51 protein-coding genes are annotated in these 56,670 nt (G+C 74.1%); 25 read left to right on the forward strand and 26 right to left on the reverse strand.

Annotated elements, in window-relative coordinates; genetic code table 11:
• Window positions 1–1,202 (reverse strand): alpha/beta hydrolase (locus tag ACWCYO_RS03640; protein ID WP_449783217.1); only part of this gene is annotated, 1,202 nt, incomplete at its 3' end.
• A gap of 310 nt (window positions 1,203–1,512) precedes the next feature.
• Between ACWCYO_RS03640 and ACWCYO_RS03645 the strand changes: the two genes are divergently transcribed.
• The 4 genes from ACWCYO_RS03645 to ACWCYO_RS03660 are packed head-to-tail and all read left to right on the forward strand — an operon-like array spanning window position 1,513 to window position 5,580.
• Complete coding sequence (locus tag ACWCYO_RS03645; protein WP_270142143.1) at window positions 1,513–2,532, forward strand: sugar ABC transporter substrate-binding protein; 1,020 nt, start codon at window positions 1,513–1,515, stop codon at window positions 2,530–2,532.
• Entirely contained in the window at window positions 2,529–3,569 is a 1,041-nt protein-coding gene (locus ACWCYO_RS03650; protein ID WP_270142142.1) for an ABC transporter permease, read from the forward strand. Before ACWCYO_RS03645 ends, ACWCYO_RS03650 begins: the two co-directional genes overlap by 4 nt.
• Window positions 3,566–4,477, forward strand: coding sequence for an ATP-binding cassette domain-containing protein (locus ACWCYO_RS03655; RefSeq protein ID WP_449783218.1), 912 nt, complete (start codon window positions 3,566–3,568; stop codon window positions 4,475–4,477). The genes ACWCYO_RS03650 and ACWCYO_RS03655 overlap by 4 nt, the downstream gene beginning before the upstream one ends.
• Window positions 4,474–5,580, forward strand: a complete 1,107-nt coding sequence (locus ACWCYO_RS03660; RefSeq protein WP_405000602.1) for an ROK family glucokinase — start codon at window positions 4,474–4,476, stop codon at window positions 5,578–5,580. Before ACWCYO_RS03655 ends, ACWCYO_RS03660 begins: the two co-directional genes overlap by 4 nt.
• Before the next feature lie 114 nt (window positions 5,581–5,694).
• On the opposite strand, the gene ACWCYO_RS03665 is transcribed toward ACWCYO_RS03660, so the two are convergent.
• Entirely contained in the window at window positions 5,695–6,375 is a 681-nt protein-coding gene (locus ACWCYO_RS03665; RefSeq protein ID WP_449783219.1) for a hypothetical protein, read from the reverse strand.
• A gap of 293 nt (window positions 6,376–6,668) precedes the next feature.
• Between ACWCYO_RS03665 and ggt the strand changes: the two genes are divergently transcribed.
• The 3 genes from ggt to ACWCYO_RS03680 all read left to right on the forward strand — a co-directional run bounded on the left by ggt (window position 6,669) and on the right by ACWCYO_RS03680 (window position 10,256).
• Window positions 6,669–8,465: a gamma-glutamyltransferase gene (ggt, locus tag ACWCYO_RS03670; RefSeq protein ID WP_449783220.1), complete on the forward strand. Its 1,797-nt coding sequence runs from the start codon at window positions 6,669–6,671 to the stop codon at window positions 8,463–8,465.
• 224 nt (window positions 8,466–8,689) lie between these two features.
• A complete protein-coding gene (locus tag ACWCYO_RS03675) occupies window positions 8,690–9,493 on the forward strand; it encodes an exodeoxyribonuclease III (RefSeq protein WP_449783221.1) in 804 nt (267 codons plus the stop codon).
• Window positions 9,494–9,668: 175 nt separating this feature from the next.
• A complete protein-coding gene (locus ACWCYO_RS03680; RefSeq protein ID WP_449783222.1) occupies window positions 9,669–10,256 on the forward strand; it encodes a hypothetical protein in 588 nt (195 codons plus the stop codon).
• 105 nt (window positions 10,257–10,361) lie between these two features.
• Here the strand turns inward: ACWCYO_RS03680 and ACWCYO_RS03685 are convergent, their stop codons facing one another.
• Window positions 10,362–11,069 (reverse strand): lysoplasmalogenase, encoded by a 708-nt coding sequence (locus ACWCYO_RS03685; RefSeq protein ID WP_449783223.1) that lies wholly within the window; start codon window positions 11,067–11,069, stop codon window positions 10,362–10,364.
• Window positions 11,070–11,302: 233 nt separating this feature from the next.
• Between ACWCYO_RS03685 and ACWCYO_RS03690 the strand changes: the two genes are divergently transcribed.
• Complete coding sequence (locus tag ACWCYO_RS03690) at window positions 11,303–13,114, forward strand: DUF2398 family protein (RefSeq protein WP_270142131.1); 1,812 nt, start codon at window positions 11,303–11,305, stop codon at window positions 13,112–13,114.
• 110 nt (window positions 13,115–13,224) lie between these two features.
• On the opposite strand, the gene ACWCYO_RS03695 is transcribed toward ACWCYO_RS03690, so the two are convergent.
• The 4 genes from ACWCYO_RS03695 to ACWCYO_RS03710 all read right to left on the reverse strand — a co-directional run bounded on the left by ACWCYO_RS03695 (window position 13,225) and on the right by ACWCYO_RS03710 (window position 16,376).
• Window positions 13,225–14,598 carry an FAD-dependent oxidoreductase gene (locus ACWCYO_RS03695; RefSeq protein WP_449783224.1) on the reverse strand — a complete coding sequence of 458 codons (1,374 nt, stop codon included), beginning with the start codon at window positions 14,596–14,598 and terminating at the stop codon, window positions 13,225–13,227.
• A 138-nt stretch (window positions 14,599–14,736) separates the two neighbouring features.
• Window positions 14,737–14,916 carry a hypothetical protein gene (locus ACWCYO_RS03700; RefSeq protein ID WP_270142127.1) on the reverse strand — a complete coding sequence of 60 codons (180 nt, stop codon included), beginning with the start codon at window positions 14,914–14,916 and terminating at the stop codon, window positions 14,737–14,739.
• Window positions 14,917–15,154: 238 nt separating this feature from the next.
• Window positions 15,155–15,568: a MerR family transcriptional regulator gene (locus ACWCYO_RS03705; protein ID WP_449783225.1), complete on the reverse strand. Its 414-nt coding sequence runs from the start codon at window positions 15,566–15,568 to the stop codon at window positions 15,155–15,157.
• A gap of 28 nt (window positions 15,569–15,596) precedes the next feature.
• A complete protein-coding gene (locus tag ACWCYO_RS03710) occupies window positions 15,597–16,376 on the reverse strand; it encodes an alpha/beta fold hydrolase (RefSeq protein ID WP_270142125.1) in 780 nt (259 codons plus the stop codon).
• A gap of 260 nt (window positions 16,377–16,636) precedes the next feature.
• Between ACWCYO_RS03710 and ACWCYO_RS03715 the strand changes: the two genes are divergently transcribed.
• Entirely contained in the window at window positions 16,637–17,884 is a 1,248-nt protein-coding gene (locus ACWCYO_RS03715; RefSeq protein WP_449783226.1) for a sulfite oxidase, read from the forward strand.
• Between the two features lie 33 nt (window positions 17,885–17,917).
• On the opposite strand, the gene ACWCYO_RS03720 is transcribed toward ACWCYO_RS03715, so the two are convergent.
• Both ACWCYO_RS03720 and ACWCYO_RS03725 read right to left on the reverse strand, forming a co-directional pair.
• Window positions 17,918–18,568: a TetR/AcrR family transcriptional regulator gene (locus ACWCYO_RS03720; RefSeq protein ID WP_270142121.1), complete on the reverse strand. Its 651-nt coding sequence runs from the start codon at window positions 18,566–18,568 to the stop codon at window positions 17,918–17,920.
• Between the two features lie 143 nt (window positions 18,569–18,711).
• Window positions 18,712–19,623, reverse strand: coding sequence for an acyl-CoA thioesterase (locus ACWCYO_RS03725; RefSeq protein ID WP_449783227.1), 912 nt, complete (start codon window positions 19,621–19,623; stop codon window positions 18,712–18,714).
• Between the two features lie 703 nt (window positions 19,624–20,326).
• Here ACWCYO_RS03725 and ACWCYO_RS03730 point away from each other — a divergent pair.
• Window positions 20,327–20,590 carry a DUF7824 domain-containing protein gene (locus tag ACWCYO_RS03730; RefSeq protein ID WP_449783228.1) on the forward strand — a complete coding sequence of 88 codons (264 nt, stop codon included), beginning with the start codon at window positions 20,327–20,329 and terminating at the stop codon, window positions 20,588–20,590.
• Window positions 20,591–20,617: 27 nt separating this feature from the next.
• On the opposite strand, the gene ACWCYO_RS03735 is transcribed toward ACWCYO_RS03730, so the two are convergent.
• From ACWCYO_RS03735 to ACWCYO_RS03745, 3 genes are all read right to left on the reverse strand, one after another.
• Window positions 20,618–21,796, reverse strand: a complete 1,179-nt coding sequence (locus ACWCYO_RS03735) for an MBL fold metallo-hydrolase (RefSeq protein WP_449783281.1) — start codon at window positions 21,794–21,796, stop codon at window positions 20,618–20,620.
• A 416-nt stretch (window positions 21,797–22,212) separates the two neighbouring features.
• The gene (locus tag ACWCYO_RS03740) at window positions 22,213–22,665 is read right to left on the reverse strand and encodes a MaoC family dehydratase (RefSeq protein ID WP_270142116.1); all 453 of its coding nucleotides are present in this window, start codon (window positions 22,663–22,665) and stop codon (window positions 22,213–22,215) included.
• Between the two features lie 104 nt (window positions 22,666–22,769).
• Window positions 22,770–23,288, reverse strand: coding sequence for a pyridoxamine 5'-phosphate oxidase family protein (locus tag ACWCYO_RS03745; protein ID WP_333493436.1), 519 nt, complete (start codon window positions 23,286–23,288; stop codon window positions 22,770–22,772).
• A 149-nt stretch (window positions 23,289–23,437) separates the two neighbouring features.
• On the opposite strand from ACWCYO_RS03745, the gene ACWCYO_RS03750 reads away from it, so the two are divergent.
• The 13 genes from ACWCYO_RS03750 (at window position 23,438) to ACWCYO_RS03810 (ending at window position 37,538) form a co-directional block, all read left to right on the forward strand.
• A complete protein-coding gene (locus tag ACWCYO_RS03750; RefSeq protein ID WP_449783229.1) occupies window positions 23,438–24,289 on the forward strand; it encodes a hypothetical protein in 852 nt (283 codons plus the stop codon).
• Window positions 24,290–24,642: 353 nt separating this feature from the next.
• Window positions 24,643–25,050 (forward strand): hypothetical protein, encoded by a 408-nt coding sequence (locus ACWCYO_RS03755; RefSeq protein WP_270142114.1) that lies wholly within the window; start codon window positions 24,643–24,645, stop codon window positions 25,048–25,050.
• Window positions 25,044–25,973, forward strand: a complete 930-nt coding sequence (locus tag ACWCYO_RS03760; protein ID WP_449783230.1) for a hypothetical protein — start codon at window positions 25,044–25,046, stop codon at window positions 25,971–25,973. The genes ACWCYO_RS03755 and ACWCYO_RS03760 overlap by 7 nt, the downstream gene beginning before the upstream one ends.
• Window positions 25,974–26,038: 65 nt before the next feature.
• On the forward strand, window positions 26,039–26,893 hold the full coding sequence (locus ACWCYO_RS03765; protein ID WP_449783231.1) for an SAF domain-containing protein: 855 nt from the start codon (window positions 26,039–26,041) through the stop codon (window positions 26,891–26,893).
• Window positions 26,893–28,200 (forward strand): hypothetical protein, encoded by a 1,308-nt coding sequence (locus tag ACWCYO_RS03770; RefSeq protein ID WP_449783232.1) that lies wholly within the window; start codon window positions 26,893–26,895, stop codon window positions 28,198–28,200. Before ACWCYO_RS03765 ends, ACWCYO_RS03770 begins: the two co-directional genes overlap by 1 nt.
• Window positions 28,190–29,857, forward strand: coding sequence for a CpaF family protein (locus tag ACWCYO_RS03775; RefSeq protein WP_449783233.1), 1,668 nt, complete (start codon window positions 28,190–28,192; stop codon window positions 29,855–29,857). The genes ACWCYO_RS03770 and ACWCYO_RS03775 overlap by 11 nt, the downstream gene beginning before the upstream one ends.
• Window positions 29,857–30,819 carry a type II secretion system F family protein gene (locus ACWCYO_RS03780; RefSeq protein WP_270142108.1) on the forward strand — a complete coding sequence of 321 codons (963 nt, stop codon included), beginning with the start codon at window positions 29,857–29,859 and terminating at the stop codon, window positions 30,817–30,819. Before ACWCYO_RS03775 ends, ACWCYO_RS03780 begins: the two co-directional genes overlap by 1 nt.
• Complete coding sequence (locus ACWCYO_RS03785; RefSeq protein WP_270142106.1) at window positions 30,816–31,694, forward strand: hypothetical protein; 879 nt, start codon at window positions 30,816–30,818, stop codon at window positions 31,692–31,694. Before ACWCYO_RS03780 ends, ACWCYO_RS03785 begins: the two co-directional genes overlap by 4 nt.
• 49 nt (window positions 31,695–31,743) lie before the next feature.
• Window positions 31,744–32,046: a hypothetical protein gene (locus ACWCYO_RS03790; RefSeq protein ID WP_270142105.1), complete on the forward strand. Its 303-nt coding sequence runs from the start codon at window positions 31,744–31,746 to the stop codon at window positions 32,044–32,046.
• A 35-nt stretch (window positions 32,047–32,081) separates the two neighbouring features.
• Window positions 32,082–32,456 carry a TadE/TadG family type IV pilus assembly protein gene (locus tag ACWCYO_RS03795; RefSeq protein ID WP_449783234.1) on the forward strand — a complete coding sequence of 125 codons (375 nt, stop codon included), beginning with the start codon at window positions 32,082–32,084 and terminating at the stop codon, window positions 32,454–32,456.
• A gap of 26 nt (window positions 32,457–32,482) precedes the next feature.
• The gene (locus ACWCYO_RS03800) at window positions 32,483–32,932 is read left to right on the forward strand and encodes a TadE/TadG family type IV pilus assembly protein (protein ID WP_449783282.1); all 450 of its coding nucleotides are present in this window, start codon (window positions 32,483–32,485) and stop codon (window positions 32,930–32,932) included.
• Between the two features lie 173 nt (window positions 32,933–33,105).
• Window positions 33,106–33,549, forward strand: a complete 444-nt coding sequence (locus ACWCYO_RS03805; RefSeq protein ID WP_270142099.1) for a TadE/TadG family type IV pilus assembly protein — start codon at window positions 33,106–33,108, stop codon at window positions 33,547–33,549.
• Window positions 33,549–37,538: a LysM peptidoglycan-binding domain-containing protein gene (locus tag ACWCYO_RS03810; RefSeq protein ID WP_449783235.1), complete on the forward strand. Its 3,990-nt coding sequence runs from the start codon at window positions 33,549–33,551 to the stop codon at window positions 37,536–37,538. The genes ACWCYO_RS03805 and ACWCYO_RS03810 overlap by 1 nt, the downstream gene beginning before the upstream one ends.
• A gap of 82 nt (window positions 37,539–37,620) precedes the next feature.
• Here the strand turns inward: ACWCYO_RS03810 and ACWCYO_RS03815 are convergent, their stop codons facing one another.
• Both ACWCYO_RS03815 and ACWCYO_RS03820 read right to left on the reverse strand, forming a co-directional pair.
• Complete coding sequence (locus tag ACWCYO_RS03815) at window positions 37,621–37,917, reverse strand: hypothetical protein (protein ID WP_449783236.1); 297 nt, start codon at window positions 37,915–37,917, stop codon at window positions 37,621–37,623.
• Between the two features lie 15 nt (window positions 37,918–37,932).
• The gene (locus tag ACWCYO_RS03820) at window positions 37,933–38,457 is read right to left on the reverse strand and encodes an HAD domain-containing protein (protein WP_449783237.1); all 525 of its coding nucleotides are present in this window, start codon (window positions 38,455–38,457) and stop codon (window positions 37,933–37,935) included.
• 478 nt (window positions 38,458–38,935) lie between these two features.
• On the opposite strand from ACWCYO_RS03820, the gene ACWCYO_RS03825 reads away from it, so the two are divergent.
• A complete protein-coding gene (locus ACWCYO_RS03825; RefSeq protein WP_449783238.1) occupies window positions 38,936–40,876 on the forward strand; it encodes a hypothetical protein in 1,941 nt (646 codons plus the stop codon).
• Between the two features lie 191 nt (window positions 40,877–41,067).
• On the opposite strand, the gene ACWCYO_RS03830 is transcribed toward ACWCYO_RS03825, so the two are convergent.
• The 4 genes from ACWCYO_RS03830 to ACWCYO_RS03845 all read right to left on the reverse strand — a co-directional run bounded on the left by ACWCYO_RS03830 (window position 41,068) and on the right by ACWCYO_RS03845 (window position 46,021).
• Entirely contained in the window at window positions 41,068–42,474 is a 1,407-nt protein-coding gene (locus tag ACWCYO_RS03830; RefSeq protein WP_270142089.1) for a S53 family peptidase, read from the reverse strand.
• Window positions 42,475–42,759: 285 nt separating this feature from the next.
• The gene (gene fabG, locus ACWCYO_RS03835; RefSeq protein WP_270142088.1) at window positions 42,760–43,518 is read right to left on the reverse strand and encodes a 3-oxoacyl-ACP reductase FabG; all 759 of its coding nucleotides are present in this window, start codon (window positions 43,516–43,518) and stop codon (window positions 42,760–42,762) included.
• Between the two features lie 67 nt (window positions 43,519–43,585).
• Window positions 43,586–44,785, reverse strand: coding sequence for a thiolase family protein (locus ACWCYO_RS03840; RefSeq protein WP_270142086.1), 1,200 nt, complete (start codon window positions 44,783–44,785; stop codon window positions 43,586–43,588).
• A 72-nt stretch (window positions 44,786–44,857) separates the two neighbouring features.
• Complete coding sequence (locus ACWCYO_RS03845; RefSeq protein ID WP_449783283.1) at window positions 44,858–46,021, reverse strand: acyl-CoA dehydrogenase family protein; 1,164 nt, start codon at window positions 46,019–46,021, stop codon at window positions 44,858–44,860.
• A 127-nt stretch (window positions 46,022–46,148) separates the two neighbouring features.
• Here ACWCYO_RS03845 and ACWCYO_RS03850 point away from each other — a divergent pair, with 127 nt between their 5' ends.
• Window positions 46,149–46,796 carry a TetR/AcrR family transcriptional regulator gene (locus ACWCYO_RS03850; protein WP_449783239.1) on the forward strand — a complete coding sequence of 216 codons (648 nt, stop codon included), beginning with the start codon at window positions 46,149–46,151 and terminating at the stop codon, window positions 46,794–46,796.
• A gap of 87 nt (window positions 46,797–46,883) precedes the next feature.
• Here ACWCYO_RS03850 and ACWCYO_RS03855 read toward each other — a convergent pair whose 3' ends face one another.
• From ACWCYO_RS03855 to ACWCYO_RS03890, 8 genes are all read right to left on the reverse strand, one after another.
• Entirely contained in the window at window positions 46,884–47,984 is a 1,101-nt protein-coding gene (locus tag ACWCYO_RS03855; protein ID WP_449783284.1) for a nitric oxide synthase oxygenase, read from the reverse strand.
• 306 nt (window positions 47,985–48,290) lie between these two features.
• Window positions 48,291–49,715 (reverse strand): sugar porter family MFS transporter, encoded by a 1,425-nt coding sequence (locus tag ACWCYO_RS03860; RefSeq protein WP_270142082.1) that lies wholly within the window; start codon window positions 49,713–49,715, stop codon window positions 48,291–48,293.
• A gap of 232 nt (window positions 49,716–49,947) precedes the next feature.
• Window positions 49,948–50,919: an L-histidine N(alpha)-methyltransferase gene (egtD, locus tag ACWCYO_RS03865; protein ID WP_270142080.1), complete on the reverse strand. Its 972-nt coding sequence runs from the start codon at window positions 50,917–50,919 to the stop codon at window positions 49,948–49,950.
• A gap of 45 nt (window positions 50,920–50,964) precedes the next feature.
• The gene (egtC, locus tag ACWCYO_RS03870; protein ID WP_270142078.1) at window positions 50,965–51,714 is read right to left on the reverse strand and encodes an ergothioneine biosynthesis protein EgtC; all 750 of its coding nucleotides are present in this window, start codon (window positions 51,712–51,714) and stop codon (window positions 50,965–50,967) included.
• Complete coding sequence (gene egtB, locus ACWCYO_RS03875) at window positions 51,714–53,066, reverse strand: ergothioneine biosynthesis protein EgtB (protein WP_449783240.1); 1,353 nt, start codon at window positions 53,064–53,066, stop codon at window positions 51,714–51,716. Before egtB ends, egtC begins: the two co-directional genes overlap by 1 nt.
• Window positions 53,063–54,442: an ergothioneine biosynthesis glutamate--cysteine ligase EgtA gene (gene egtA, locus ACWCYO_RS03880; protein WP_449783241.1), complete on the reverse strand. Its 1,380-nt coding sequence runs from the start codon at window positions 54,440–54,442 to the stop codon at window positions 53,063–53,065. Before egtA ends, egtB begins: the two co-directional genes overlap by 4 nt.
• Window positions 54,443–54,633: 191 nt before the next feature.
• Window positions 54,634–55,848: an aminotransferase class I/II-fold pyridoxal phosphate-dependent enzyme gene (locus ACWCYO_RS03885; protein WP_449783242.1), complete on the reverse strand. Its 1,215-nt coding sequence runs from the start codon at window positions 55,846–55,848 to the stop codon at window positions 54,634–54,636.
• Window positions 55,838–56,416, reverse strand: a complete 579-nt coding sequence (locus tag ACWCYO_RS03890; protein ID WP_449783243.1) for an SRPBCC family protein — start codon at window positions 56,414–56,416, stop codon at window positions 55,838–55,840. The genes ACWCYO_RS03885 and ACWCYO_RS03890 overlap by 11 nt, the downstream gene beginning before the upstream one ends.
• Window positions 56,417–56,670 lie beyond the last annotated feature (254 nt).

A 56,670-nucleotide genomic window follows, 5' to 3' on the forward strand; every position in this document is an offset into this window, starting at 1 on the left:
GGGCACGGGCGGCGGGCGGTGCTGGTGTCACTGACGGCGGCCGGGCACGAGCTGGTCGAGCAGTCCGTGGACGTGGTGCTCGGCCGGGAGGCGCGCCACTCGAAGGCGCTCGGCACCATCCGCTTCCACATGTCGGTGGTGTGCGGACCGGTGCTCTCCTCGACCTGGATCTTGGTCGGGTCCTTGGCCGCGGCGGCGATCGCCTGGCCGTCCTCGTAGCCGTCGCCCTTGGCGCCGCTGACCAGCAGGGCGACCTTCGGCGGCTGCTGGGCGGTCTTGAGGATGTTGACCGGGTTGTTGGCCTCGCGCAGCTTCGGGTCCTTGCCGACCAGCGAGTCGGGCTCGCTCGCGGGGTCGTTGTAGCCGGACATCGCGATGCCGGCCCGGTAGCGGTTGGGGTGGGCCAGCGACAGCTTGGCCGCGCAGTGGGCGCCGGCCGAGTAGCCGGCGATCGCCCAGCGGTCCGAGGACGGGTCGGCGCGGAAGTTGTCCATCACCATCTGCGGGACGTCGCGGGTGATCCAGGCGTCCGCGTTGATCTTGCCGGGGATGTCGGTGCAGCCCGCGTCCTGGTGGCTGCCCAGCAGCAGGGTGCGCGGCGAGACCAGGATGAACGGCGCGACCTTGCCCTGCTGCATCAGCGGCTTGAGCTGCTCGGAGACCTTGAGGGTGCCGTACCAGGTGGAGGAGGAGCCCGGGTAGCCCGGGATCAGTTCGACCACCGGGAACTTCTTGTCCTTGAACGCCGGGTCGTTGTACTGCGGCGGCAGCCAGACCAGCACCTCGCCGTCGACACCGGACACCTGGCCCTTGAGCTCGGTCTTCTGGACGTCGCCGGGCACCGCCGGGTCGTTCACGCCGCCGAACTTCTGCAGCACCTTCGGGGCCTGCTTGCCGTCGCCTGACTGGCCGTTCTGGGCGTTGCCCGCCGGGTCCACCGGCGGGACCGAGGGCACCGCGCGGACGTGGTCACCGGTGCCGAGCAGGTCGTCCCAGTTGCCGTAGATCAGGTTCGCGTTGTTCACCATCACGAAGACCATCAGCACGGCCGTGACCTGGCAGAACATGATCATGACGATCCGGGACAGGGTGCGCACCGGCTGGGGGCCGCGCACCTTCCCCCAGAACAGCAGCGCCACTGTGATGGACACCGGCACAAGGATGACGGTGAGGATGAAGAATGGCGTACCTGTCAGTTCCATCAAGTTCTCGTATCCGGGTCGCTCGCCGCCCGGGCCCCAGTCGCCCGAACGCACGTCAATGGCATCAGACGGCAGGGAACCGAGGATCGGTTGCCGTCCGAATCTGTGCGGAACCTGAGAGGAACATCACGTTTCCGAGGTGTTCCAGCTTCGGGTCGGCGCCTAGTCTGTCACCCGGATGGCCGTGCTCCGGACCAGATGTCCAGCGAACTTCCAGGAAGGTCCCCCGGGGCACCTTACCTCCCGGGCCGTTCGCGCCGCCGGGCGAGGCGGTGCGATCCCGCGCAATGGGGCCAGAGAGACTATGGGGATGAGCACAACCCGCTTTCGCCCGTCCCGCCGCTTCTGGCCCGTGTGCGCCGTCCTGGCCCTCGCGGTCACCGCGGCCGGTTGCAGCAGTACCGGAGGCAGACGCGCCGAGGAGGCCCGCGCCAAGGCCGCGGCCGCCGGTGGCAGCGCCGTCACCACCCCGCGCTGGAAGGTCGCCATGGTGACCCACGCCGGCGCCGGGGACGCCTTCTGGGACAGCGTGCGCAAGGGCGCCGAGCAGGCCGCCGCCAAGGACAACATCACCTTCCTGTACTCCAACGACGCGCAGACCCAGAACCAGGTCCAGCTCGTCCAGGCCGCCATCGACCAGAAGGTCGACGGCCTGCTGGTCACCCTCGCCAAGGGCGACGCGATGGCCGACGTCCTGGGCAAGGCCAAGGCGGCCGGCATCCCGGTGATCACGATCAATTCCGGTCAGGAGTTCTCCGCGAAGTTCGGCGCGCTGACCCACATCGGTCAGGACGAGAACTCGGCCGGTCAGGCGGCCGGTGCGGAGCTGGCCTCCCGCGGCCGCAAGAACGTGCTCTGCGTGATCCACGAGCAGGGCAACGTCGGCCAGGAGGAGCGCTGCTCGGGCGCCCGGTCCAAGGCCGGCGGCGGCTTCCAGGTGCTCTACGTGAACGGCGTCGACATGCCCGACGCCCGGGCGGCGATCTCCGCCAAGCTCCAGGCCGACCCCTCCATCGACACCGTGCTCACCCTCTCCGGCCCGATGGCCGCCACCGGGCTGCAGGCCGTCCAGGACGCCCACCGCAGCGTCGAGCTGGACACCTTCGACCTGGGACCGCAGGTGGTGGCCGGGCTCAAGTCCGGCAGCGTCGGCTTCGCCGTCGACCAGCAGCCCTACCTCCAGGGCTACGAGGGCGTCGACCTGCTGTGGCTGTACAAGTCCAACCTGGACATGCTCGGCGGCGGCAAGCCCGTCGCGACCGGCCCGCAGATCCTGACCAAGGACGACGCCGACGCGCTCGCCGAGTACGTCGCGAGGGGGACCAGGTGAGCGCCCCGACCACCCCCGACCTGCTCGTCCAGGACCGCCCCGCGGCCCTGCGGCGGCTCCTCGCCCGCCCCGAGCTCGGCTCGCTGATCGCCGCCGCCGCGGTGTTCGCGGTCTTCGCCGCCGCCGCCGAGCCCTTCCTGCGGGTCTCCTCGCTGGGCACCGTGCTCTACGCGGCCTCCACCATCGGGATCATGGCGGTGCCGGTCTCGCTGCTGATGATCGGCGGCGAGTTCGACCTGTCGGCCGGCGTGCTGGTCACCACCGCCGCGCTGACCTCCTCGATGGTCTCGTACCAGTTCACCGCCGTCACCTGGGTCGGCGTCCTGGTCTCGCTGGCGACCACGCTGGCGATCGGCTGGTTCAACGGCTGGATGCTCGGCCGCACCAAGCTGCCCAGCTTCATCGTCACCCTGGGCACCTTCCTGATGCTGACCGGCGCCAACCTCGGCGTCACCAAGGCCGTCTCCGGGACGGTCTCCACCAAGTCGATCGCCGACATGCAGGGCTTCGAGACCTGCCGCTGGCTGTTCGCCTCCGAGCTGAACGTCGGCGGGCTGACCATCAAGGCCACCGTCTGGTGGTGGCTCGGCCTGCTCGCGGTCGGCAGCTGGGTACTGCTGCGCACCCGCTTCGGGAACTGGATCTTTGCCGTCGGCGGCGACGCGGCCGCCGCCCGCGCGGTCGGCGTGCCGGTCGCCCGGACCAAGACGGTGCTCTACCTGGGCGTCGGCTTCGGCGCCTGGGTGCTCGGGCAGCACCTGCTGTTCTCCTTCGACACCGTGCAGTCCGGCGAGGGCGTCGGCAACGAGCTGATCTACATCGTCGCGGCGGTCATCGGCGGCTGCCTGATCACCGGCGGCTACGGCTCGGTGGTCGGCTCCGCGCTCGGCGCGCTGATCTTCGGCATGGCCGGCAAGGGGATCATCTACGCCCAGTGGAACCCGGACTGGTTCAAGTTCTTCCTCGGCGCGATGCTGCTGCTGGCCGCGCTGCTCAACGCCTACGTCAAGCGCCGGGCGGAACGGGGGCCGCGATGAGCACCGAACTCTCCGCCGGCGGCGAGCTGCTGTCCCTGGTGGACGTCGGCAAGACCTACGGGACGGTCCGGGCACTGCAGGACGTCTCGCTGACCCTGCGGGCAGGCGAGATCAGCTGCGTGCTCGGCGACAACGGGGCCGGCAAGTCCACCCTGATCAAGATCATCGCCGGGCTGCACCAGCACGACGAGGGCACCTACACCGTCGGCGGCGAGGAGGTCCGGCTCGACTCCCCGCGCCAGGCCCTGGACCGCGGCATCGCCACCGTCTACCAGGACCTCGCCGTCGTCCCGCTGATGCCGGTGTGGCGCAACTTCTTCCTCGGCTCCGAACGGGGCATGCGCCGCTGGGGCGGCCTGCGGCTGGACGCCGACGGCATGCGCGCCACCACCCGCGAGGCGCTCGCCAGGATGGGCATCGACCTGCACGACGTCGACCGGCCGATCGGCACCCTCTCCGGCGGGCAGCGCCAGTGCGTGGCGATCGCCCGCGCCGTGCACTTCGGTGCCAAGGTGCTCGTCCTGGACGAGCCGACCGCGGCGCTCGGCGTCAAGCAGTCCGGGGTGGTGCTCAAGTACGTCACCGCGGCCCGCGACGCCGGGCTCGGGGTCGTCCTGATCACCCACAACCCGCACCACGCCTACCTGGTCGGCGACCACTTCACCCTGCTCAAGCGGGGGCGGATGGCCGGCAGCCACCCGCGCGCCCAGATCAGCCTGGAACAGCTGACCACCGAGATGGCCGGCGGATCCGACCTCGCCGAGCTCTCGCACGAGCTGGCCCGGCCGTCCGTCGCCGAATCCTTTGATGTCCCTGAGACCCCTGAGAGCTCTGAGACCTCTGAGTTCCCTGAGGCCTCTGAGATTCCTGAGACCCGCGAGACCCGTGAGGAGCGTCCGCAGCCGTGACCAGCCCCCAAGGCAACACCCGGCCGGCCGTCCTGCCCACCCTGCTCGGCCTCGGCCCGCGCGCCGAGCGCCGTCGCCGCGCGCTGCCCGCGGGGATACTGCGGCTGCCCACCATCGGCGTCGACATCGGCGGCACCAAGGTGGTCGCGGGGGTCGTCGACGGCGAGGGGAAGGTGCTGGAGAAGCTGCGCACCGACACCCCGCACAAGAGCAAGAGCGCCAAGGTCGTCGAGGACGTCATCGTCGAGCTGGTGCTCGAGCTCGCCGACCGGCACGACGTCCACGCGGTCGGCGTCGGCGCGGCCGGCTGGGTCGACGCCGACCGCTCCCGGGTGCTCTTCGCCCCCCACCTCAACTGGCGCAACGAGCCGCTCCAGCAGGCGCTCAGCGAGCGGCTGCGCTTCCCGGTGATCGTGGAGAACGACGCCAACGCCGCCGCCTGGGCCGAGTGGCGCTTCGGCGCCGGGCGCGGCGAGGACCACATGGTGATGCTCACCCTGGGCACCGGCATCGGCGGCGCGGTCGTCCGGGACGGCTACGTCGACCGGGGCAAGTACGGTCTGGCGGGCGAGTTCGGGCACATGCAGGTGGTGCCCGGCGGGCACCGCTGCCCGTGCGGCAACCGCGGCTGCTGGGAGCAGTACTCCTCCGGCAACGCGCTGGTGCGGGACGCGCGCGAACTGGTCGCCGAGGAGTCGCCGGTGGTGCAGCCGCTGCTCGCCCGCGCCGGCGGGACGGTCGAGGGCATCACCGGGCCGCTGGTCACCGAGGCCGCCCAGGCCGGCGACCCGACCGCCATCGAGCTGCTCTACGAGGTCGGCACCTGGCTCGGCGTCGGCATCGCCAACCTCGCCGCCGGCCTCGACCCGGGGCGCTTCGTCATCGGCGGCGGCGTCTCCGAGGCCGGCGACCTGCTCCTCGGCCCGGCCCGGGACACCTTCCGCCGCACCCTGACCGGCCGCGGCTTCCGCCCCGAGGCGACCATCGTCCACGCCGCCCTCGGCAACGAGGCCGGCCTGGTCGGCGCCGCCGACCTGGCCCGCCAGGTGGCCCGGCGGTTCCGGACCATCAAGCGGCGGCGGGTGGAGCGCAGCGCGCTGTAGCGGGCGGGGCGGAACGGCGGACAGATGACAACTTTCAGATGACGGATTTCAGCGAACAGACAACGTTATCTGTTCGCTGAAATCTGTCAGCCGTCAGCCGTCAGCCGTCAGCCGTCAGCCGGCCGACTTCCAGCGGTCCCGGCCGTCCGTGCCGGGGCCGCAGATCATCGGGGTGCCCTTCGTGGTGACACCGGTCGCGCCGGCCGGGGAGCAGAAGGCCCCTGGACGGACGGTTGCGGCGGAGCCCCCTCCCGAGCCGGACCCGCCGGAGTCGGATCCGCCGGACGTCGAGCCCCCTGAGCCGGATCCTCCCGAGCTGGACCCGCCCGAGCTGCTCGCGCCGCCACCAGTGGACGAGCTACTTCCACCGGTGCCCGGGTCGGCCGACTGGGCGGTCGGATGCGGGGCGGGCTCGGGTGCGGCCGCGGCCGGTGGCTCGGTGTGGTTCTGCGGGGCCTGGCTCGGCGCGACCGGTTCCGGGGTGGCGGTGACCGTCGGAGTCCCGGCCGGGGTCGGCGTCCCCGTCGGCGTCGGGTCCGGCGTGGTCGACGGCGTGGTCGACGGCGACGGCGTGGTGGACGGCGTCGGTGTGGCGGACGGGCCGGCCGTCGCCGCGACCGGCGCGGGGGTGGGTGCGGGGGTGGTCGGCTGGGGGCCGACCAGTGCGCCGAGCCACACCAGGCTGCAGAACGCCGCGAGCACCGTGCTGGTGAGCTTGCGCCAGAGCGGTCGGGGCCAGGTCCAGGCGATCGCGAAGGCCGCGACCGGGAACACCAGGAAGCTGGCGGCATGCACCCCGCGGTGCTGCCACCAGGGGCGGTGCGGCGGAACTGCTGGTGGCTGGGAGGGAGGTGGCGGAATCACGGAGGAGCCGGATCCTTCTGTGATGAGGTCGTGGCGAACCATCAGACCGTATATGGATCACATAAAGAGACGTTCCGGATTGTTTGGAACCGAATCCGGAACGTGACCTTCGATGTCGGAGCCATCGCCACGTCAACTACCCGTTGGTAGCTATGTGGTGTGGTTGTCGGATCATCCCTCCTGTGGAACAACTGATGAGTTGACGTCGACTCAGGAGGACTCGGATGAGGGCTCTGACCCGTCTCGCGCCATCACTGCTGCTCGCCAACGCACTGCTCTGGGCCACCACCGGGCCGGCCGGGGCCGCGGCGGCGCCGCCCAAGGTGCCGGAGGCGGTGGGGTGGGGCGGAGCAGTGGCGACCGTGGACGCCGATGCCACGGCCGCCGGGATCGAGGTGCTGCGCAAGGGCGGGAACGCGGTGGACGCGGCGGTGGCGGCCGCCGCGGCGCTCGGGGTGACCGAGCCGTACTCGTCCGGGATCGGCGGCGGCGGGTACTTCGTCTACTACGACCACGCCACCGGCCGGGTGCACACCATCGACGGCCGCGAGGTGGCCGGTCGCACCGCCGACAGCGGGCTGTTCCTGGAGGACGGCAAGCCGCTCGCCTTCGCCGACGCCGTCACCAGCGGCCTGTCCGTGGGCGTCCCGGGCACCCCCGCCACCTGGGACTCCGCGCTGCGCCAGTGGGGCACCCGCTCGCTCGGACAGACCCTGGAACCCGCCGAGCGGATCGCCGAGAACGGTTTCGTCGTCGACGCCACCTTCCGCGGCCAGACCGCCGACAACTACGACCGGTTCAAGGACTTCCCGGCCACCGCCAAGCTCTTCCTGCCGAACGGCAAGCCCCCGGAGGTCGGTTCCGTCCTGCGCAACCCCGACCTCGCCGCGACCTACAAGCTGCTCGCCAAGGACGGCGTGAAGGCCTTCTACCAGGGCGAGTTGGCCCAGGACATCGCCAACACCCTGCAGCACCCGCCGGTCGACCCGGCCTCCGGCCGCAAGGCCCGCCCCGGAAAGGTCGACACCGCCGACCTGGCCGGCTACCGGGTCCGCAGCCAGGCGCCCACCCACGTCGCCTACCGCGACTACGACGTCTACTCGATGGCCCCCTCCAGCTCCGGCGGTACCACCGTCGGCGAGGCGCTGAACATCCTCGAGGACGGCGACCTCTCGGACTACGGCAGCACGCAGTACTACCACCACTTCCTGGAGGCCTCGCGGATCGCCTTCGCCGACCGCAACCGCTGGGTCGGCGACCCGGCCTTCAGCGACGTCCCGACCAAGCAGCTGCTCTCCGAGCGCTACGCCGCCTCCCGGGCCTGCCTGATCAGCCCCGACCACGCCCTCACCAGCCCGCTCGCCCCAGGCGACCCGCGCCACCCGGCCGACTGCGCCGACACCGGGCAGGCCGTCGCCGAGCCGTACGAGGGCCCCAACACCACCCACCTGACGGTGGCGGACCGCTGGGGCAACATCGTCTCGTACACCCTCACCATCGAGCAGACCGGCGGCAGCGGCATCACCGTCCCGGGTCGGGGCTTCCTGCTCAACAACGAGCTGACCGACTTCGACTTCGCCCCGCTCACCGTCGGCGTCCCCGACCCGAACCTGCCCGGTCCGGGCAAGCGGCCGCGCTCCTCGATGTCCCCGACCATCGTGCTGCGCGACGGGGAGCCGCTGCTGGCCACCGGCAGCCCCGGCGGCGCGACCATCATCACCACCACCCTGCAGGTGCTGCTCGGCCGCCTCGATCGGGGGCTGAGCCTGGAGCAGGCCATCGCCGCCCCGCGCGCCAGCCAGCGCAACACCGCCGCCACCCAGGCCGAGCCGGGCTTCCTGGCCCTGCCGGAGCGGGCCGAGCTGGAGGCCCTCGGGCAAAAGTTCGCCGGCGGCGGCGAGATCGGCGCCGCCACCGGTGTGGAACGGCTGCCGGACGGCCGCTGGGTGGCCGCCGCCGAACCGGTGCGGCGCGGCGGCGGCTCCGCTGCGGTGGTCCGGCCAGCTGGCGGGCAGCACTGAGCAGCCCGGCCGAACTGGGCAGGCCGGCGGCACTGAGCGGGCCGGCGGCACTGAGCGGGCCGGCGGCACTGAGCGGGCCGGCCGTACCGGCTCGTGCGGACGCCCGTCCCGGAGGCTGATCGGGCCGGGTTGTCGCTGCCGGGCGGTATGTTCGGGGTGGGTCTCCCTCCGGGGTGGGCCCACCCCCGTCCGTACCGACCGAACCACCGGGAAGGCCGCCCGCCGTGACCGTCCGCATCGCCACCTGGAACATCAACTCCGTCACCGCGCGGCTGCCCAAGCTCCTGGAGTGGCTGGAGAGCGCCGAGCCCGACGTGCTCTGCCTCCAGGAGCTCAAGTGCGCGGCCGACGCCTTCCCGTACGAGCAGGTCCGCGAGCTCGGCTACGAGACGGCGGCGCACGGCACCGGCCGGTGGAACGGCGTCGCCGTCGTCTCCCGGCTCGGCCTGGACGACGTCGTGCGCGGCCTGCCCGGTCAGCCCGGTTACCTGGCCGACGGCGCCCTGCTGCCCGAGGTCGAGCCGCGCGCCATCGCGGCCACTTGCGGACCGGTCCGGGTCTGGTCGGTGTACGTGCCCAACGGCCGCGAGGTCGGCCACGCCCACTACCGCTACAAGCTGGAGTGGCTGGAGGCGCTGCGCAAGGCCGCCGAAGAGGACGCGGCCGGTCCGCGCCCGTTCGCCGTCCTCGGCGACTTCAACATCGCCCCGACCGACGAGGACGTCTTCGACGTCGCCGCCTTCGAGGGCCTCACCCACGTCACCCCCGTCGAGCGCGCCGCGCTGGAGGCCCTCGGCGAGATCGGCCTGCACGACGTGCTGCCGCGCCCGCTGAAGTACGACCGTCCCTACACCTACTGGGACTACCGCCAGCTGGCGTTCCCGAAGAACCGGGGCATGCGGATCGACCTCACCTATGCCAACAAGCCCTTCGTCGATGCCGTCACCGACAGCTACGTCGACCGCGAGGCCCGCAAGGGCAAGGGCACCTCCGACCACGCCCCCGTCGTGGTGGACCTGGACCTCTGAGGCTCCGGCGCCCCGCCAACCAGTCACAGTGCGCGACGGGGTGTCGCTCGAACGGTCCTGAGCGGTGGCCGCGGGTGGAGTAGCTGCCTACCGTCGGTGAATGACCGGGTGCAGTTGAAACACCACGTGGACATGGGAGTCCCCGGCTGCGCCCGAGAATCCCGGAGGTTCCGGCATGCGCCCCATGCGTACGGCCGCCGCCGCCCTGATCGGCGCGACGGTGCTGACCGGTCTCACGGCCCCCCTTGCGGCAGCCAGGGACGGCGCGGCCTCGGTCAGCCCGTCCCAGGCCGCACCGGGCCAGACCGTGAGGGTCACGGTCTCCTGCGAGAAGTCGGACAAGCCCGACGCCAAGACCATCACCGCCCACTCCGCCGCGTTCGAGGGCGGCCCCGCGACCCTCACCCTGGGGTCCGACGGCAAGCACAGCGGCTCCGCCCGGCTGACCTCCCAGCACAACGGGAACAGCAAGGTCGACGGCACCTGCCCGGACGGCGGCGCCTTCTCCACCAGCGTCACGGTCACCACCGTCGCCGAGTCCGGCCCGGACAAGGGCCTCGGCGACTGGGGCAAGGCGGCCGGGGAGTGGGCCGGCTCGCTCGGCCAGTCCGGCGCCGGCAGCCAGCAGGTCGCCCCGCACGGCGCGGTCAAGACCGGCCTCGGAGGCTCGGTCGCGGCGAACCCGGCGGAGCTGGCGGGAGGGCTGGCCCTGGTCGCGGGCGGCCTCGGCGGCTTCTGGCTGCTCCGGAGGCGCAGTGCCTGACGGCCCCACCCCCTCCACGCCCGCGCGTCGCGCCGCCGGACCCTGACGGGACCGGCGGCGCTGCACTGCGTTCGGGCCTGTCCGGCGGATCATGCTGGCCAGGCCCTAGCCGGCCGCCCGCTCCTGCCGCTCCTCCTGCTGGAGGATGCCGCTGGCCAGCAGGTACTGGGCCAGCACGTACGTCGCCATGATCCAGAACTGATGCCCCGGCAGCTCGCGCCACTTCGCCAACTGGGTGGCGATCAGCGTGTCGGACAGCAGGAACAGCGCCCCGCCCAGCCCGGTCCGCCAGCCCAGCCCGGCCGAGGTGACGGCCGTCGAGGTGAGCAGCAGGCTGTAGCCGGCCACCGGGACCTTCAGCTCCCCGAGGTCCGGCCAGAGCTGACCGACCAGGCCCACCCAGGCCGTCGCGTACGCGGCCGCGACCACCAGGGCGCGCCGACGGTCGGTGAGCGCCCCGCGCTGGACGAACATCGTGACGTAGCAGACGTGCGCGGCCGCGAACGAACCCATGCCGGCCAGGAACGCGGTGTCGTTCTTCAGCTGAAGCAGCACGTCCCCGCCCGCGCTCGCCAGCAGCGCCGGGACCAGCAGCTTCGACGCCTCGCGCCCGGCAGCGGCCGCCGCCGACACGCTGTGCGCGGCCAGCAGCGGCATCAGCGCCGGCTTGGTGGCGTTCCGCAGCACCGAGGCCCCGGACAGGATCGAACCCAGGTGCGCCGCCGAGGTGGCCGCGTAGCCGCCGAGCAGGCCGGTGGCCGAACGCAGGCGCCCGCCGAGGCCGGCGGCGCGGGTGGTCGTACGGATGCTCATGCGGCGAGTGCCTCCGAGGTCGCTCGGCTGGGGGAACCACCGACCCTACGGGAGCCGACCAGGCGGGGGAAGTCCGGGTTACCGGTGCGTAACCCCGGTGGGGAACGGGAGGTGACGGCGCGGCCGGGAGAGCGGAGGGCGAGCGGCCGCTTCGACGGCTCCTGCGGAGACTTCCTCAGGAGGACGGTTGCTGCCACCGGGTGACCCGGTCACCGTCTAGTCTTGACCCCGACATGGAGCAGCAGGAGTACGCGGTCGGCGCCACCCGGGTGGCCGCCGGCAGGCCGGACGGACGCGCGGGCGGGGCAGGACGGGGGACCGCCGACGCCGTCCTCGCCGTACGCGAAGTCGAACGCGAAGCCGAACGCGGGTCCGACTCCACCGGCGTCGACCGTGCTGACGCCCACCGTGCCGATGCCGTGGCCTCCGTCGACGCCGTGGCCGTCGATGCGGTGGCCGAGCGGGGAGCTGACGACGCGCAGGCCCCCGTCGAAGGGCTCTCGCCCGACCCGGGACTGCTGCGGCTCGCCCACTGGTTCGCCGCCGCCACCCCCGGCACCGCCGACGACCTGTGCACCGCCTCCTTCGGCCTCTACCCGGCCCGCCACCTCGGCGCCGCCGCCGTACCCGCCGACCCCACCGTCAGCTGGTGGCACGGCCCGACGGCCCACGCCGCCGCCGTCCCGCGCGCCCGCGAGGCCCGCACCGACGGCGGCCTGCGCCGCGCCCGGCGCGACGCCGCCGCGCTGCCCGTCGTCCGGTCAGGTGCCAAGCAAGGCAGGCCCGGCAGGCACCGCAGGCCGGAGCGCGGCCGGGCGCTCCCTGAGCTGCCCCGTGACGTGCAGGATCGTTCCGACGAGGAACTCCCGGAGGCCGAACGCCGCATCGCCGCCCGGCTGCTGCTCGCCCACCCGCTGGTCACCGCCTCCGGCCCGCACGCCGAGGGCTTCCCGCTGATCCGCCGTCACCGCGACTGGCTCACCGAACGCTTCGACACCCTGCTCGGCTACCGCCTGGTCGTCGGCCCCTGGCACGCCCGGCTCTGCAAGGCCGGCCTCGGGCCCGGCGCCGCCCGCCGGCTCGAACACCCCGCCACCGGTGCCCCGTTCACCCCGGCCGGCTACGCCCAGCTCGCGCTCGCCCTGGCCCTGCTCGTCGACGCCCCCGAGCAACTCCCGTACGGGCGGTTGCTCGAGGCGATGCGGGCGGCCGCGCCCGACCTCGCGACCGAGGCGATCGAGGCGGCCGGCTCGGCGGGATCGGCGGGCATAGCGGCCCTCGACATGGCGCTCGCCGCGCTGGTCGACTGGCAGGTGTTGGGCGAACTGCCGGCCGACCCGGCAGACACCGCCTTCGTGCTGACCGTCGACCGCGAACTCGCCCGCGCCGTCCCGGCCGGCCCGCCCGCGCTGGCCGACGACGCCGCCGACCTCATCCGCCGCGCCGCCGAGGCCGAACCCGCCACCGCCGTGCGGCGACTCCTCGCCGAGGCGCCCGCCGTCCTCGCCGCCGACCTCCCCGAGGACCAGCGCGCCTGGCTGCACGAGCACCGGCACAGCGGCCCGGCCGCACTCGCGGAGTTCCTCGGACTGGAGGCCGAACTGCGCGCCGAGGGCGTCGCCCTGCTCGACCCGGCCGCCGAACTCACCGACCTCGCCCTCCCCGGCGCCGGTACCCTCGCCCAGGCCTCCCTGCTGCTGGTCGAGCGCCTGGTCGAGGAGGTCCGCCCGCTGCCCGGCGAGGCCACCGACGGCGACGTCCCGATCGCCGACGCGCTGATAGACGGGGTCCTCGGCGACATCGCCGACGACCACGGCCTCCCCGCCCGCTACCTCGCCGACCGCACAGCCCTGCGGCGCGACGCCCTCGACCTCCTCCACCGCCTCGGCCTGATCACCCCCACCCCCCGCACCACCTGGCTCCTCCGCCCCCCGGCCGCCCGCTACGCCCCGGCCCCCGACCTCCACCCCACCCCGGGCACCGGCCGCCACTCCCGCCCCACCCCCACCCTCCCGCCCCCGCCCCGCGAGGGACTGCGCACCTAGTCTGCGCTGCGCTTCGGCCACGGTGTCGGGCTGCGCCCGCCGGGCTGGGTTGCGCCTGCCGGGCCGGGCTGTGCCCGCCGGGCTGGTGGCCGCGCCGGGGGCGTGGTGGTTCAGGCCGGGATGAGGGCGTCCCACTGGGCGCGGGTCGGGCCGTCGTGGTGGGGGGTGAAGTCGGGGTGGGCGGCGAGCCAGGTGGTGACGGCCTGGTCGACTTCGGCGGTGGCGTAGGCCTCGTCGGGGGTTCGCACGAGGTGGCGTACGTGGGCGCGGGCCCGCATGACGACCGGGTCGTCGAAGGCGCAGGCGGCCAGGGCGGCGGTCCGGCGGTCCGGGAGGGCTGAACCGTCGGTGAGGCGTTGCTCGTTGGCGCGGTCGGCGGTCACCTGGGCGTCGAACCACGGGCGGAGGGTCTCGGTGGTCCAGGCGTGGTAGCCGGTCGGGTCCGCGGCGACCCGGTCGGTGTGGCCGGCCAGGTACTGGGCGGCGAGCAGGCCGAGGGCCACGCCGTGGCCGAGGGTGGGGTTGGTGTGGACCAGGCTGTCCCCGGCGTTGACCAGACCGGTCACGACGGGGCCGGTGCCGTCGGTGAGGGAGGTCCAGCGGTTGTCCAGGCCGGCCATCGCCAGGACGGGCGACTGGGGTTCGGGGTCGAGGTCGAGCCAGGCGGCGCAGGCGGGGAAGCGCCGGGAGACGGCCTCGAACACGGCGGGGTCGGTGAGTGCGCCGCGGGTCGGGTCACTCGTGGAGAGCACCATGCTCAGCGCGAAGGTGTCGTTGTCGGAGGGGAAGACGCCGGCGAGCGCGAACCCGGCGGCGGAGCCGGTCTTGACCCGCCCGGGGTCGCGCGGGCCGTCGGCGCGCAGGCGGTACCAGCGGCACACGTAGGTGATCCCGGTGCGGTGGCTGCCGACCACGGGCGGGCGGCAGCCGGCCGCGACCAGCCAGGCGGGGACGGGCGAGCGACGCCCGGCAGCGTCGACGACGAGGTCCGCCGGGTGGGTTCCGCTGTCCGTCCGCACGCCGGTGACCCGGGGAGGGTTCCCGTCCTGGACGGTGAGGCCGCGCACCCGGGAGCCTCGCCGCACCTCGACGGTGGGTTCCCGCCGTACGGCTGCGGTCAGGGCGGCTTCCAGCACGATGCGACGGGTGCGCAGGGTCACCAGTTCCTCGTCGCCGGGCCGGTGCGGGGGGTGCTCGTCGAACCAGTCGAAGTCGTGGTACTCCCGGGCTCCGCGGGCCAGCACGTCCGCGTAGACGTCGGGGGCCTCGGTGCGCAGCACGGTGCGGACGGGGGCGAGGAACGAATGGGGCTGGTCGGCCTGGGGGACCCGGGGCCGGTTCCAGTGGTAGAAGTCCCGGTCCAGGTCCTCTTCGGCCTGCCGCGTGTCCTGTTCGAACAAGGTGACCGGGTGGCCCCGCCGGCCGAGCATGAGTGCCGTCCCCAGCCCGCTGATACCGCCACCGATGATCGCAACCCGCGCCACTGCATCCCCTTCGCGTCGTGTTGCGGGACGATCTTAGTACTTGACGACCTTCGGTCAGGAAGTGGCCCTCGCGTCCGGTGCCGGAAAGGCGGAAGCACCGCGTCCGAGGGGGACGACGGTGCTGAGAGGAGCGGGCGGCTACTTGCTCGCGGTGGTGGTGGCGAGCGGGCCTTGCCGGACGGTCTCCACGGTGGCGCCGACACCGAGGGTGCCCAGGGCGATGGAGGCGAGGACGGCGGTGCAGGCGAGGAGGCGACGGTGGCGCTGGGGGAGCGGGAAGCGCGGTTCCTGGTAGGGCGCCTGAGGGCTGGCGTTCATGACAGGAAGGGTTCCAGGGCGGTGTGAACGGTCGGTACGCGCGGGTGAAGAACGGGCGGGGCTTGGGCGTCGGTTGGCCGCGTACGCCCCACCCGACCCGCGGCCGGGGCGTACGCGCTGGTCAGCGGGGCCGTCCGCGCTCGGCGGGTGGGACCTGGTCCCCGTCGGGCGCGCCTCGCCGACCGAGCCGCCCCGGTGGCCCGCCTCGCCGACCCGCCCCGGCGATCAAGCCCGGCGGTCAGGCCGCCTGCTCCGCGCTCGGCGCGTGCGCGGTCGCCAGGTAGTGGGAGAGCGCCCGGCGGCTGCGGGTGAGGTCGTCGATCCGGGCGTCCAGGTCGGCGAGTTCGCCGCGCAGGGTGGCGAGCAGGTCCGGACAGGCCGTCAGGGCCGGCGTCGGGCCGGTGGCGCAGGGCAGGATCTCGGCGATGACCCGGGTGGGCAGGCCGGCCGCGAGCAGGCTGCGGATCTGCCACACCCGTACGGTGTCCTCCTCGTCGTACTCGCGGTAGCCGGCCGTGGTGCGGGCGGGCCGGAGCAGGCCCTGCTCCTCGTAGTAGCGGAGCAGGCGGGCGGACACCCCGGTCAGGCGTGCGAGTTCTCCGATGCGCATGATCGGGCCAACGCGGGCCGCCGGCAGGGTGTTCCCGGGCACGCTGGCCCTCCCATCCCGGAATCCCGGGTCAGTCCTTCACGAACTCCATTGCCACCTCGCGCAGTTGGGGCATAGCCTCGACCATCGGCAGGTGCCCGCCGGGGAGTTCGACGAAACGGGCGCCGGGGATGCCCTCGGCCAGCAGGCGGTGCTGGGACGGCTGGACGAGCATGTCCTCGACGGTGCTGACGACCAGTGTGGGCACGGCTATCGAGGCCAGTTCGGCGCGGACGTCGGTCCGGGCGGCGAGCCGGAACTGCTGCGGGAAACCGGCCGGCAGCGGGGACCTGAGCCCCTCCCGCAGCACCGCGAACCGGTCGGCGGGCAGCGCGTCCACCCAGCTGTGGCCGAGGACGACGGTGAGCATCAGGTCGGCGAGCTCGGCGGGCCGGTCGCGGAGCCGGACCATGAGCTCGGCCAGCGCGCTCTGCCGCGCCGAACCGCCGGCCAGGCCCGCGATCAGCAGCAGCGAGCGGACCCGCTCGGGGTGGCGGGTGGCGATCCGGACGGCGACGGCGGCGCCCAGCGAGAAGCCGGCCAGGTCGAAGCGGTCGAGGCCCTCCTCGTCTGCGGCGGCGACCAGCCGGTCGGCGTACTCGTCCAGGGTCGGCTCGCCCGGCTCGTACGGGCTGTCGCCGGAGCCGGGGTAGTCGGGCGCGACGACGGTGCGGTGCGCGGCGAGGTCGGGCAGCAGCGGGCCCCAGTTGTCCCGGGCGCTGCCGCCGGCGCCGTGGGCGAGCAGCAGGCCGGGGCCGGAGCCCTGGACGATCCGGGCGAGCGGGGCGAAGGCGGGGGTGGTGGACGGCACGGGTGCTCCTCGGTGCTTGGTCGGTGGGATCCGATCGGTGGGACGGCGTGGCGTACTCAGCCGGACGGACCGCCCGGTGGGACGGGCTGCCCAGTCGGATGGGCCGCCCGTTCGAGCGGCGCTCGTTCCGACACCGGGAACGCTAGGTATTCACACCGGTGAGAAGGTCAAACGGAAGGCCCGGACGTCCGTCCCGGTCACGGAACGCGCCGGAGCCCCTACGCTGGGGTGTGGAGCGCCATCCGGACAGTGCCGTCCGGATGCCGCCGCGCTCCGCCGCCGGGGCGCTCGCCGTGCCCGCGACGGCCGCTCCGGTGTTCGCCCCGGGCCGGGCGGCCGCCGAGGAGGTGCCCAGGCCCGTGTCCGGAAGCGTCAACCCGCCCGGAAGCGTCAACCCGCCCGGAATCGTCAAACCGCTGCCTGCCCAGTGGTTCATCCAGCGCGACACCAACGCCGAGATGCGGTGGGAGGCGCTGCGCGACGCCGACGGCGAGGCCGCCTTCGGCCGTCACGTCCCGGTGGAACGGTTCTTCGTCCGCAACCACACCAGCACTCCGCTGATCGATCCGGTCGGCTGGCGGCTGAAGCTGTTCGGCAGCGGCCTGCGCGGTGCCCCGGCACCGGAGCGGGCCGTCGAGTTCACCCTCGACGACCTGCGCGCGCTGCCCGCCACCGGGATCCACGCGGTGATCGAGTGCGCCGGCAACGGCCGCAGCTACTTCCACCGCCAGCAGGGCCGGCACACCCCCGGCACGCCGTGGACGCTCGGCAGCATCGGCTCGGCGAGCTGGCGGGGCGTCCGGCTGGCCGAGGTGCTGCGGGCCGCCGGGCTGACCGACGGCGCGGTGGACGTGCTGCCGACCGGCCTGGACCCGGATTACGTCGTCGGCGCCACCAACCACGGCCCGGTGCGCCGCCCGCTGCCGATCGCCAAGGCGCTGGACGACACGCTGCTCGCGTACGAGATGAACGAGCAGCCGCTGACCCCCGATCACGGCGCGCCGGTGCGGCTGGTGGTGCCCGGCTGGGTCGGCATCGCCTCGATCAAGTGGGTCGGCAGCATCGAGGTCGCCGACCACCCGCTCCACTCGCCCTGGAACACCGAGTTCTACCGGATGTTCGGCCCCGGCCACCCGCCCGGCGGCGGGGCCGCGCTCACCACCCAGGTGGTCAAGTCCGCGTTCGAACTGGCCGAGGGCGCGCGGCTGGCGGCCGGGCGCGAGCACCGGCTGCACGGGCGGTCCTGGTCCGGCACGGCGCCGGTGCACCTGGTGGAGGTGAGCACCGACGGCGGCCTGAGCTGGCGGCCCGCCGAGCTGTCCGACGAGCCGTGCGCCGGCGACTGGACGCGCTGGAGCATCCTCTGGCGCCCCGAGCGGCCCGGCCGTCACGAGCTGCGCGCCCGCGCGACGGACCGCCGGGGCGTCACCCAGCCCGAACGGGAGGCCTTCAACCGTGAGGGCTACCTGTTCGGCGCGGTGGTGGCGCACCCGGTGACGGTGGTCTGAGCGCGCACCGTCGGGAAGGGCCGCGGGACCGGCTCAACCGGTGGACTGGACCTCGTACGGGGCCGGGTAGTGGGTCTCGTACGGGGTCAGCACCAGCCGCACCACGTCCTCCAGCCGCCGCCGGGCGTCCCCGAGGGTGGTGCGGCCGGTGACCCAGGCGGTCAGCTCGCCCTGCCAGGCGTGGACGACGATGTGCCGCACCAGGTCACTGGCCGCGGCGGGCACTTCGGCCGTCACCGCCTGAAGGGCGGTGCTGTCGGCGCGCGCCATGCCCTGCAGGGCCTCGCTGGCGAAGGGATCGGTGGAGGCGGCGACGGCCACCCGTAGCCGGGCCAGTTCGGGCTGGCGCTGGTAGGCCCGCATCCCGCCCCGGACGAACCGCACCGCCCGGTCCGTGGCCCCCAGCCCGGCGCGCGGCCCCCGCAGTTCGGCCACCAGGTCCGCCAGCAGCAGCCGGTGCCACTCGGCGATCGCCGCGGCCAGGAGGTGGTCCTTGGAGGAGAAGTAGCGGTACGCCGTCCCCAGGGCGACTCCGGACCGCTCGCAGACTTGCTTCATCTGCAGCCGCTCGACGCCGATCTCGTTCACCAGGGCGAGCGCGGCCGCGATCAGGCTTTCGCGGCGTTCGAGCTGACGCGGAGACATCGCCTCCACCGGCCGTGGTGACAGGTCAACCTTGGTCACCCGCACCATGATACGGGCCGGGGCCGCTCAGGAGTATGACGCCGACCGGCCCCCCTCCGTTCGCCGGGCGGCAACCCCGGTTCTTCCGGGGGCGCGCGGGGCGTCCGGCGGCTCTCCGGGCGGCCGCCGGAGCGCCGGAGCCGCTACGTCAGCCTGCGGATCAGCGCCTCCTGGACGGCCGAGGCGACCAGCCGGCCCTCCCGGTCGTAGAACTCGCCGAGCGACAGGCCGCGGCCGTCCGAGGCGGACGGGCTGCGCTGGGCGAACAGCAGCCACTCGTCGGCCCGGAACGGGCGGTGGAACCACATCGCGTGGTCCAGCGAGGCCATCAGCAGTCGGGGCGGTTCGAGGCGCTGGAAGAAGTTCGGCTGTTCGTGCAGGCCGGCGGTGGAGGCCAGGGTCAGGTCGGACAGATAGGTGAGCGCGCAAGTGTGCAGCAGCGGGTCGGTGTCCGGCAGCGGGCTGGCGATGCGCAGCCAGACGAACTGTTGCGGCATCCCGGGGACGGCCGGCGGCACGCCCGGGGCGTCCGGCGGCACGAAGCGCAGTTCGAGGTCGCGGAAGCCGTCGGAGCTCCTGATCGCGGTCCGCTGTTCCTCGTCCCAGTGCGAGAAGGCGTCGGGCAGGGTCTCCGGGCCGGGCAGCGGGGGCATCTCGCGGTGGCGGTCGCCGGAGTCCGGCTCGGGGAGCTTGAAGGAGGCGGTGAGATTGAAGATCTCCTTCTGCCCCTGCACCGCCCGGACCTGGCGGGTGGCGTAGGTGAAGCCCTCGCGCAGTCGCTCGACCTGGTAGTCGATCGACCGGGTCGGCTCGCCGGGCAGCGTGAAGTAGCCGTGCAGCGAGTGCACCGCGCGCGTTCCGGCGCAGGTGCGTCCGGCGGCGGCGAGGGCCTGGGCGGCGACGTGGCCGCCGAAGGCGCGCATCGGGGCGCCGGCGTGGCAGCGGCCCCGGAACGTGTTCTCGTCCAGCTGCTCGATCTCCAGCAGTTCGGCGAACGGGGCGGCCGGGCCGGGCACCTGCTCGATCGTTCTCTGCTGTTCTGTCAGGTCGGTCACGCGCCCATAGTGGCAGAAGCCAACCGTGTGGCGGTGTGACTTGGGTAACGCTTCCAGTTGGTAGAACATGTTTCATCCCGGCGCTGGCCCGACGAACCGTCAGACCCGTCACCTAGCGTGCTCCGCACGACGCAATCCGCACACGCGTACGGCTATCTGCGACCGTCGGCCGTCCTGGGCGGCGCCGCCGGCCGGAGCCCTCGACCTGGCCACCCCCGGCGGCGCCGGCCCGCTCGGGGCCCAGGCGCATCCGCGGGGGACGAGCGGGACACCGGGTGGGACGAGATCCTGCCGTCGGTGGCCGAGCCGCCCGCCCGGCCGGGCACCGATCGGCTCGGCGGCCGAGCTGGCCGAGGAGCTCTCCGCGCTGCTCGCGGCCCGCGAGCCCGAGGTCGCCGCCTTCGAACGGGTACTGGACGGGCTGGTCCGGCAGGCCCACCTCGACTGTGCCGGGCTGGTCGAGGCGCTGGAGCCGGTCCGTCTGACCCACCCTGGCGGGGAGCCGCGCAATGGGGGGACTGCACGCCTCGTGAGGTGCTGTTCGTGGTGGCCGCGGTCGCGGGGGAGACGCCGCCGCGCCGGCTCTGGGACGCCCTCGGCGGCACCGACCGCACCAGCGCGCACGGCGCCGTCCTCGCCAGCGCGCACGGGACCGTCCTCGCCCTCCGGCTGGAGGAGGCCGCCTGGCAGGTGACCGCCCAACGTGCCGCCGTACCTGCTCGTCACCCCGACCGACGCCACCGGGGCGATCGAGCCGGGTGCGCTGGTCGAGCGGCTCGCCGGGTACCAGGCGGCGGGCGCCATCCCCGGCCAGGCCGACCTGTGCACGGCCCTGCTGCGGGTCCGGCCGGGCGCGGACCCGGAGGTGCTCCCGGGCGCTGCGGGACGTCCTCGCGGGCTGAACGGGGCGTCGGGGCAGGGGCGGCTGGGCTCGGGTGACGGCGAACAGATGACGGCGAACAGATGACGGGTGACAGCTTTCAGCGAACAGATTTCAGCTGACAGAGTTTGAAATCTGTTCGCTGACACCCGTCACCTGTTCGCGCACCTCCGCCCCCTCCGCGACCAGCGGCTCGATGCCGCGCGGCGTGGCCGCGACGGCGCGCCACCACAGCCGCAGCGCCGGCGGGTCGGCGGGCTCGAAGGGTTTGCCGGGGCGGGGGACGGCGAGGTGGGCGCCGAGCGCCTGGGCGGCGGTGACCACGCGTTCGGCGGGCTCCTCCCAGGGGTGGAGCGCCAGGTTGAAGGTGCACCAGTGGATCGGCAGCATCAGCTCCCCGCCCAGGTCCAGGTGCGCCCGCACACCCTCCTCGGGGGTCATGTGCACCTCCGGCCAGAACTCGCTGTACGCGCCGACCTGCATCATCGTCGCGTCGAACGGTCCGAGCCGGCGCCCGATCTCCGCGAAGCCGGGGAAGTACCCGGTGTCCCCGCTGTGGAAGATCCGGTGGCCGCCGCCCGCCACCACCCAGGACGCCCACAGGAACAGCGTGCTGGTGCGCGGACCGCGGCTGCAGTAGTGCCGGGCGGGCGTGGCGGTCAGGGTCAGCCCGGCGACCTCGGCCGACTCCCACCAGTCCAGTTCGACGATCCGCCCGGCCGGCACCCCCCAGTGCTCCAGGTGCGCCCCGACCCCGAGCGGTACGGCGAACACCGTGCCGCTGCCGATCAGGGCCCGCACGGTGCGCATGTCGAGGTGGTCGTAGTGGTCGTGCGAGATCACCACCACGTCCACCGGCCGGAGTTCGGACAGCGGCAGCGGCACCGGGTGCAGCCGCTTGGGTCCGGTCCAGTCGAACGGCGAGCAGCGTTCGCCCCAGACCGGGTCGAGCAGGACGCGCCGTCCGCCGATCTCGGCGAGCACGGTGGCGTGCCCGAGCCAGGTGAGCCGGAGCCCGGAGGCGGGCGGGACGGTGAGGTCGACCGGGAGCAGCCGGTGCACCGGCACCGCGGCGGCCGGCGCCCGGCGGGTCTTGTCCGCGGTCAGCTGCGCGCGGGTGATCTCCAGCGGGGTTCGCTCGTAGACCAGGCGGCGGGTCGGCACCGGGTTGCGGAAGGCGCCGTCGGCGAACTGGGGCGAGCGGCGGATCCGGGCCAGCCGCTCGCCCTTGGGCTCGGCCCCGAAGGCATCGGTGCGGACCCGGTGCCAGGCGGCGCGGGACAGCCCGGCCAGGCCGGGAACGGCCCGCTCCGGCACGGCCCGCACCGGGACGGCGGGCTTGCCGGGCACGGGTTTCAGGCCGGCGCGGTCGGATGTGGCGGGCCCGGCGGGCGGCGGGGCGAACTGCGAGGTCAGACCGACGAGACGGGAGAACCACGGGGCGGGGCGGGGCACGGCTCCTCCAGGGACGGTCACGGCTACCGGGCAGGCCCAGGGCGCGTACTCCGGGGCTCATGAGGCCACTGAAGTACGACAACCATCTCGTCGGACGTTACTCGCCGTGGGCCGTTCGGACCCGGTGGAGGGCCCGGCGCGGTCCAATCGGGGTACCCGACACCTGCCCCGGTCTGCCCGGCCCTGCGCCGCCCCGCCCGCCCCGCCCGACCCGGCCCCCCGGCGGCGCGCCGCCCCGGCCCCGGCGCCCGCCGCTACGCGTAGAAGCGGGTGATCGCCTCCGCGACGCAGTGCGGCTTGGCGCTCTGCTCGCTGGTGATGGTGAACCGCACCACCGCCTGGACGCCACCCGGGACCTCGGTGGCCGAGAGCAGCTCGGCGGTGGCCCGGATCGCCGTGCCCACCGGCACCGGGGCCGGGAAGCGCACCTTGTCCGAGCCGTAGTTCAGCGCCATCCGCACGCCCTCGACGGCGTAGCACTCCTTGGCCAGCACCGGGATCATCGACTGGGTCAGGTAGCCGTGCGCGATGGTCGAGCCGAACTGGCTCTCCTTCGCCCGCTCCGGGTCCACGTGGATCCACTGGTGGTCCCCGGTGGCCTCGGCGAAGAGGTCGATCTTCCGCTGGTCGATGGTGTGCCACTCGCTGGTGCCCAGTTCGGTGCCGACGGCGGCGGTCAGGTCGGAGAGGGAGGCGAAGGTCGTCACGGTGCGCTCCTGGAGGGGGGACGGGCCCCGGGGAGGGGGTCAGGACGCCGGAAGCGTATGCCTACCCACCGGTACCTGTCAGGAGCGGAACGCGAAACGCCAGTTCAGGGCCGCAGCAGCGGCCGCCCGACGGCGTCCTGTCCGGATCTCCCCTGCCCCGATGCCCCCTGGCCCACTGTTCCCTGCCCCAGGGCGCCCTGCCCCGGCCCGCCCCGCCCGGTCGGGAACAGCCGGCGGCCGCTGACCAGCTCCGGCACCAGCGCGATGAACAGCGGCTCCGGATCCCCCACCCACGGTCGCAGTCCGGACCGCAGAGCGCGGCGCACCTGCTCGGGGTCCCTGACCGCGTCCGCCCGGCCGTGCACCAGCACGCTCCACCCGGTGCGGGTGACCGGGTCCAGCAGGTCCGCCTGGAAGGCCACCACCGTGCCGTCGAGCCCGCGCGCGGTGGCACTTCCCCGGCGCACGGCGAGCACCAGGCGCCCCTCCAGGACCTCGAAGGAGACCGGCAGGACGGCCGGCAGTGCGTGCTCGGTGTACACCACACGCCCGACGGGCACGGTGCTGAGCAGCCGCAGGCACTCGGCCTCGCTCAGGGTCTCCACACGGTCTTCACGCTCCATGCGTCCGATCGTCGTCGGTCGGCGCGGGCGCCGATAGGGCCCATGGTCCCTGAGCCGACGGGCCGGGAGCCCCGTCGGCGCCCGCCCGGAGCGGTAGCCTGCCCGGCGGCGGGATCGGTGGAGGGGCGGGCGGAGGAGGGGGCGGACGGATGGCCGGCGGAGTCGATCTGGTGGTGATCGGGGCGGACGGCGGGCCCGACCGGGCCTTCGGCGGTTCGGCGCACGCACCGGCGGGTGCCCGGCTGCTGGCCGAAGTGCTGCCCGGGATGTGCTTCGACACCGGCGCGGCGGGCTGCCGGGTCAGTGCCGTGGCGCCGGACGCGGACGCCAATGCGATGCTCACCGCCGTCCGGGACGCCGCCCAGCGCCCCGGCCGCTGGCTGGTGGTCTGCCTGGTCGGCCAGTTGGTGGCCGACCCGCGCGGGCGCCGGCTCGCCCTGGTCGCCGGCGGCAGCACCCCCGACAACGCCTACCGGCGCGGCCTGGCCTGGGACTGGGTGGTCAGCGCGATGGTGCACGGCGACCAGGAGGAGGCGCTGCTGCTGGTCGACGCGGTGGCCGACCGGGACACCTGGACGGCACTGGAACGCACCGGCGAGGACAGTGCGGGCGAGCTGCTCAGCTACTCCAGGGTCCCGCTGTGGGGCCGGATCGGCCGGTGCGCCCCGGGCAGACGCGGCCGGGACGCCGTACTGCCGGGCGACGAGGGCTCGTTCAGCCGGGCGCTCACCACCGTCCTGCGGCACGGCGTCCCGGGAGCCCCCGCGGCGGTCGCCCCGCTGGACCTCCAGCCCGCCGTGGCCGGGCTGCTCGACGGCGGTGATCCGTCCGGTAGTTCGGGTGCGCCGGGCGCGCGCCTGCTCGTTCCGCCGCACGGTGGGCGCCTGTTGCTGCGCAATCGCGCCGCGGTTCGGGGCGCATTGGCCGGATTGTCGCTTTCCGAAGAACTGTTGGCCGTTCTGTGGCGGGAAAGTGCCCCGACGGAACCGCCTTCCGCGTAAGGTCAGGGGGCCTGAGGTGTTGCCGTGATGGGGTGGGTTGGCGAAGAATCGATCCCCAACGGAAACATCGGCGGGACGGCGGAATTCTCCTGGCGGCCGTGGATCACGGATCGGCTCGGTCGCGACGAGGTGGGGCGATGCGGCAGCGCGGAAATGTGTTGCGCCCTGGGGCGGTTGGGACTGGCGGGGCGGTTCTGATGTTGCTGCTCGGGGCGTGTGCGAGCGGTGGTGCGAGTGGTTCCGTCGATCGCCTCGGGTCGCCCGCGCCCACGGTTGCGGGAGTGGGTCCGTTAACTCCTTCGGGTGGTTCGGTAAACGCCACGATCGCGCCGACCGACGGCCCGGAAGGGGCCATGGCGCGACTGGCGGTGAAGACGTATCAGGACTGGTGGCAGTCCCAGGCCGAGGCATTCGGGCGTACGGATTCGGACGGATCGGCGCTGGAGCGCTACTCCTCCGGGCGGGCCCTGTCCGACACCCTGGTCGGCCTGCGCCAACTCCACGACGCCAAAGTGGTGATGACCGGAACGCCGCACAATTCCGCGGTGGTGAAGGCGATTGATCTGAAAGCCGATCCGCAGACCGCCGTGATCGAGGACTGCGTCGATCTCTCGGACTGGCATCGTGTCGATGCCGCCACCGGAGCGGTGAAGGATCCGGGCGGGCGCTTGAACCGGTACGTCGCGACCGCTTCCCTGCGCAGGTTCCAAGCACATTGGCTGATCTACGAGTTCACTCGGGAGGTGGACCGGACATGCTGAACGCGCGGAAACCGGCCGGACGGTTCGCGGCCGTCGCATCGTTGTCGGCGGGCTTGCTGCTGTCCTCGGCGGTGACGGCGACGGCGGACGAACCGCCGAGCGGCGGGGCCGAACAGTGTTTCCCCAACGTGATCTGCGCGCAGGCCAATTCGGGTGGAACGACCTCCACCGCGAATCCGGGCGGTAGCGGCGGAGGGTCGGACGGCGGCTCGGAACTGTGCAGCTACCACGGGGTGCAGTGGGCGTGCTACGACCCGCAGTGGGGCTCGTTCGACAGCGGGGAGGGCTGCTACTACCGCGAGCTGGACAAGCAACCCCCGGCCGACGACCCGGCCTGGGGCACCAACAAGCCCACGGACGGCTCGATCTACTCGAAGGTCTGCCCGCAGACGAGTGGCGGCCAGGACGGCGCCCAGTTCGTGTTCGTGCCCACCGGGCAGCGGGTGAAGAGCGTGGCGGAGCTCAAGCGGGAGGCGAAGGACAGGGTCCGCCTCCCGGCGCCGGTGGGCCGCATCGCGCCCGGCGGAACGGCGGTGGTCAACGCGCCGGTGTGGCTCTGGGCGGAGAACGCGACGCCACCCAAGCCGGGGAACGCGGCGTCCGGGGGCGTCACCGTCACCGTCACGGCCCGACTGACCGGCGCCACCTGGGACTTCGGCACCGGCGGCAGCAAGGAGTGCGCGACGGCAGGGACGCCGTACGACCCCAAGTACGGCGCGCAGAAGTCCCCGGACTGCGGCTACGAGTTCGCGGTCGGCTCGGGCACGAGGAAGAACGGCGTCTTCACCGCCACGGTGTCGACGCACTGGGTGGCCGACGTGGTCGTGACGGGGCCGAACCCGGAGAAGTACACGATCGCGATGCCGCCGCAGGACAGCGACCCCTTCGCGGTCCAGGTCGCTGAGGTGCAGGTCCTCAACTGACGGTGCCACGACGGCAGTTCGGTCACTGACGAGCCGGAAAGCGAACGAGGGAAGGGCGGAACCCGGTGGAGAACCGTACATTCGCGACGCCGGGATCCGGCACGCCCGCGGGCGCCGCGGTGTCCGTGGCGCTGCCGGAGCAGCAGGACCAGGGCGGCGGCCGGAGCCGGGGCCGGGCGGTGCCGCACGCGCCCGGCCGGACCATGCGGGCCCGGCGGCGGCGCCCCGCCGTGCTGGCGATGGCGGTCGCGTTGATCGCGGCCGGCGGGCTGGGCGGCGCCGCCCTCTACAACAGCACCGGCCAGCGGGTCGCGGTGCTGGCGCTGGCCCGGGACGTGCCCTGGGGGCAGGTGATCACCGAGGACGACCTGGTGGTGGCCCGGATCGCCGGCGACCCGGCGCTGCACCCGGTCTCCGCCCAGGACCGGGCCAAGGCGGTCGGCATGCGGGCCGCCACCGACCTCAAGCGCGGTTCCATGCTGACGAGTTCGGACCTGGCGCAGGGCCTGTCCGTGCAGCCCGGGCAGATCGTCGTCGGCGTGTCGGCCAAGCGCACTCAGTTGCCCGCCAGCCGACTCCAGCCCGGGGTGCAGATCGTCGTGGTCAACACCCCCGACAACGGCCGGCCCGACTCGCTGGCCGCGACGGTGATCACGGTCGGCCGGGTGGACACCGACGGCAGCCAGGTGATCGACGTGGCCGTCGGCTCGGCGGACGGGCCCCGGCTGGCGCAGTGGGTGGCCGGCGGGCGGATCCAGGTGCTGCTGGCCCCCCGCGGGACCGCCGCGGGCGGGTCCGCTCCGGCCGGGGCCGGCACCCCGGCCTCCTCCTCGGCCGCTCCCTCGGCCGCCCCCACCGGCGCGACGCCCTCCGGCGGAGCCGGCTCGCCGTCGGTTCCGGCCGGAACGGGTGGCGCCTGATGGCGGTGATCGCCGTGGTCGGCGGCCCGGGCGCGCCCGGTGCCACCACCACGGCCCTCGCACTGCTGCTGGCCTGGCCGCTCCAGCCCGGCCGGCGGATCCTGCTGGTCGAGGCCGACCCGGACGGCGGCGCGGTGCTCGCCGGCGCCCTGGAAGGCCGGGTCGAGGCGGTGTACGGGTTGCGCAACCTGGCCGTCGCCGACCGGCGCGGGCTGCTCGCCCAGACCATCTGGGAGCAGCTGATCGACCTCTCGCCCGAGGGCAACGCCGAACGGCTGCTGCTGCCCGGCCTCACCGACCCGGCCCAGGCACCCGGCCTCGCCTACACCTGGGAGCCGCTCGCCGAACTGCTGCACGGCATCGAGCAGCAGGGCTACGACGTCATCGTCGACCTCGGCCGCTCCGGCGCCGCCGGGACCAGTGCGGTGCTGGCCCGCCGCGCGGACGTGGTGGCGGTGACCGTCCGCAGCACGCTGCGCGGGCTGAGCGCGGCCCGCCCCCGGCTCGCCGCGCTCGGCGAGGACCTGGCCGCCGCCGGGACCGGGACCGACGCGCTCGGACTGCTGCTGGTCGCGGAGGGCCCGTACTCGGGGGCCGAGGTGTCGCGTGAGTTCGGCCTGCCGCTGCTCGGGGTGCTGCCGCACGCCACCCGCACCGCGCGGGTGCTGTCCGACGGCGGGGACACCGGCGACCGGCGGTTCATCCGCTCGGAACTGATGCGCACGGCGCGGTCGGCGGCGGACGAGATCCAGCTGCTGGTCCGCCGCCGACGGCAGCGGCTCGCGCCGAACCCGGCGCCCGCGGCGGCGCCCGTGCCCGCGCCACCCGCCCAGTTCGCGGCGCCGGGCGGGCCCGGGCCCGTCGCGCCCGTGCCGGTGGCGGCGCCGACCGTTGCGGTGCCGCAGGCGTCGCCGGCACCCGGGCCGGCGCCGTACGGGCAGCCCGCCCACGGGCAGCCGGGCCACGGGCAGGCCGGCTACGCCCAGCCCGGCTACGCCCAGCCCGGCTACGGACAGTCCAGCCACGGCCCGGCCGCCCACGCGCAGGCGGCCTACGGCCAGGGCGAGCACGAGTCGCCCTCGTACACCCCGCCGGTGATCACCACCGGCCCGGTCGCACCGCTGGCCGGACTGGCGCCCCAGCCCGCCGCCCCGGCGCCGTTCCCGGCGCACGTCCAGACGCACGTCCAGGCGGCGGGACCGACCGACGAGGACGGCCAGTACCAACTGCAGCAGCCGATGGTGACGAACAGTCAGAGCGACGACCAGTACCCGTACAACCCCGGGGAGGTGCTCCGTGCGCGGTAGCCCCCTGCACCAGCGCCCGGCGGCCGACCCGGCCGCCCTGCCCTGGGCCGCGCCGGTACCGACCGCCGCGCAGCCACAAGCGCAGCCGCAGCCGCAGGCGCAATCACAAGCGCAGTCGCAGGCGTACCGGCCCGGCCCGGTCGCGCCGCAGCCCGTCGTGCTGGGCTCAGTCCCCCCGGGGCCCGTCCCCCCGGCTGCCGCCCCCGCCGCCGGCCCCACCGCCGTGCCTTCCCAGCTGCCCTCGCTGGACCTGCGCGGCGCCGCCACCCGGCCGGCCGTCGACCCGCAGGTCGCGCGCGAGCTCAAGCGCCAGGTCGCGGCCGAACTGCACCAGCAGATCACCCGGTTGACCACCGCCTCCGGGGCCGAGCCGGACCGCGCCACCCGCCGCCAGCGCGGCCGGGCGCTGATCGAGGAGTCGGTCGCCCGCTGGTCCGACGCCTACGCGCAGACCCACGGCATCCCGCCCACCCGGGAGCAGGACCGCGCCCTCGCCGAGGCCGTCTTCGACCTGCTGTTCCGGGCCGGCCGGCTCCAGCCCTACCTGGACGATCCGGAGATCGAGAACATCCTGATCAACGGCTGCGACGACGTCTGGGTCTCCAAGGTGCACCAACCCCTGCGCCAGGTCCCGCCGGTGGCCGACAGCGACGCCGAACTCGTCGAACTGCTGCAGGACTTGGCCCGCCAGCACGGCGGCGGCGAGCGCAGCCTGTCCACCGCCAGCCCGACCCTCGCGCTGCGCCTGGAGGGCGGCATGCGCCTGCAGGCGCTCACCGAGGTGACGCCCCGCCCGTACGTGGCGATCCGACGCCACCGGGTGGCCTCGGCGACGCTGCCCGAGATGGTCGAACTCGGCACCCTGGACGCCACCTTGGCCGCCTTCCTGGCCGCCGCGATCCGGGCCCGGAAGAACGTGATGATCACCGGCACCCAGGGCGTCGGCAAGACCAGCCTGCTGCGCGCGATGGCCGCCGAGATCCCGCCGGACGAGCGGATCGGCACCCTGGAGTCGGAGTTCGAGCTCTGGCTGCACACCCTCGGCCACCTGCGCCAGGTCGTCCCGATGGAGGCTCGCGAGGGCAACGGCGAGCGCGTCGAGGGCCGACTGGCCGGGGAGTTGAGCATCGGCGACCTCATCCCGGCCGCGCTGCGGATGACGCTCTCGCGCATCATCGTCGGCGAGGTCCGCTCCGGCGAGGTCGTCCCGATGCTGCGGGTCATGACCAACGGCGAGGGCGGCTCGATGTGCACCCTGCACGCCCGCGGCCCGCACATGGTGGTCGACCGGATCGCCGAACTCTGCCTCGAGTACGGCTCGCACATGACCGACGCGCTCGCCTACCGGCTCACCGCCAACGCCCTGGACCTCATCGTGCACGTCAGCATGGTCGACGAGACCGCCGTCGGCGGCCGCCGGCACCGCTTCGTCTCCCACGTCCTGGAGGTCACCGGCCTGGGCGAGAGCGGCCGGCCCGCGCTGAACACCGTCTTCGGCCCCCGGCCGGACCTCGGCGAGCCGCGCGCCGTCCCGCACACCCCGCCGCAGTGCCTGGACGACCTGCGCCGGGCCGGCTTCGACGCCACGCTGCTCGGGTCCCGGTACGGGAGTTGGGCCACCCCGCTGCAACTGCGGATCGGCGGTGGCGCGCGGTGATGCTGCTCTTCGCGCTGTGCGGGCTGGCGTTCGCGGGCGGCCTGGTCGCCCTTGTGGCCTGGGCCCGCGGCAGCGAGCCCGCCGACGAGGACGACGGGCCCGCCCGCCGGGACAACCCGCTGGCGAGCCGCGCCCACGTCTTCTGGTACGGCGCCCCCGGCGCGGCCTCGCTGCGGATGGTGCGGCTGCGCCGGATCCAGCTGCCGCTCGCGCTCGTCGGCGCGCCGCTGGCCTGGCTGTTCACCGGCATCCCGCTGACCGCCCTGCTGGTGCCGCTCGCCGTCTTCGGCCTGCCCTGGCTGTTCGACACCACCCGCCCGGACACCCACCGGATCGAGCGGCTGGAGGCACTCTCCGAGTGGACCCAGCGGATCGCCGACGTGCTGCTGCTCGGCGTCGGCCTCAATCAGGCCATCGTCACCAGCCGTCGCACCGCCCCCGCCGCCCTGGAGGACGAGATCGGCGAGCTGGCCGCCCGGCTGCAGGCCCGCTGGCGGCCCGAGGAGGCGCTGCACGCCTTCGCCGACAGCCTGTCCGACGCCACCGCCGACAAGGTGCTCGCCGCCTTGGTGCTGCGGGCCGGGGACAGCGGCCCGGGCCTGGCCCGGACGCTCTCCGACATGGCCGACTCGGTGCGCGAGGAGGTCCGCCAGCGCCGCGCCATCGAGGCTGACCGGGCCAAGCACCGCACCACCATCCGCTGGCTGGTCGGCATCATCGTGCTGGTCGTCACGGTCGGCTCCTTCAACACCGAGTACACCCGCCCGTACGGGACCTTCCTCGGCCAGGTCGTGCTCGCCGTGGTGGCCGCCCTGTTCGTCGCGATCATCGCCTGGATGCGGGCCCTGGCCTCGCACCCGCCGGTGCCCCGGCTGCTCGCCCCGGACCGGCGCAGCAAGGGCGGGCGCCGCGGCCCCGGGGTCGAGCGGGCGCCGGTAGAGCGGCTCGGGGAGGTCCGGTGATCTCCCCCTGGCCCGTGCTGGCCGGCGCCGTCGCGGCCGGCGGCCTCGCCCTGCTGATCGCCGAACTGCGGCCCGCGCCGCCGGACCTCGGCCAGGCACTGGACCGGCTGCACCGCGCCCCCGCGGACCGCGAGCAGGACCCGGACGAGCGGCCGCGCTGGTACGACCGGATCGGCGAACGCTCGCTCACCCTGCGCGGGGTGTCGATCCCGCGCCGCGAACTCGCCCTGATCGGCCGCACCCCGGCCCGGTTCATGGTGCACAAGCTGCTGTTCGCCGCGCTCGGCCTGGTGCTGCCCGCCTACCTGGGCGCGATGGCCGTGCTGATGGACATCGGCCTACCCTTCGCCCTGCCGCTGGTCGCCGGGCCGCTGCTGGCCGCGCTGCTGTGGTTCGTCCCGGACGCCGTGGTGCGCGGTGAGGCCAAGGAGGCCCGCACCGAGTACCTGCACGGCATCGCCGCGTACCTGGAACTCGTCGCGATGGAACGGGCCGCCGACTGCGGCCCCGCCGAGGCACTGCGCCGGGCCGCCTCGGTCGGGCAGGGCGCGGTGTTCCGGCGGATCCGCGACGCGCTGGAGCGCGCGGCCACCGACCGGCTCCCGCCGTGGGCCGGACTCGACGCACTGGCCGAGGAGTTGGGCCTCAGTCCGCTCCAGGACGTGGCCGACATCATGCGGCTGTCCGGCACCGACGGCGCCGCCGTGTACGACACCCTGCGGGCCCGCGCGAAGGGACTGCGCGGCGAACTCCTCGCCGAGGACCTCGCCCGCGCCAACGCCGACAGCGAGCGGATGGTCGCGCCGGGCGCCGCCCTGACCCTGCTGATGACCGTCCTGATCGTCTTTCCGGCGCTCCACCAGATGCTCAACTGACGTGTGCCACAGAGCAGCTGACACCAAACAACCAGGACCGGAGACCCCGATGACCGTAAGACTCGCCCAGCTGGCCGGACGGGCGCTGCGGCCCGTGCTGCTGCCCGTGCAGTTCGCCCTGCTGCTGTTCACCCTGCGGCTGGGCCGGCTGCGCGCCGCCCGGGCGCGCGGCGACCGCGGCGCCATCAGCATCGAACTCGCCCTCGCCATCATCGCGTTGGTGTTCGTCGCGGGCGCCGTCGCGACCGCGCTGTACCTGCTGAAGGACAAGGTGGTCACCAAGGTCGAGCAGGACCCGAACCTGCCCGGCGGCGGGGGTGCCGCGGGCGGCGCGGGTGGCGCCACCAAGTGACCGGGTTCCTCCGCCGCCGCGGCGACCGGGGGTCGATGAGCATCAGTCTGGCCATCGTCTTCCCGGTCGTCCTGCTGCTCCTGCTGCTCGTCGTCCAGGCCGCGCTGATCTGGTACGACCGGCAGGTCGCGCTCACCGCCGCCCGTGAGGGCGTGGACGCCGGCCGGGTGCAGGGGAACACGGAGCAGGAGGCGGCGGAGGAGGCCGCCCGGCGGCAGGCCGGGGACTTCCTGGACCGGCAGGGTGTGCACGGCTACCGGGTGGAAACGGGAGACAGCACGGCCGAGACGATCAAGGTCACGGTGGAACTGGCGCCCCCGCTGCTGATACCCGGGCTCACCGGGCCCAGCGTCCGCCAGTACGCCGAGGCGCCGCGCGAGCGCTTCGTCCCGCCGGTGGTGACGCCGTGAGACCGGGGAGAGGGCCGGTCGGCGCCGTGCGGCCGGGGTGGCGACGGCGGCCGCGCCGGCCGGACCGGGGCGGGATCGCGATCGAGGCGGCGATCGTCGTCCCTGGCGTGGTCGGACTGGTCCTGCTGGCGATCGCCGCCGGGCGGGTGCAGACCGCGGCGGGCACGGTGGAGGCCGCGGCCCGCGCGGGCGCCCGGACCGGCTCGCTGCAGCGCAGCGTCGCCGGGGTGGACCAGCCCGCCAGGGACTCCGCCCTGGCGACGCTGCGCCAGCAGGGCGTCTCCTGCCGCGAGCAGGACGTCCGGGTCAGCACGGGCGAGTTGCAACTGGAGGGCGGCCCGGTGGTGACCGTCAAGGTCACCGTGGTCTGCGACGTCGAACTCGCCGACCTGCTCGGCGGACCGTCCGGGGTGCCCGTGACGAAGCACCTCGTCGGGGAGTTCATCTCGGTGATGGACCGCTACCGCGGCACATGACGGCGGCACGGGGCGGCACGCGGGCCGCAACGGGCGCGGCAGGGGGATTGGGGACGGCCCGCGCGGGGGAGACGCAAGCGGAGAGCGCTCGGGGGATGACGCAACGGTACCGAGTGGCGCCCGGCGGGGGGTCGGTGGGGAGACATCGTGCGGATTGGGGGTAGGGGATGCGGGTGCTGAGTCGACTGCGACGCCCAGGACCCCGCCCGGACCGGGGCGCGGTCGCCCTGTTCGTGGCGATCTGCGCGGCCTACCTGGTGCTCGTCATCGCGCTGGTGATCGACGCGGGCGGCCGACTGCGGGTCGCCGAGCGCACCGACGCCTACGCCCAGGAGGCCGCCCGGGTCGGCGGACAACAGCTCGACCAGGCGGCCGTGCTGCAGGGGAAGGGCTTCAAGGTCAAGCAGGACTACGTCCGGCAGGCCGCCGAGACCTACCTGGAGCTGTACGGGCTGCACGTCGACGACGTCGAGTTCTCCGGTGGCGGCAAGGTCGTCACCGTCACCGTGCGGACCGACTACCGGCCGGTCCTGCTGGGCGCCCTCGGGCAGCGGAAGGTAACGGGCAAGGGCAGTGCGACCCTCGTCCACGGAGTCGAGAAAGCGGAGACCGACTGATGGCCGCGCCACGTGCCAAGGACCAGGCCCGTACCGCCCAGGCCCGTACCGGTGGGCCCGGAACCGGGAAGGGCGGGACGCCGACCGTGAGGGGGCACGCCCGGAGCGGACGCCGGGCCGGACGCGGCCGCGGCGGCGCGCTGATCACCGCGCTCGCCGCGCTGGTCACCCTGCTCGCCCTGCTGTTCGGCGTCCCCGCGCTGCTGCTGTACGGCACCCAGGCGGTCGCCTCGATGGGCGAGGTCGCGTCCGGCGGGGTGGGGGAGGCGCTCACCAGCCCGGACGACGGACAGCTGTTCCTCTGGCTGCTGGTGGTGGTCGGCTGGCTGGCCTGGGCGTGCTTCGCGCTCTCCGTCCTGCTGGAGGTCCCCGCCCAGCTGCGCGGCCGGATCGCCCGCCGGATCCCGGCCTTCGGCTGGAGCCAGCGGCTCGCGGCCGGGCTGGTCGGCTCGGTGCTCGCACTGCTGCCGGTGGCCGGTTCGGCCTTCGCGGCGGCGCCCGGAGCCTCCCACGCCCCCGCCGCCCAGGCCCAGTTGACCCCGGGCGTGCAGCGGGCCGCGCTGCCCGCCGCCCAGCCCGCGCCCGCGCTGGCCCCGGCGACCGACCCCCGCCCCACCTACACCGTACGGGACAGCCGGCCGGCGGACAGTCTGTGGTCCATCGCGGAGCGCCAACTGGGCTCCGGGGAGCGGTGGGTGGAGATCGCCAAGCTCAACGACGGCCGGGTGATGGACGATTCCGGCCTGCGCTTCGACGCGGAACGGCCGATCCAGCCAGGCTGGGAGCTGTTGATGCCGGCGGACGCCAAGCCGGACGAGGCGAAGGCGCCCGCGCAGGGCCCCGCCCCGGCCCCGGAGCCGGCTCCCGCCCGGGCACAGGCGCAGACACCGGCTCCGGCGCAGACGCAGACACCGGCTCCGGCGCAGACGCCGCAGTCCGCGACGGAGCCGGCTGCGGGCGGGCCGAAGACGGTGACCGTCCGCTCCGGGGACAGCCTGTCGGCCATCGCCCAGCGGGAGCTGGGAGACGCCGAGGCCTGGCCGAAGCTGTTCGAGGCGAACAAGGGCGTGCAGGCGCCGGACGGGGAACGGCTGACCGATCCGGACGTGCTGGAGCCGGGGATGGTGCTCACCGTACCGGGGGCGGCCGCGCCAGCTCCTGCGCCTGCACCTGTACCTGCTCCTGCTCCCGCTGCCGGTTCCGAGCAGGCGCCCGCGACGTCGGGCGCGCCCGAGCAGGTCCCGGCTGCCCGGACCCCGGCTCCCGCCCCGTCCCCGGCCCAGCCCGAGGCCCCGTCCCAGAACCCGGTGCCCGCCCACACTCCGGCTCCCGCTCCCGCCGCGCACGCCGCCCGGGCGCCCGGTGGCGACTACCGCGTCGCCCTGGGCGCCTCCACGGTCGGCGTCCTGCTCGCCGCCATCATGGTCGGCACCGTCGCCTACCGGCGCGGCACCCAGCTGCGCGCCCGTCGCCCCCGGCACCGCATCGCGATGCCCGATGCCGAGGCCGCTGCCTTCGAGAACGAACTGATGGCCCGTCAGGACCGCGCCGGGCTCGAGCTGCTGGACCGCGCCCTGCGCACCCTGGCCCGCAACACCGTGCGCGGCGGCAAGCGGCTGCCCGCGATCGTCGCGGCCCGGATCACCCCCGACCACACCATCGAACTCCACCTGTCCGGACCGGCCACCCCGATCGCGCCGTTCCGCGCCGCGCACGCCGCCAACGTCTGGTGGTGCAGCGAGGAGTCCGGCGACGTGCTGAGCCCCGCCCAGGCCCGCAAGACCGCCGCGCCCTACCCCGCGCTGGTCACCCTCGGCACCTCGCCGGACGGCTCGGTGGTCCTCGCCGACCTGGAGGCCGTCCGGCTGCTCCACCTGTCCGGGCACCCCGACGACGCCCGGGACGTGCTGCGCACCCTCGCCATCGAGCTCGCCCACAGCCCGCTGGCCGACCGGCTCCACCTGCACCTGGTGGACCTCGCGGAGGAGGTGCCGATCAGCGGACCGGCCGCCGAGCGGATCCACCGCCACCCCACCCTGGAGGCCGCGCTGGCCGCCCTCGGCCCGCGCACCGCCAAGGCCCGCGCCACCCTGATCGCGGCCGAGGCCGCAAGCCCGCGCGAGGCCCGCAGCCGGGGCCAGGCGGACGAGTCCTGGGTGCCGGAGATCGTGCTCTGCGCCCAGCGACCCGGCGGCGAGGTGCCCGCCGAGCTCGGCCGACTGCTGGACGCCCGCCCGCGCACCTGCGTCGCCGTCATCACCCGCGCCCCCGAGCCCGGCACCGGACCGGTGGCCCGCTGGACCCTGCCGGCCACCGGCCAGGCCGCCATCCCGGGCCTGCACCTGACCGTGGAGCTCCAGCGGCTGGACGACCACCAGTACGACCAGGTCACCGAACTGCTTCGGGTCGCCGACGACCCCACCCAGCACCCGGCGCCCGCCTGGACCCTGGACGGCCCCGGGCTCGACCCGGACCCGGACGAGGACACCGACACCACCGAACTGCCCGTCACCGTACCGGTGCTGGCCGCCGTCGGCGCTCCGGGCGCGACGGCGGAGGAGGGGGAGGACGCGGCGACCGGGCCGCAGCTGCTGACCCGGGTCATCGGGACCGGCGCCAGCCCCTTCGCGGGCACCGACCCGGTGGCGCCCGCGCCGGTGCCCGCGCCCGTGCCCGGGCCGGCGCGGTTCGCCGTCAACGGGCAGGGGCGGCAGGCGGCCACCGGGACCGGGCAGCCCGCCGACGAGGCCACCCGCGACCTGCGGCTGCCGGCCGGGCCCGCCGAGGTGGCGGAGCCGACCGGGACGGGGCCGGAGGACGCGGCCGCCACCGCCGAGGCGGCGCCGGTGGACGCCCCGGTGACGGTGCTTCCCGTGCAGCCCGTTCAGCCGGCGCAGCCCGTTCGGCCCGCGCAGCCCGTTCAGACCGTGCGTCCCGTGGTCCCGCAGCCGCCTGCCGGGCCGATACCGCCCGCGCAGCCCGCAGAGCCCGTACGGCCCGCCGAGCCCGTGCCGACGCACCAGAGCGCGCCCGCGCCCACCGGCGTCGACCCGCGCGTTCCGGCCCGGCCGGAGCCGAGCGTTTCGGATGCCCCGTCCGGTGCAGAGCCAGGGACGCCGGCCGAACCCGGTCCGGCCGCCGCGGCCCCGGTCGCCCGGACCACCCCCGGCCGCAGCGACAGCGACGACCTGCTCGCCATCCTCCGCTCCCCGGAGGCGCACACCCCGCGCAACGCCCCCCGGATCCGGCTGCTCGGCCCGGTCGACGTGGCCGGCACCCCCGGAGCCGTCGAACCCGGCGCGCTGCCCCGGCTCACCGAGCTCGCCGTCTACCTCGCGCTGCGCCCGGGCGCCGACCACCACGCGCTCGACCACGACCTCCACCCGGGCGCCGCCCATCTCGACCCGCACCCCACCGCGCCCGACGCCAAGAGCCCGCTCCCGGCCAAACTCGCCGACCTGGCGGCCTGGTTCGGCACTTCGCCCGACGGCCGCGCCTACCTGCCCACCGAGACCACCGCCGGCTACGCCTTCGCCCCGGCCGTCACCTGCGACTGGGACGAGTTCCGCAGCCTCTACCGGCGCGGCATGCGCAGCACCAGTGCCACCGCCGACGCCGCCCTCGCCCATGCCCTGGCCCTGGTGCGGGGAGCCCCCTTCGCCGAGGCTCCACCCGCCTCGTACGGCTGGGCCGAGTCCGAGCGCCAGGACATGATCGCCGCGATCGTCGACACCGCCCACGAGCTCGCCGCCCGCCGCCTCCAGTACGGCGACCACCGCAGCGCCGAGGCGGCCGTCTTCCGCGGCCTCGCGGTCGCCCCGGACGTCGAACTCCTGCACCGGGACCTCTTCTACGCCTACGCCTCGGCCGGTGCGCGCGACCAGCTGCTGCGCGCGGTGAACCGGCTCGACGCACTGAGCCGCCGCACCGGCCGGGACCTGGACGCCGACACGGTCGCCCTGCTGCGCGACCTGCTCGCCGGCTCCTGAAGGCGGCGGACCGTCCGCCCGGTCACCCCTGGTCCGCCGGGGGTGACCGGGTGGGTGCGGGTGCGTGCGTGCGGGAGACGGGTCACTCCGCCCAGGAGAAGGGGCGGCAGACACGGGCGCCGTCGCGCGAGGGCTTGGAGGCCGTGTGGACGTCCTGGACGGATCCGGTCGGCAGTCGGGCCACCACCACCATGACCCGCCGGGGGTCGGCCGGGGTCCGGGCCACGATCTCGGCCTGCTCCTGCTCCGTCGCCCGGACCAGCACGCTGAACTCGTACGCCCCGTGCTCGACGCCGTACTCGTCCGCCCACAGTTCGAGCAACGCCCCGTCCTGCAGGGGAAGATGCCAGCGGGCCGGCGGTGCGGCTACGAGTTCCATGACGGGGGAGTGTAGTCAGAGCGCGCGCAGCCAGGCGTCGAGGGTGGCGAAGTCGGAGTCGGTGAGGCCGACTTGGGGATCGATTCGGTGGAGCAGGGCGCGGGCGGGGGAGTGGGCGTCGACCCAACGGCGGTCGGCCGGGGTGATCTCGTCGTCCATCCAGGCGAACGGGCGACCGGCCGCCCAGGCGACCAAGGTGCGGGTCTTCCAGTGCAGTTGGCCACTGCCACCGCCATCGCCATCGCCACTTTCCGACTCTCCGGCCACCGGCCAGTCCACGTAGGGAAGTTGCGGTAGCCCCAGCCTGGGCGAAAGGCAGTCGTTGGCGTCCGCCAGCCAGGTGGTGGCCCAGACCAGTTCGCAGGGCAGGCCCAGCGGTCGGCGCCCCAGGCCCGGGTCGACCCGGGCCACCAGCGGATTGCCGGACGGCCCGGAACCCGGGCCCGGGTAGGTGGGGTAGCCGCTCGGGGGCGGGGCGCCGAAGGGAATGAGCGGTCCGTCGACGTCGAGGAACAGCAGGGGCGGGCCGTAACCGGTCATGACGGGACGATAGCGGCCGGTGCCGACGGCGTGGCACGCTGATCGGCCACCCGGCCTGGCTCGGGCATGCCGGGATCTCGTAGGGTGGCGCGCACGGGTTGTGGTGGCAGGCACCACGAAGGCAAGGGCATCAGACGCCGTGGAAGCGGCGGGGCGGGGCGGTGACCAGAAGATGGCGGAGACGACAGCTGTTTCCGGAGGTCCCGAGCCGGCAGCGGACTCGGGCCCCTGGGACGCCGTACCGCCGCCGCCCGCGCGCCAGCCCGCCGAGGAGCACCCGCCCGGGCCCGCCGCGCTGTACGAGCCGCCGCCCGCGCCTCCGGCACCCCCGGCACCCCCGGCACCCCCCGTGGTGCCCCCGGCCCCGCCCGCTCCGGTGCCGACGGCCCCGCTGCCGCCCGCGCCGCCGGTCGCACCCACCGGATGGACCCTCACCGGCCTGCCCGCCGCAGGCGCATCCGCCCCGGCGACGGCAGCCGTGGCTCCTGCCGCGGGCCCCGGTGGGCTGGGCGCGGCGCCGCGCGGCCGGATCCTGGTGATCGAGGGCGGGTACGGCAACTCCGGCCGCCGCACCTGGGGCCGGGGCGGTCCCGCCCAGGCGCCGGTGCTGTCGGCGATGCTGGCCGCCGTCTCGCCGCAGGTGCTGCTCGCCGCGGACGCGGTGGACGCCGTCCACCTGCCCGGCGCCAGCGACCCGCAGACCGTCCTCGCCCATCTGCGCGCCGCCTCCCGGCACCCCGGACCGCTGCTGGTCCACCTGGGCGGGCACGTCGTGGCCGACAAGCGCGGCGGCCAGCTGCAGCTCACCCTGCGCGACTCCAAGCAGGACGGACTGCCCTGGCAGGCCATCGCCGCCGAACTGGGCCACCGTCCGGCCGAGTGGCAGACCCTGGTCATCGCCGACCTGAGCGCCGACCAGAACGCCTGGCCGTACCTCCAGGGCACCGTCTCGCCGCTCAGCGAGGGCATTCCGCTGTGGGCGGTGGTCAGCCCGGACCCGGAGCAGATCGGCACCTTCACCCGCGCCCTGATCGAGGCGTTGCACGGCGGCCGCCCGGGCGCGGGCGACGTGCTCGCCCCCGAGCAACTGCGCCAGCAGGTGTACTCGGTGCTGCGGCCGGACGTGGTCATCCTGGCCACCCACACCCCGGACCGGCCGGTGTTCCGCAACACCGCCCGCCGGGGCGACGCCCAGCCGGCGGACGTCATGCTGCCGCTGACGGACGCGCTGCCGGTGACGGGCGCGCTGCCGCTGCCCTCTGAACCCGTCCCGTCTGTCGTGCCGCCGCTGCCGCGCCAGGCAGAGCCGCAGGACGCCGTGGTCGAGCGGGTGTCGGCGGCTTCGACCCCGGCGCCGGTCACGCCCGTCGGTGGCCCGGTGAGCCTGCTCAAGCCCGGCGTGCCGCCCACGCCGCCTCGACCGGCCCGCCCGGTCAGCCTGCTGAAGGTGGGCGAGCCGACCGCCGAGGCGCCGTCGAGCGTGAGCCTGCGCAAGGCCGTTCCGACGGCGGAGGCCACACCCTCGGCGGGCGTCACGCTGCGCAAGGGTCGGCCGGAGTCCTCGGACGTTGTCGCGGTCGGGGCCGAGGCTCCGTCGCCGGCGGTTGCCGAGGTTGAAGCCGAGGACGTGGCCGTGGATGTGGCCGAGGTCGAGGACGTGGCCGTGGCCGTGGATGTGGCCGAGGTCGTCGAGGACGTCGTCGACGTCGCCCCGGTGGCTGCCGAGGTCGCCGCCGTGGTCGCCGAGGAGCCCCAGGACGCCGCCCCGGCCGAGGCCCAGCCGACGGGCGAGGTGCCGCAGGACGACGCGCCGCAGCACGACGGACCGCAGGGCGAGGTGCCGCAGGACGTGGTGCCGACCGACGCGGTGCCGGTCGATGAGCCGCCCGTATCGGCCGAGACCGCAGCCGCCCCCCAGGACGCCCCGCAGCACGCCCCGCAGACGGGCATCCAGGACGCCGGTGCGCCGCGCGCGGACTACCGCGAAGTCATCGGACGGATCGTCCGCAGCGCCGATGCCGGGGACCACGCCGCCGCCACCGACCTCGCCTTCGCCCTGGAGCTGGAGGCGATCGCCGAGCACGGCGCCGTCTCCGAGCCGGTCCTCCAGGTGCGCCAGGTACGTGCCCACGTGTGCCGGCTCGCGGGCCGACCGGCCGAGGCGGCCGAGATCTACCGAGAGGTGGCCATGACGCTGCTCCGCTCGCGGGGCGCGGACCACCCGGAGACCCAGCAGGCGGCCACCAACGCCGAGGCCTGCTGGCGTTCGATCACCGACCGGGCGGAGGCCGTGCGCATCGGCCCGGAGATCATCGAGCTGCGCGCCTACCTCCCCGGCCCCAACAACCGCAAGCTCCGGGCTGCCGAGCGCTATCTCACCCAGCTGGCCGCCACCCCGGCCCCGGCCGACCAGGCCTGACAGGCCCGGACTCCGGCGGCCCGCCGGAGTCCGCCGGGCCGCCGCCCCGCCGACAGGCGCCCAGCACCGAACAACTGACAGAAGACAGAAAACAGCGAACGGATAACAGATTTCGAAATCTGTTATCCGTTCGCTGTTACTTGTCAGCTGTCAGCTTGTTGGCTGCTCAAGGCATCAACCGACACGACTGCTTACTGCTCGTCACCCTGGCTGTTGTCGCCGATCTGGAAGTCGCCGGCGATCGCGTGGACGAACTTGGTGCCGTCGATGGTGCCGAGGCCGCTCGCGAGGTCGTAGCCCTCGGTGGCGTTGTAGCCGGTGACGCCGCCCCAGCCGTTGTCGCCCTCCTTGACGTCCACGATGCCGCTCCAGTTGCTCGGGAGCAGGCTCAGGCCGTACAGGCTCGGGTTGATCTGACCGAGGCGGTGGCCGGCGAGCTGGTCGGCGAGGGCGACGACGCCCGAGAACAGCGGGGTGGCCTCGCTGGTGCCGCCGGTGAGGTGCCAGCCGACCGCGGTCGGGTCGTAGGACTCGTAGGTCCAGGCGGCGCCGTCGACGGCCGCGCTCATGCTGATGTCGGGGGTGCCGCGGTGGTTGCCGGTGACGTTCGCGACGCCGGCCTGGTACCACGGGCGGTCGAAGATGCCCGACACGCCGCCGCCGCCGGCGCCGGACTTGTCGTGCCACACCTTGTCGGCCGCGGTGCGGTTGCCCTTGTCGTCCAGGGTCAGCTGGGTGCCGCCGACGGAGGTCACCAGCGGGTCCGAGGACGGCCAGGAGTTGACCTTGAACTGGTACAGGTCGGTGCCGTTGGACTGCGCGTCGGTCGCGCCGTTGTCGCCGGAGGCGGCGAGGACGGTGACGTTGCGGGCGGCGGCGGCCTTGAAGGCGTAGCGCAGGTCGGTCAGCGACTTGAAGTCGCCCTTGTCGTAGCCCGGGAAGGTGTTCTCGGTGGCGCCGAAGCTCTGCGAGATGACGTCGCCGATGCCCTTCTTGATGAGGTCCTTCTCGGCGTCCATCATCTCGGGCAGACCGGTGGTGCCCTCGGTCTCGGCGACGCCGGTCTCGACCAGGACGATGTGCGCGTCGGGGGCGATCGCGTGGGCGTACTCGACGTCCAGGGTGGTCTCGCCGGCCCAGCCGGTGTGGTCGGGGTTCTTCGGGTCGAAGGCGGGGACGTTGCCCCACTTCCGCACCTCGACCTGGGTGTCCTGGATGCCCCACTGCTTGTCGAAGACCTCCAGGTCGTGCTGGATGGTCGGGGAGCCGAAGGAGTCGACGATGACGATCGTGCGGCCCTTGCCGGTGACGCCCTCCTGGTACAGGGGGTTCAGGTTGTAGGCGTTCCGGTACTGCAGCGGCGAGTAGCAGTGGATGCCGATCTGGCTGACGCACTGAGTGGTGGTCAGCGGTGCCGGGCGGGTCGTGGCGAGGTGGTGGCCGAAGGAGGCCGGGCGGACGTGCACGCCCGAGAGGTCGTGCGCGGGGGCGGCGGTCGCGGCGCCGACGGCCGGAACGGCGATGGTGCCGGCGGTGAGGGCGGTGGCCCCCACGGCGAGCAGAGCCAGGGCACGGCGGAGGGTGGCGGGGCTGCCCATGGGACTCCTTGGGACGCAGAGGGCCCGACCAGGTCGGGTCGGGTCGGTTCGGACATCCCATCGAGTGCCGCATGATCATGCCATAGTCATTTGGTGGGGTCGTCTGCGTGGGTGCATGGTCATGATCGGCCACGCGAAAAGGTAAAGGCCGTCCCAGGGGAAAGTAACCACGCACCTGGGACGGCCATGTGATGACACGTCAGTAATATTCAATGAATATTAACCGTATCTACCCACTACCCACTCACTTCAATCGGAGCCACCGAATTTCCGCGACTGCCGGAACTACCGGGCCCCGCCGTTGACGTAGAGTGTCTGCCCGCTCACGTAAGAGGCCTCCTCGCTGGCCAGGAAGGCGACCACCGAGGCGATCTCCTCCGGCTGCCCGACCCGGCGCAGCGGCGTGCGGGCGGCCACCTCGGTCTGGTGGTCCTCGGCGGTGGCGCCGACCCGCTCGGCGGTGGCCGCCGTCATCGCGGTGGCGATGTAGCCGGGGGCGACGGCGTTGACGTTGATGTTGAACGGTCCGAGCTCGATCGCCAGGGTCGCGGTGAGCCCCTGGATGCCGGCCTTGGCGGCCGCGTAGTTGGCCTGGCCCCGGTTGCCGAGCGCGGAGCGCGAGCTGAGCGAGACGATCTTGCCGTACTTCTGCGCCACCATGTACTTCTGCGCCACGTGGCTGCAGTTGTACGCGCTGGTCAGGTTGACCGTCAGGACGGTGTCCCAGTCGGCCTTTGGCATCTTGAAGAACAGGTTGTCCCGGGTGATCCCGGCGTTGTTCACCAGGATGTGCAGCCCGCCGAGCTCCTCCGCGACCCGCGCGAACACCGCCTCGACGGCGTCGTAGTCGGCCACGTCGCAGCCGTAGGCCCGGGCGGTGCCGCCCTTGGCGGTGATCTCGGCGACCGTCCCGGCCGCCCGCTCGGCGGTCAGGTCGACCACCGCGACGGCCGCGCCCTCCTCCGCCAGCCGGCGGGCGGTGGCCGCGCCGATGCCCTGCGCCGCGCCGGTCACCACGGCGACCTTTCCTGCGAAACGCGTCATGCCAGTTCCTCCACTCATCGGACCCCGCTCACCGGAAAATCCATTCAGAACTCATCGGAAAATCGACTCAGACGTTCTCGACCAGCACGGCCGTACCCTGCCCCACGCCCACGCACATCGTGGCCAGGCCGCGCCGGGCGCCGGTGCGGCGCATCCGGTGCAGCAGGGTGGTGAGGATGCGGGCGCCCGAGCCGCCCAGCGGGTGGCCGAGGGCGATCGCCCCGCCGCTCGGGTTGACGATCTCGTCGGCCCGCTCCGGGCTGAACCCGATGCCGTCGGCGGAGGCCAGCGCCTGGGCGGCGAAGGCCTCGTTCAGCTCGGCGGTGTCCAGGTCGGCGAGGTTCCACCCGGCCCGCCCGAGTACCTTGGCCGTGGCCGGCACCGGACCGATGCCCATGACGTCCGGGTGCACCCCGGCCGAGGCCCCGGCCACGTACCGGCCGAGCGGTTGCAGCCCGAGGTCGCGCAGCGCCTCCTCGCTGACCAGGACCAGTCCGGCCGCGCCGTCGTTCATCGGCGAGGCGTTCCCGGCCGTGACGGTGCCGCCCTGACGGAAGGCCGGCTTGAGCCTGCCGAGCTTCTCCAGGCTGGTGTCCTCGCGGATGCCCTCGTCCTGGGTCACCGTCACCCCGTCCGGGCGCTCGACCGGGATCAGCTCGGCGTCGAAGTGCCCGTCCTTGCGGGCGGCGGCGGCCCGCTGGTGGCTGCGCAGCGCGAAGGCGTCCTGGCGCTCGCGCCCGATGCCGTACCGGCTCGCCACCTCCTCGGCGGTCTCGCCCATGCTGAGCACGCCGTGCAGCTCGGCCATCCGCGGGTTGGTGAGCCGCCAGCCGAGCCGGGTGTCGTGGGTCTCGATCCGGTGCGGCAGCGCCTCGTCGGGGCGGGGCAGCACGAAGGGCGCGCGGGTCATCGACTCGCAGCCGCCGGCCAGCACCACGTCGGCCTCGCCGGAGCCGATCGCCCGGGCGGCGAGGGTGACGGCCTCCAGGCCGGAGGCGCAGAGCCGGTTGACGGTGGCTCCGGGGACGCTCTCCGGCAGGCCGGCCAGCAGGACGGCCATCCGGGCGGCGTTGCGGTTGTCCTCGCCGGCCTGGTTGGCGGCGCCCCAGTAGACGTCGTCGATGCGGGCCGGATCGAGGGCGGGTACGTCGGCGAGCAGGGCGCGCAGCACGGTGGCCGAGAGGTCGTCCGGGCGGACCGTGGCGAGCGCTCCGCGCAGCCGGCCGATGGGTGTGCGGCGGGCTGCGGCGAAGTAGACGGGACGCACGTCGTGCTCCTTGTCGAGAGGGGTGGGATGCGCTGGGGGTGGGATGCGCTTGCGGCGATGGTCTTGCGGAGCTCAGAAGGCGTTGACGCCGGTCAGGGCGCGCCCGATGAGCAGTTGGTGGATCTGGCTGGTGCCCTCGTAGAGGGTCATCACGCGGGCGTCGCGCAGGTACTTGCCGACGGGGTACTCGTCGATGAAGCCGTAACCGCCGAACACCTGTAGCGCGTTGTTGGCGGCCCGGACGGCGGCCTCGCTCGCGAAGAGCTTGGCGACGGAGGACTCGGTGGCGAACGGCAGGCCGCGTTCGATGTGGTCGGCGACCTTCCAGGTGAGCAGCCGGGCGGCCTCGACGTCCACCGAGATGCCGGCCAGCAGCTCCTGGACGAGCTGGTGCGAGGCGATCGGCTTGCCGAACTGCTCGCGCTCGCCCGCGTAGCGGACCGCGGCCTCCAGGCAGGCCCGGGCGATGCCGACGCAGCCGGCCGCGACCGACATCCGCCCCTTGGCCAGCGCCGCCATCGCCACCGTGAAACCCTTGCCGACCTCGCCGAGCCGGGCGCCGTCGGGCACCCGGACGCCGTCCAGGGCGAGTTCGGCGGTGGCCTGGCCGCGCAGGCCGAGCTTGCCGTGGATCTCGGTGCGGCCGAAGCCGGGCAGGTCGGTGGGGACCAGGAAGGCGGTGATGCCCCGGTGACCCTGCTGCTCGGGACGGTCGCCGCCGGTGCGGGCGAAGACCAGCGCGACGTCGGCCCAGGTGCCGTTGGTGATGAAGGTCTTGGCGCCGCTGATCAGCCAGTCGTCGCCGTCGCGGACCGCCCGGGTGGTGAGGTTGGCGGCGTCCGAGCCGGTGCCGGGCTCGGTGAGCGCGAAGCAGCCGAGCGCCTCGCCCGAGGTGAGCCGGGGCAGCCAGTGCCGCTTCTGCTCCTCGGTGCCGAAGCCGTTGATCGACTTGCCGACCAGGCCGAGCGAGACCGAGACGATCCCGCGCACGGCCGAGTCGCCGCGCCCGAGCTCCTCCAGGACCAGGCAGTACGCGAGGTGGTCGCCGCCGCTGCCGCCGTACTCCTCGGGGATGGTCAGGCCGAGGAAGCCGACCTTCCCGAGCTTGCCGACGATCGCGCGGTCCACCGACTCGGCGCGGTCCCACTCGGCGGCGTACGGCACGATCTCGCGGTCGGTGAAGGAGGCGGCGAGGTCCCGGACGGCGCTCTGCTCCTCGGACAACTCCAGGTTCACGGCGGTGCCCACCTCGTTAAACTAGCGCTGCAAGTTTTACCAGGGGACTGTAGCTCCGACCCGCCGTGCTGGGAAGGGGCACCTGCCAGAATCGGTCCTCACCCACCCGACCGGAGGTAGCGACCCGATGGCCCGCCCGCGCACCCCGCTGCTCAGCCGCGACCGGATCGTCGCCGCCGCTCTGCGGCTGATCGACGACGAAGGGCTGGAGGTCCTCTCCACCCGCCGCCTCGCCGCCGAGCTCTCGGTCAGCGGGCCGTCGCTCTACAACCACTTCGCCACCAAGGACGAACTCCTGGACGCGGTGGTGGACAGCGTCATCGGGGAAGTCGACCTGTCGATGTTCAGCCGCCCGGGCACCCCCTGGCCGGACGCGCTGCACGCCTGGGCGCGCTCCTACCGCGCCGCGCTGGCCGCCCACCCCAACATCGTCCCGGTGCTCGCCCAGGGGCCGGGGCGGCGGCCCAACGCGCTGCGCCTGGCCGACGCGGTCTTCGGGCACCTGGTCGAATCCGGCTGGCCGCGCGGCCAGGCCACCCGGATCGGCGCGCTGATGCGCTACTTCGTCACCGGCTCCGCACTCGCCTCCTTCGCGGCCGGCTTCCCGGCGGACGCCGAGGTCTACGACGCGGCCGACTACCCGCACCTCGGCGAGGCGCACCGGCTCGCCGGGCACCGGGGGACGGTCGACGAGGGCGCCTTCGAGACCGGGCTCGAGGCGCTGCTGGACGGCCTCGTCCTGCGCTTCGAGCGCTTGCCCGCGCGGTCGGCGTAGGACCGCCGGTCCCTTCTGGCCCGCGTCCTCCTGCGTCCTATCGCGCTCTCTCGCGGTCTACTGCGTCCCACCGCGTTCCATCGCGTCCTACCAGGGCTCGCGGGCGAGGAAGGCCGGCCGCTGCTCCGGGTCCACCGGGTCGTAGTACCGGTGGTAGACCGGCGTCAGTCCGCCGGAGACCGGGGGCACGATCCAGCTCCAGTCCGCCGGGGTCGGGCGGCCCAGCCGCTGCTCCTGGGCGACGTGCTTGAGGAAGCGCTCCGACTCGGTGTGGTGGTCGGCGATCGTCACCCCGGCCTCCTGGAACGAGTGCAGCACCGCGACGTTGAGTTCGACCAGGGCGCGGTCGCGCCAGAGCGTGCGGTCGCTGGAGGTGTCCAGGCCCAGCCGCTCGGCGACGGTGCCGAGCATGTCGTAGCGGTCGGCGTCGGCGAGGTTGCGGGCACCGATCTCGGTGCCCATGTACCAGCCGTTGAATGGCGCGGTGGGGTAGCGGACGCCACCGATCTCCAGCGTCATGTCGCTGATCGCGGGCACCGCGTACCAGCGCAGCCCGAGCTCGGCGAACCACGTGTGCTCGGGGTGGCTCAGCGGCACCTCGAGGGTGGTGTCGTCCGGCAGCTCATACCAGCGCGGGCGCTCGCCCGGGCGTTCCTGGACCAGCAACGGCAGTGCCTCGAAGCGGTCCTCGGCGCACTTCCAGCCGAGCTCGCGGGCCCGGGCGGCGAGCGCGGTGCCCGCCGGGTCGCCGACCACGGCGCCGTCGACCCGGTGCCCGGCGTAGCGGACCAGCTGCTGGTTGAGGATCCGCGCGGCCGGGCGGCCCGGGCGGTCGGGGGCGAACACCGAGACCACCGGGCGGATCCGGCCGCCGTTGCTCGCCAGCCGCAGGTGCTCGAAGCACTCGGCGGCGATGTCGTCGGCGGCGGACAGGTGGCGCAGGTCGCGGACCACCAGGCTGCGCCAGTACAGCCGACCGATGCAACGGGCGGCGTTGCGCCAGGCGAGCTTTGCGCCGTAGGCGAGTTCGGCGGGGGTGTGCCGGTAGCTGCCGGTGCGGTCGATCTCCTCCCGGACGGCGCCCAGCCTCGGCTCCGGGTCACCGGCGGCGGGCTGCTCGCGGTGGAACTGGCGGATGAACTCGGCCGCCCGGTCGGGGTCGGTGAACGGCGCGGGCGCGGACGGCAGTTGCGGGCCGGGCCAGTGCGGTGCGGGCACCTGCGGGGGCGGCGGGAACGCGCCCGGGGCGTGGGCCGGGTGGGCGTGGGCGTACGGGCAGCCGCCGCTCGGGGCGGTGGCGGGTCTGCGGGGGCGAAGCCGGTTGAAGATCAAGGACACATCCCTCCTGCCGCACAGGAGTACCGGAGGTCGTGGGCCCACCGCAGGGAGTGAACGATTCGGCCCCCGCACCCGGGCTCAGCGCGCTAGGGTACGGGGGCCGAAGGACTGATCGTCGGACCGTCGGACGGTCCGAGCAGCCGATGGACGGACTGGTCAGCCCATGTCCTCCAGTCGGACGCCCTTGGTCTCCTTCATGAACTTCGCCACGAAGACGATCGACAGCGCCGCGAAGGCCGCGTACACCAGATAGGTCGCCGAGAGGTTCCAGCGCGAGAGCGACGGGAACGACACGGTGATCGCCCAGTTGGCGATCCACTGCGCGGAGGCGGCGACGGACAGCGCGGCGGCGCGGACCCGGTTGGGGAACATCTCGCCGAGCATCACCCAGACGACCACGCCCCAGGACATCGCGAAGAACAGCACGAAGGCGTTGGCGGAGATCAGCGCGACGGTGCCCTGCAGGTCGGGCAGCGAGACGTTGTCGCCGGAGCCGGTCGCGGAGGAGAACGCCCAGCCGGCCGCGGCGAGGGTGACGGCCATGCCGGCCGAGCCGATCAGGGCGAGCGGCTTGCGGCCGATCCGGTCGACCAGCAGGATCGCGATCACGGTGCCGAGGATGTTGATGACCGAGCCGATGAAGCTGATCAGCAGCGAGTTGCTCTGGTCGATGCCGACCGACTGCCACAGGATCGACGAGTAGTAGAAGATCACGTTGATGCCGACCAGCTGCTGGAAGACCGACAGGCCGATGCCGACCCAGACGATCGGGAGCAGACCGAAGCGGCCGCCGAGCAGGTCGCGGAAGCGCGGGCGGTGGTCGGAGGCGATCAGCGACCGGATCTCGGCGATCCGGGCGTCGGTGTCGGTGCCCTCGCCCTCGACCTGGGCCAGCACCTTGCGGGCGTCGTCCAGGCGCTCGGCCTGGATCAGGTAGCGCGGGGACTCGGGGATCATCGAGGACAGCACGAAGTAGACCACGGCCGGGATCACGCAGATGCCCAGCATCCACTGCCAGGCCTCCAGGCCGAGCAGGTGGCCACGGGTGTCACCGCCGGCGACGTCCGCCAGCACCCAGTTGACCAGCTGGGATATCGCGATGCCGAGCACGATCGCGGCCTGCTGGAAGGAGGCCAGCCGACCCCGGTACTTGGTCGGCGCGACCTCGGCGATGTAGGTCGGGGCGATCACCGAGGCGATGCCGATGGCCGCGCCGCCGAGGACGCGCCACAGGGCGAGGTCCCAGGGGGAGAAGGGCAGCATCGAGCCGACGGCGCTGACCGCGAACAGCAGCGCGCCCGCCTTCATGACCTTGATGCGGCCGTAGCGGTCGGCGAACCGGCCGGCCAGCGCCGCGCCGACCGCCGAGCCCAGCAGCGCCGAGGAGACGATCAGGCCGGTCTCGCCGCTGCCGACTCCGAACTTTCCCTGGATGCCGGAGACGGCGCCGTTGATCACGGAGCTGTCGTAGCCGAACAGGAAGCCGCCGAGGGCTGCGGCGGCGGTGATGAAGACGACGAAGCCGAGGCGGCCGGAGGCGGTGGCCTCGGCCGCCCCGGAGGGCTTCTGGGTGACGCTCACGATCTTGACTCCTGGTACTCAACGCTGAGCTCGATAGCCGAGATCGTAACCCGTATTCGTTCAAGCCTTGTAGGCGAGGCGGCTCAAGTGTCGTTCTGAGAATTCGTAAGGTGAATAAGCAAATTGAGGCCCCCTGATCCCAGCCCGGATCCCGGCGCCTGACCCAGCCCCGGATCCCGGTGCCTGACGCGGCCCAGGATCCCGACCCGAATGCCCGGCTCGCGTGCCAGGCTCAGGCCGGGGCGGACAGCGAGAGCCCGAACCGGCCCTCGGGGTCGGTCCACCAGTGGGTCAGCCGCAGCCCGGCCGCCATCAGCTCCCCGGCCACCCGCTCGCGGCGGAACTTGGCCGAGACCTCGGTGCGCAGCTCCTCGCCCCGGTCGAAGTGCACCGGCAGGTCCAGGGCGGGGATCTTCACGGTCTGCGAGCGCACCGAGCGCAACCGCATCTCGATCCACTCCTGCGCCGGGTCCCAGAGTGCGACGTGCTCGAAGGCGGTCGGGTCGAAGTCGGCGCCCAGTTCGCGGTTGAGCACGTTGAGCACGTTGCGGTTGAACTCGGCGGTCACCCCGGCGCGGTCGTCGTAGGCGGCGACCAGTACCGCCGGGTCCTTGACCAGGTCGGTGCCGAGGAGCAGGAAGTCGCCCGGCTCGAGGGCGGCGCGCAGGCCGCGCAGGAAGCCGGCGCGCTCCTGCGGCAACAGGTTGCCGAGGGTGCCGCCGAGGAAGGCGACCAGGCGGGGGCCGCCCTCCGGGGGCAGGCCGAGCCGGGCGGTGAAGTCGGCCAGCACGCCGTGCACGGTCAGTCCGGGGTACTCGGCGGCGAGCGCGGCGCCGGCCGCGGTCAGCGCGCTCTCGCTGACGTCCACCGGGACGTAGCTCCCCAGGGTGTCGAGCGAGCGCAGCGCGTCCAGCAGCAGCCGGGTCTTCTCGGAGGAGCCGGAGCCCAGTTCGACCAGGGTGCGGGCCCGGGTGGCGGCGGCGATCTCGCCGGCCCGGGCGGTGAGGATGGCCCGCTCGGCGCGGGTCGGGTAGTACTCGGGCAGCCGGGTGATCTCCTCGAACAGCTCGCTGCCCCGGGCGTCGTAGAACCACTTCGGCGGCAGCCACTTGGGGTCGGAGGTCAGCCCCTGTCGCACGTCGTGGCGCAGGGCGGTGCTGAAGTGGTCGGCCGGCAGCAGTCGGATGAGATCGAAGGTGTCCATGACAGGGAGGTTCCTCTGTTCAGAAGATGAAGGGAGAGCGGAAGGTCAGTAGTGGCTCGGGAGCTGCCGGACCCGGACGCCCCCGGCGTCGGCCAGGAGCAGGGAGCCGTCCGGCACGGGCGTCCAGCCCGGGTCGTCGTCGTACGGCTCCGAGGCCACCACCGTGCCGAGGCCGGGCAGGCTCCGGTGGTGCAGGGTGTCGCCCCAGGTGGTCGCGGCGAGCGCGGTGCCGTCGGTGAGCAGCAGGTTGAGCCGCCCGGTGGTGTGCGCGGTGACGTCCGTCACCGTGCCCGTCAGCGCCTCGCCGAGGCTCGCTCCCCGGCGCAGCCGGTGCAGGGTCAGGGCCCACAGCAGGGCCGAGTCGCTCCGGGCCTCCAGCTCCAGTAGCTCGGCGGGCGGCAGCAGGGCGGCCAGCGCGTCCAGCTTGCCGGGCCAGCCGGCCACCGCGCCGTTGTGGCTGAACAGCCAGCGCCCGGCGGCGAACGGCGCGGCCGCGGCCTCGCCCGCCGCGCAGCCCTCGGTGGCGGAGCGGACGGCCGCCAGCAGCGCCCGGGTGCGGATCACCCGGGCGAGGTCGGCGAAGGTCGCGTCCGCCCAGATCGGCCCGGCCCGGCGGTAGCGGGCGGGCAGTTCGTCGCCGTCCGCGTACCAGCCCAGGCCGAAGCCGTCCACGTTGACCGTCCCGTACTGCTGGGTCCGGGGCGCCCAGGACTGCCGGTACAGCGCGTACGGCGGGTGCACCAGCAGCTCCTGCGGCGCCACCGACTCGCCCAGGTAGGCGAGGTGACGACACATCAGGCCTCCTCCGGGGTGCGGGCGGTGCGGAAGCCGGAGAAGATCTGCCGCCGGATCGGGTAGTCCCAGTTGCGGAAGGTGCCCCGGCAGGCGACCGGCGCCACCGCGAAGCAGCCGCCGCGCAGCACCTTGTACTCGGACCCGAAGAAGACCTCCGAGTACTCCTTGTACGGCCAGGCCCGGAATCCCGGGTAGGGGTGGAAGTCGCTGGCCGTCCACTCCCACACGTCGCCCATCAACTGCCGGACACCGTAGGGGGACTGGCCGTCCGGGTAGCTGCCGGCGGCGGCCGGGCGCAGGTGGCGCTGGCCGAGGTTGGCCTGCTCGGGACCGGGCGGCCCGTCACCCCAGGGGTAGCGGCGGGAGCGGCCGGTGGCCGGGTCGTGCCGGGCCGCCTTCTCCCACTCGGCCTCGGTCGGCAGCCGCCGTCCGGCCCAGCGGGCGTACGCGTCCGCCTCGTACCAGCTGACGTGCAGCACCGGCTCGTTCGGCGGGACGGGCTCGACCGTGCCGAAGCGGCGGCGCAGCCACTGGCCGTCCTGCCGCTGCCAGAACAGCGGGGCGCGCAGGTCGGCCCGGCGGCGGTGCTCCCAGCCCTGCTCGGTCCACCAGCGCGGGTCGTCGTAGCCGCCGTCGGCGATGAAGCGCTGGTAGGCGGCGTTGGTGACCGGGGTGGTGTCCAGGAGGAAGGCCGGCAGGTCGACGGTGTGCGCCGGGCGTTCGTTGTCCAGCGCCCACGGCTCGGTGTCCGTGCCCATGGTGAACGGGCCCGCGGGGATGAGGACCTCGGGCGGCAGGATGGCCGCGTCGGCGGGGGCGGGCGGCGGCGGGGGAGCGGCCAGGGCGGGTTCGCCCGCGCGGAGCTGATGGGTGATCAACATCGTCTCGTCGTGCTGCTGTTCGTGCTGGGCGATCATTCCGAAGGCGAACCCGGCGTCCAGCAGCGGCGCGCCCTCCAGCGGGCTGGCGGCCAGCAGGTCCAGCACCCGGCCGCGCACCTCGTGGGCGTACGCGCGGGCCTCGGCGGGCGGCAACAGGGGCAGGCTGGGGCGCTCGGCCCGGGGGTGCTGGAACGCGTCGTACAGCGGGTCGATCTCGGGGTGCAGCGGGTCCCGGCCGCCGACGTTGCGCAGCAGCCAGAGCTCCTCCTGGTTGCCGATGTGCGCGAGGTCCCAGACCAGCGGGGACATCAGCGGGGAGTGCTGGGCGGTGAGGTCGGCGTCCTCGACGCAGTCGGTCAGCGCGGCGGTCCGGGCGCGGGCGGCCAGCAGTTCGGCGGCGATGGTCTCGCGCAGCGCCTCGGTGCCGGTCGTGCCCGTCCCCGGAGCGGCGGGCGGTCGGACGTCGGTCATGGTGCCTCCTCCGGGGGCGTGCGGTGGGTGCCGGAGCGCAGGGCGTCCAGCTGGTCGTCGGCAGGGCAGCGGCCGCGCGCGGGGTAGCGCTCGGCGAACTCGGCGACGGCCGTGCGCAGCCGCCCGGCGCCGGGCAGGCGGCCCAGCGCGGCATCGGCGGCGGCGAAGCAGGTGAGGGCGGCGCGGCGCAGCTCGGGGTCGGCGACGCCCAGGGTGGCGGCGCGGCGCCAGGCCGCGCTGCGCGGCGGCCGCGGGGCGGTGGCGCCCTGCTGCCGGTCGAGGGCGTCCAGCGGCTCCAGGGCGGCGAACGCGGCGTCGGCGGCCAGCGGGTCGTCCAGCAGCGCGGTGACCAGGGCGGTGACCACCATCCAGCCCTCCCCGGGCTGGGCGTCGACCATCCGCAGCTCCAGGTGGCCGCGCGGGCGCACCGGCGGGAAGAGCGTGGTGCTGTGGTAGTCCAAGTCGGCCAGCGTGGGCGGGCGTTCGCCGCCGCCGCGGATCCAGTCGCGGAAGGTCAGGTTCGGCGGGGCCGTCCAGGGCAGCCCCTCCGGCCGTCTTACGCACAGGACTTGGGCATTCAGCACGTACTGCGCCCAGGCCTCGCGCGGGTCGCCGTGGTCGGGTTCGGGGGCGAGGGTGCGGGTGGGGTCCATCCGGGACCAGACGGTCTGCCGGGTGGACCGGTGGCCGGTCGGTCTGCCGTCCAGCAGCGGGGAGTTGGCGAAGGCGGCGACCAGCACCGGGCCCAGCCGGTGGACCAGTTGCCAGCGCCGTTCGACCGTGTGCGGACCGTCCGTGTCGCCGGCGTCCAGGCACACCTGCACGGAAGCGGTACCGGTCATCATGACCCGGCCCCAGGGGCCGGCCGAGTCGAAGAATCGCTCCATCGCGAGGTAGCGGGGGTGGTCCAGCACCATCCGTCGGGGGCGGGCGAGCGGGTCCGTCCCGGTGCCGGTGAGTCGGAGGCCCTGCGCCGCGAAGGCGGCTCGCAGGGCGGTCAGATCGCGACGGGTGTCGTCGACGCAGGCCAGGAGGCCGGTGGCGGGCGGGGAGCTGAGCTCGACCTGTCCGCCGGGTTCGAGCGTGAGGCGCGAACCGGAGGGGAGCGAGGTGCCGTCGGGGCCGCCGAGGGGCAGCGACTCCAGCGCGGCGTGGAGCAGTTCCGGCTGGACGGGGCGGCTGGGACATCGGTCGTCATGGACGAACCACTCGACCTCGACGCCCACCAGCCGGGGCGGTCCGATCTTGAAACAGACGCCCGACACGTGGCTGAGCGCCCCCGATTCGGTCAGCGGGGTCACCCCGGTCGGGGGCGGCGGTGCGCTCTGCCGGTCGGGCGGAGTGGTGCGGGATGTCGGTATCACCGGACTCACCATCCTCGGGATCACGATTGCGGCCCGGTCTACCCTGCCCAGTCTGCTACGGAGCATGCGGGGGCGCTTCGCAAATATCGCGTGAATGTTCGCTTTTGCAGGTCAGGAGCGTGGCGATCGGGTGAATCCGGGGGGTTGCGGGGTGGTGCCGCGAGGCGCGCCCGGGCCCTGCTCGACCAGGGCACGTGCCCCGGTCACAGGCGGTCCAGCCGCTCCAGGACGGTGTCCAGCACGGGGCCCGGCAGGGCGTAGTTGAGGCGCAGCGAGCCCGCGCCGCCCGGGCCGAACTCGGCGCCGTCGGAGGCCTCCAGGCCGCAGCGCTCCAGCAGTGCCGCGCGTGCGGTCGCGGGCGACAGGCCGAGGGCGGCGGCGTCCAGCCAGAGCAGGTAGGAGGCGCGCGGGGTGGAGCGGACGGCGGGGCCGAGGCGGTCGGTGAGCCCGGCGCGGGCGGCGGCGAGGTGGGCGAGCAGCGCGTCCAGCCAGGGGCCGCCCTCGCCGAGCGCGGCCCGCTGCACGGTCTGCTCCAGCAGGCCGCCCTCCCAGAGGCCGTAGCCGGCCATGGTGTCGGTGAGGCGGGCGCGCAGCCCGGGATCGGGGACGAGGGCGAAACTGCTGGGAATGCCGGAGCAGTTGAAGGTCTTTCCGACGGAGTTCAGGGTGACGACCCGGTGCCGCAGGGCCGGGTCGACGGTGGTGACGGCGACGGGGTGGGCGTGGCCGGGGTGGGTGAGGTCGCCGTGCACCTCGTCCGAGACGAACAGGGCGTCCGCCTCGGCGGCCCATTCGGCGAGGCCGCGCAGGTAGCCGGTCGGCCAGACCGTGCCGGAGGGGTTGTGCGGGTTGCTGAGCAGCACGGCGGCGGAACGGGGGAACGGGCCGCGCGGGGAGCGGTAGCCGTTCGGGCCCAGGTGCAGCGGCAGTTCGCGGTACGGGAGGCCGGCCGCGCGGCAGAGCTGGGCGAAGCCGCCCCATTCCGGGGTGGGGAAGAGGACGGGGGCCTGCGGCTGGGCGGCGTCCCTCCGGACGGTCTCCAAGAGGAGGCGGATGGTGGTGCGCGGGCCGCAGGGGAGCAGCAGGACCCAGTCGGGATCCACTTCGGCGCCGTGCCGGGCGCGGTACCAGTCGGCGACCAGGGTCCGCCCGGCCGGATCACAGACGGTGTAGCCGTACGCGCGGTGGCGGGCGCGTCGTTCCAGGGCCTCGGCGACGGCGGGCGGGCCGGGCAGGTCCATGTCCGCCAGGCCCATCGGGATCACCCCGGGGGTGGTGGCGCGGGCCCACTTGCTGCTGCCGGTGGCGGTGCGGTCGAAGGGGGTGTCGAAGCCGAAGGATCGGGGGGTGGGCGGGCCGCTGACAGATGACAGATTTCGAAATCTGTCATCTGTTCGCTGAAAGTTGTCAGCTGTCATCTGTTCGTCGTCCCCCGTCCCCTCCGTGGCCGTGGCCGTGGCCGTGGCCGTCGCCGTCGCCGTGGCCACCGCCCGCGCCGCTCCCGTGGCCGCCCGCCAGGTAAGCCGCCAGACCCCGGCGTCCCCGGCGCATCATCACCGCGTGGTTCGCTCGGAACACCGGGTGCAGCGGCAGGGCGAGGTGCCGCAGCAGGGGTTTGCCGGGCCTGGCGTCCTCCTCGAACAGCACCCGGCACCCCGCGCCGTCCGGCCCGTCCGGCCCGTCCGGCGAGTCCGGCCCGTCCGGCGTGACGGTGAACCGCGACCACCCCTCGAGGTCGCCCCGCATCGTCGCCTCCAGCACCCCCGCCGCCGGATCGCGCCGCCGCGTCTCGAGGTCGATCACCAGTCGGTACGGCAGCAGCGCGCGCACCACCACCTCCCCGGACTCCGGGCCGGTCCGCCGTACCTCGCGGATCTCCGGCCACCACCGCGGGTAGCCGCCGAAGTCCTCCAGCGCCGCGTACGCCGCCGACGCGGGCGCCGCGAGCCGCCACAGGCCCCGGAAGCGGTAGTGGTTGGGATCCACGGGCCCACCCTAGTCGGGCGCCCGCCGTCCGAGAGCCGAACGGGGCGGCCGGTCGCCGGGTCGGCACCCGTGGGTGGCACCCGTGGGCCGGAGCCCACCGATCGACGCGCGGCGCCAGGGACCGAACGCCAGGAACCGAACGCCAGGGATCAAACGCCATGGATCGAACACTCGGAAAATTCCGGGCAAAGCGTACAGATCGTGGGGAAGTCCGCACTCCGCTTGCACCCATTCGGGGTGCGGGGCAGGATCTT

It is taken from the genome of Kitasatospora sp. NPDC001683, assembly GCF_053596495.1.

What these genes read in the sequence shown, in the direction of transcription:
- ACWCYO_RS03885 (WP_449783242.1), bottom strand. Translation starts at nt 55,848, where the DNA reads ATGACAGCTGACAACTTTCAGCGAACAGATGACAGATTTCGAAATCTG.
- ACWCYO_RS03655 (WP_449783218.1), top strand. Translation starts at nt 3,566, where the DNA reads ATGAGCACCGAACTCTCCGCCGGCGGCGAGCTGCTGTCCCTGGTGGAC.
- egtB (WP_449783240.1), bottom strand. Translation starts at nt 53,066, where the DNA reads ATGACCGACGTCCGACCGCCCGCCGCTCCGGGGACGGGCACGACCGGC.
- ACWCYO_RS03810 (WP_449783235.1), top strand. Translation starts at nt 33,549, where the DNA reads ATGGCCGCGCCACGTGCCAAGGACCAGGCCCGTACCGCCCAGGCCCGT.
- ACWCYO_RS03790 (WP_270142105.1), top strand. Translation starts at nt 31,744, where the DNA reads ATGACCGTAAGACTCGCCCAGCTGGCCGGACGGGCGCTGCGGCCCGTG.
- ACWCYO_RS03745 (WP_333493436.1), bottom strand. Translation starts at nt 23,288, where the DNA reads ATGGAGCGTGAAGACCGTGTGGAGACCCTGAGCGAGGCCGAGTGCCTG.
- ACWCYO_RS03715 (WP_449783226.1), top strand. Translation starts at nt 16,637, where the DNA reads ATGCCGCCGCGCTCCGCCGCCGGGGCGCTCGCCGTGCCCGCGACGGCC.
- egtA (WP_449783241.1), bottom strand. Translation starts at nt 54,442, where the DNA reads ATGGTGAGTCCGGTGATACCGACATCCCGCACCACTCCGCCCGACCGG.
- ACWCYO_RS03700 (WP_270142127.1), bottom strand. Translation starts at nt 14,916, where the DNA reads ATGAACGCCAGCCCTCAGGCGCCCTACCAGGAACCGCGCTTCCCGCTC.
- ACWCYO_RS03685 (WP_449783223.1), bottom strand. Translation starts at nt 11,069, where the DNA reads ATGAGCATCCGTACGACCACCCGCGCCGCCGGCCTCGGCGGGCGCCTG.
- ACWCYO_RS03795 (WP_449783234.1), top strand. Translation starts at nt 32,082, where the DNA reads ATGAGCATCAGTCTGGCCATCGTCTTCCCGGTCGTCCTGCTGCTCCTG.
- ACWCYO_RS03850 (WP_449783239.1), top strand. Translation starts at nt 46,149, where the DNA reads ATGGCCCGCCCGCGCACCCCGCTGCTCAGCCGCGACCGGATCGTCGCC.
- fabG (WP_270142088.1), bottom strand. Translation starts at nt 43,518, where the DNA reads ATGACGCGTTTCGCAGGAAAGGTCGCCGTGGTGACCGGCGCGGCGCAG.
- egtC (WP_270142078.1), bottom strand. Translation starts at nt 51,714, where the DNA reads ATGTGTCGTCACCTCGCCTACCTGGGCGAGTCGGTGGCGCCGCAGGAG.
- ACWCYO_RS03815 (WP_449783236.1), bottom strand. Translation starts at nt 37,917, where the DNA reads ATGGAACTCGTAGCCGCACCGCCGGCCCGCTGGCATCTTCCCCTGCAG.
- ACWCYO_RS03690 (WP_270142131.1), top strand. Translation starts at nt 11,303, where the DNA reads ATGGAGCAGCAGGAGTACGCGGTCGGCGCCACCCGGGTGGCCGCCGGC.
- ACWCYO_RS03680 (WP_449783222.1), top strand. Translation starts at nt 9,669, where the DNA reads ATGCGCCCCATGCGTACGGCCGCCGCCGCCCTGATCGGCGCGACGGTG.
- ACWCYO_RS03755 (WP_270142114.1), top strand. Translation starts at nt 24,643, where the DNA reads ATGGCGCGACTGGCGGTGAAGACGTATCAGGACTGGTGGCAGTCCCAG.
- ACWCYO_RS03750 (WP_449783229.1), top strand. Translation starts at nt 23,438, where the DNA reads ATGGCCGGCGGAGTCGATCTGGTGGTGATCGGGGCGGACGGCGGGCCC.
- egtD (WP_270142080.1), bottom strand. Translation starts at nt 50,919, where the DNA reads ATGGACACCTTCGATCTCATCCGACTGCTGCCGGCCGACCACTTCAGC.
- ACWCYO_RS03820 (WP_449783237.1), bottom strand. Translation starts at nt 38,457, where the DNA reads ATGACCGGTTACGGCCCGCCCCTGCTGTTCCTCGACGTCGACGGACCG.
- ACWCYO_RS03760 (WP_449783230.1), top strand. Translation starts at nt 25,044, where the DNA reads ATGCTGAACGCGCGGAAACCGGCCGGACGGTTCGCGGCCGTCGCATCG.
- ACWCYO_RS03770 (WP_449783232.1), top strand. Translation starts at nt 26,893, where the DNA reads ATGGCGGTGATCGCCGTGGTCGGCGGCCCGGGCGCGCCCGGTGCCACC.
- ACWCYO_RS03830 (WP_270142089.1), bottom strand. Translation starts at nt 42,474, where the DNA reads ATGGGCAGCCCCGCCACCCTCCGCCGTGCCCTGGCTCTGCTCGCCGTG.
- ACWCYO_RS03780 (WP_270142108.1), top strand. Translation starts at nt 29,857, where the DNA reads ATGCTGCTCTTCGCGCTGTGCGGGCTGGCGTTCGCGGGCGGCCTGGTC.
- ggt (WP_449783220.1), top strand. Translation starts at nt 6,669, where the DNA reads ATGAGGGCTCTGACCCGTCTCGCGCCATCACTGCTGCTCGCCAACGCA.
- ACWCYO_RS03645 (WP_270142143.1), top strand. Translation starts at nt 1,513, where the DNA reads ATGAGCACAACCCGCTTTCGCCCGTCCCGCCGCTTCTGGCCCGTGTGC.